Source organism: Streptomyces argenteolus (genome assembly GCF_042902585.1).
Classification (GTDB): domain Bacteria; phylum Actinomycetota; class Actinomycetes; order Streptomycetales; family Streptomycetaceae; genus Streptomyces; species Streptomyces argenteolus.
Genome location: NZ_JBIBEG010000015.1, coordinates 1 through 55667 on the forward strand (window position 1 = coordinate 1; position 55667 = coordinate 55667).

At 71.3% G+C, this 55667-nt stretch carries 57 protein-coding genes (1 of these 57 running past the window's edge); 28 read left to right on the plus strand and 29 right to left on the minus strand.

The annotated features are described in order from the left end of the window. Positions 1-248, plus strand: a 248-nt coding sequence (locus ACFY8O_RS32805; RefSeq protein WP_387908858.1) for an alpha/beta fold hydrolase, incomplete at its 5' end; no start/stop codon positions are given. Between the two features lie 55 nt (positions 249-303). On the opposite strand, the gene ACFY8O_RS32810 is transcribed toward ACFY8O_RS32805, so the two are convergent. The 3 genes from ACFY8O_RS32810 to ACFY8O_RS32820 form a co-directional block, all read right to left on the minus strand. Next, positions 304-1557: a GNAT family N-acetyltransferase gene (locus ACFY8O_RS32810; RefSeq protein ID WP_387908860.1), complete on the minus strand. Its 1254-nt coding sequence runs from the start codon at positions 1555-1557 to the stop codon at positions 304-306. An 89-nt stretch (positions 1558-1646) separates the two neighbouring features. After that, positions 1647-2627: an asparaginase gene (locus tag ACFY8O_RS32815; RefSeq protein WP_387908862.1), complete on the minus strand. Its 981-nt coding sequence runs from the start codon at positions 2625-2627 to the stop codon at positions 1647-1649. Positions 2628-2678: 51 nt separating this feature from the next. Continuing rightward, positions 2679-3353, minus strand: a complete 675-nt coding sequence (locus ACFY8O_RS32820; RefSeq protein ID WP_145804623.1) for an RsiG family protein — start codon at positions 3351-3353, stop codon at positions 2679-2681. 115 nt (positions 3354-3468) lie between these two features. Between ACFY8O_RS32820 and dtd the strand changes: the two genes are divergently transcribed. Then, positions 3469-3918: a D-aminoacyl-tRNA deacylase gene (gene dtd, locus ACFY8O_RS32825; protein ID WP_387908864.1), complete on the plus strand. Its 450-nt coding sequence runs from the start codon at positions 3469-3471 to the stop codon at positions 3916-3918. A gap of 40 nt (positions 3919-3958) precedes the next feature. On the opposite strand, the gene ygfZ is transcribed toward dtd, so the two are convergent. The 6 genes from ygfZ to ACFY8O_RS32855 all read right to left on the minus strand — a co-directional run bounded on the left by ygfZ (position 3959) and on the right by ACFY8O_RS32855 (position 8899). Next, positions 3959-4924 (minus strand): CAF17-like 4Fe-4S cluster assembly/insertion protein YgfZ, encoded by a 966-nt coding sequence (gene ygfZ, locus ACFY8O_RS32830; RefSeq protein ID WP_387908866.1) that lies wholly within the window; start codon positions 4922-4924, stop codon positions 3959-3961. 47 nt (positions 4925-4971) lie between these two features. Beyond that, positions 4972-5442: a Fur family transcriptional regulator gene (locus ACFY8O_RS32835; RefSeq protein WP_145804629.1), complete on the minus strand. Its 471-nt coding sequence runs from the start codon at positions 5440-5442 to the stop codon at positions 4972-4974. A gap of 44 nt (positions 5443-5486) precedes the next feature. Further along, positions 5487-6059 carry an FABP family protein gene (locus tag ACFY8O_RS32840; RefSeq protein WP_145804631.1) on the minus strand — a complete coding sequence of 191 codons (573 nt, stop codon included), beginning with the start codon at positions 6057-6059 and terminating at the stop codon, positions 5487-5489. A 259-nt stretch (positions 6060-6318) separates the two neighbouring features. Beyond that, positions 6319-7212, minus strand: coding sequence for a hypothetical protein (locus ACFY8O_RS32845; RefSeq protein WP_387908869.1), 894 nt, complete (start codon positions 7210-7212; stop codon positions 6319-6321). Continuing rightward, the gene (locus ACFY8O_RS32850) at positions 7209-8033 is read right to left on the minus strand and encodes a hypothetical protein (protein WP_387908871.1); all 825 of its coding nucleotides are present in this window, start codon (positions 8031-8033) and stop codon (positions 7209-7211) included. Before ACFY8O_RS32850 ends, ACFY8O_RS32845 begins: the two co-directional genes overlap by 4 nt. Further along, on the minus strand, positions 8030-8899 hold the full coding sequence (locus tag ACFY8O_RS32855) for a hypothetical protein (RefSeq protein ID WP_387908873.1): 870 nt from the start codon (positions 8897-8899) through the stop codon (positions 8030-8032). The genes ACFY8O_RS32850 and ACFY8O_RS32855 overlap by 4 nt, the downstream gene beginning before the upstream one ends. A 106-nt stretch (positions 8900-9005) precedes the next feature. On the opposite strand from ACFY8O_RS32855, the gene ACFY8O_RS32860 reads away from it, so the two are divergent. Further along, the gene (locus ACFY8O_RS32860) at positions 9006-9368 is read left to right on the plus strand and encodes a DsrE family protein (RefSeq protein ID WP_145804637.1); all 363 of its coding nucleotides are present in this window, start codon (positions 9006-9008) and stop codon (positions 9366-9368) included. A 64-nt stretch (positions 9369-9432) separates the two neighbouring features. Here the strand turns inward: ACFY8O_RS32860 and ACFY8O_RS32865 are convergent, their stop codons facing one another. The 8 genes from ACFY8O_RS32865 to ACFY8O_RS32900 form a co-directional block, all read right to left on the minus strand. Continuing rightward, positions 9433-9690 (minus strand): DUF3099 domain-containing protein, encoded by a 258-nt coding sequence (locus tag ACFY8O_RS32865; RefSeq protein WP_145804639.1) that lies wholly within the window; start codon positions 9688-9690, stop codon positions 9433-9435. A gap of 164 nt (positions 9691-9854) precedes the next feature. Further along, positions 9855-10142, minus strand: a complete 288-nt coding sequence (locus ACFY8O_RS32870) for a DUF1416 domain-containing protein (protein ID WP_014154938.1) — start codon at positions 10140-10142, stop codon at positions 9855-9857. Between the two features lie 48 nt (positions 10143-10190). Further along, positions 10191-11030, minus strand: coding sequence for a sulfurtransferase (locus ACFY8O_RS32875; protein ID WP_145804641.1), 840 nt, complete (start codon positions 11028-11030; stop codon positions 10191-10193). Positions 11031-11178: 148 nt separating this feature from the next. Then, complete coding sequence (locus tag ACFY8O_RS32880; RefSeq protein WP_350310325.1) at positions 11179-11259, minus strand: putative leader peptide; 81 nt, start codon at positions 11257-11259, stop codon at positions 11179-11181. Positions 11260-11537: 278 nt separating this feature from the next. After that, positions 11538-12233: an LmeA family phospholipid-binding protein gene (locus ACFY8O_RS32885; RefSeq protein ID WP_387908876.1), complete on the minus strand. Its 696-nt coding sequence runs from the start codon at positions 12231-12233 to the stop codon at positions 11538-11540. 138 nt (positions 12234-12371) lie between these two features. Further along, complete coding sequence (locus ACFY8O_RS32890) at positions 12372-13688, minus strand: hypothetical protein (protein WP_387908878.1); 1317 nt, start codon at positions 13686-13688, stop codon at positions 12372-12374. Between the two features lie 10 nt (positions 13689-13698). Next, positions 13699-13953: a MoaD/ThiS family protein gene (locus tag ACFY8O_RS32895; protein ID WP_145804646.1), complete on the minus strand. Its 255-nt coding sequence runs from the start codon at positions 13951-13953 to the stop codon at positions 13699-13701. Positions 13954-13994: 41 nt separating this feature from the next. Beyond that, entirely contained in the window at positions 13995-14921 is a 927-nt protein-coding gene (locus tag ACFY8O_RS32900) for an alpha/beta hydrolase (protein WP_387908880.1), read from the minus strand. A gap of 299 nt (positions 14922-15220) precedes the next feature. Here ACFY8O_RS32900 and ACFY8O_RS32905 point away from each other — a divergent pair, with 299 nt between their 5' ends. The 6 genes from ACFY8O_RS32905 (at position 15221) to ACFY8O_RS32930 (ending at position 20751) form a co-directional block, all read left to right on the plus strand. Further along, a complete protein-coding gene (locus ACFY8O_RS32905; protein WP_387908882.1) occupies positions 15221-16018 on the plus strand; it encodes a response regulator transcription factor in 798 nt (265 codons plus the stop codon). 30 nt (positions 16019-16048) lie between these two features. Next, on the plus strand, positions 16049-17092 hold the full coding sequence (locus tag ACFY8O_RS32910; RefSeq protein ID WP_387908884.1) for a LacI family DNA-binding transcriptional regulator: 1044 nt from the start codon (positions 16049-16051) through the stop codon (positions 17090-17092). Between the two features lie 94 nt (positions 17093-17186). After that, complete coding sequence (locus ACFY8O_RS32915; RefSeq protein WP_387908886.1) at positions 17187-18356, plus strand: S1C family serine protease; 1170 nt, start codon at positions 17187-17189, stop codon at positions 18354-18356. Between the two features lie 13 nt (positions 18357-18369). Next, positions 18370-18552 (plus strand): hypothetical protein, encoded by a 183-nt coding sequence (locus ACFY8O_RS32920; protein ID WP_387908888.1) that lies wholly within the window; start codon positions 18370-18372, stop codon positions 18550-18552. Between the two features lie 49 nt (positions 18553-18601). Continuing rightward, positions 18602-19333 (plus strand): response regulator transcription factor, encoded by a 732-nt coding sequence (locus ACFY8O_RS32925; RefSeq protein WP_387908890.1) that lies wholly within the window; start codon positions 18602-18604, stop codon positions 19331-19333. After that, positions 19330-20751: a sensor histidine kinase gene (locus ACFY8O_RS32930; RefSeq protein WP_387908892.1), complete on the plus strand. Its 1422-nt coding sequence runs from the start codon at positions 19330-19332 to the stop codon at positions 20749-20751. The genes ACFY8O_RS32925 and ACFY8O_RS32930 overlap by 4 nt, the downstream gene beginning before the upstream one ends. Positions 20752-20758: 7 nt before the next feature. Here the strand turns inward: ACFY8O_RS32930 and ACFY8O_RS32935 are convergent, their stop codons facing one another. Both ACFY8O_RS32935 and ACFY8O_RS32940 read right to left on the minus strand, forming a co-directional pair. Further along, positions 20759-21652 (minus strand): phosphatidylinositol-specific phospholipase C, encoded by an 894-nt coding sequence (locus tag ACFY8O_RS32935; RefSeq protein WP_387908894.1) that lies wholly within the window; start codon positions 21650-21652, stop codon positions 20759-20761. A 161-nt stretch (positions 21653-21813) separates the two neighbouring features. Next, positions 21814-23616, minus strand: a complete 1803-nt coding sequence (locus tag ACFY8O_RS32940) for a bifunctional metallophosphatase/5'-nucleotidase (RefSeq protein ID WP_145804663.1) — start codon at positions 23614-23616, stop codon at positions 21814-21816. 219 nt (positions 23617-23835) lie between these two features. Here ACFY8O_RS32940 and mshD point away from each other — a divergent pair, with 219 nt between their 5' ends. The 11 genes from mshD (at position 23836) to pstB (ending at position 35634) form a co-directional block, all read left to right on the plus strand. Next, positions 23836-24759, plus strand: a complete 924-nt coding sequence (mshD, locus tag ACFY8O_RS32945; RefSeq protein WP_387908896.1) for a mycothiol synthase — start codon at positions 23836-23838, stop codon at positions 24757-24759. Positions 24760-24851: 92 nt separating this feature from the next. Beyond that, positions 24852-25262, plus strand: coding sequence for a GntR family transcriptional regulator (locus ACFY8O_RS32950; RefSeq protein WP_145804667.1), 411 nt, complete (start codon positions 24852-24854; stop codon positions 25260-25262). Beyond that, the gene (locus tag ACFY8O_RS32955; protein WP_387908899.1) at positions 25259-26152 is read left to right on the plus strand and encodes an ABC transporter ATP-binding protein; all 894 of its coding nucleotides are present in this window, start codon (positions 25259-25261) and stop codon (positions 26150-26152) included. Before ACFY8O_RS32950 ends, ACFY8O_RS32955 begins: the two co-directional genes overlap by 4 nt. Beyond that, the gene (locus ACFY8O_RS32960) at positions 26149-27123 is read left to right on the plus strand and encodes a hypothetical protein (protein ID WP_387908901.1); all 975 of its coding nucleotides are present in this window, start codon (positions 26149-26151) and stop codon (positions 27121-27123) included. Before ACFY8O_RS32955 ends, ACFY8O_RS32960 begins: the two co-directional genes overlap by 4 nt. Positions 27124-27409: 286 nt before the next feature. Continuing rightward, complete coding sequence (locus ACFY8O_RS32965) at positions 27410-29656, plus strand: RNA degradosome polyphosphate kinase (protein WP_145804673.1); 2247 nt, start codon at positions 27410-27412, stop codon at positions 29654-29656. Beyond that, complete coding sequence (locus ACFY8O_RS32970) at positions 29643-30635, plus strand: CHAD domain-containing protein (protein ID WP_387908903.1); 993 nt, start codon at positions 29643-29645, stop codon at positions 30633-30635. Before ACFY8O_RS32965 ends, ACFY8O_RS32970 begins: the two co-directional genes overlap by 14 nt. Further along, on the plus strand, positions 30632-31039 hold the full coding sequence (locus ACFY8O_RS32975) for an NUDIX hydrolase (protein WP_387908905.1): 408 nt from the start codon (positions 30632-30634) through the stop codon (positions 31037-31039). The genes ACFY8O_RS32970 and ACFY8O_RS32975 overlap by 4 nt, the downstream gene beginning before the upstream one ends. 443 nt (positions 31040-31482) lie before the next feature. After that, entirely contained in the window at positions 31483-32616 is a 1134-nt protein-coding gene (pstS, locus tag ACFY8O_RS32980; RefSeq protein ID WP_387908907.1) for a phosphate ABC transporter substrate-binding protein PstS, read from the plus strand. 129 nt (positions 32617-32745) lie between these two features. Beyond that, positions 32746-33738 carry a phosphate ABC transporter permease subunit PstC gene (pstC, locus tag ACFY8O_RS32985; RefSeq protein WP_145804681.1) on the plus strand — a complete coding sequence of 331 codons (993 nt, stop codon included), beginning with the start codon at positions 32746-32748 and terminating at the stop codon, positions 33736-33738. After that, positions 33735-34817, plus strand: a complete 1083-nt coding sequence (gene pstA / locus ACFY8O_RS32990) for a phosphate ABC transporter permease PstA (protein WP_387908909.1) — start codon at positions 33735-33737, stop codon at positions 34815-34817. The genes pstC and pstA overlap by 4 nt, the downstream gene beginning before the upstream one ends. Before the next feature lie 40 nt (positions 34818-34857). Further along, complete coding sequence (pstB, locus tag ACFY8O_RS32995) at positions 34858-35634, plus strand: phosphate ABC transporter ATP-binding protein PstB (protein WP_145804685.1); 777 nt, start codon at positions 34858-34860, stop codon at positions 35632-35634. A gap of 162 nt (positions 35635-35796) precedes the next feature. Here the strand turns inward: pstB and ACFY8O_RS33000 are convergent, their stop codons facing one another. Next, positions 35797-36795, minus strand: a complete 999-nt coding sequence (locus ACFY8O_RS33000; protein WP_145804687.1) for an inorganic phosphate transporter — start codon at positions 36793-36795, stop codon at positions 35797-35799. 5 nt (positions 36796-36800) lie between these two features. Then, positions 36801-37421, minus strand: a complete 621-nt coding sequence (locus ACFY8O_RS33005; protein WP_104787723.1) for a DUF47 domain-containing protein — start codon at positions 37419-37421, stop codon at positions 36801-36803. 221 nt (positions 37422-37642) lie between these two features. On the opposite strand from ACFY8O_RS33005, the gene ACFY8O_RS33010 reads away from it, so the two are divergent. Beyond that, positions 37643-37990: a metal-sensitive transcriptional regulator gene (locus ACFY8O_RS33010; protein ID WP_145804689.1), complete on the plus strand. Its 348-nt coding sequence runs from the start codon at positions 37643-37645 to the stop codon at positions 37988-37990. 262 nt (positions 37991-38252) lie between these two features. On the opposite strand, the gene ACFY8O_RS33015 is transcribed toward ACFY8O_RS33010, so the two are convergent. Further along, complete coding sequence (locus ACFY8O_RS33015; RefSeq protein ID WP_145804691.1) at positions 38253-38474, minus strand: hypothetical protein; 222 nt, start codon at positions 38472-38474, stop codon at positions 38253-38255. Positions 38475-38581: 107 nt separating this feature from the next. Beyond that, positions 38582-39457 (minus strand): hypothetical protein, encoded by an 876-nt coding sequence (locus ACFY8O_RS33020; RefSeq protein ID WP_145804693.1) that lies wholly within the window; start codon positions 39455-39457, stop codon positions 38582-38584. A 151-nt stretch (positions 39458-39608) separates the two neighbouring features. On the opposite strand from ACFY8O_RS33020, the gene ACFY8O_RS33025 reads away from it, so the two are divergent. Then, complete coding sequence (locus ACFY8O_RS33025; protein WP_145804695.1) at positions 39609-39791, plus strand: hypothetical protein; 183 nt, start codon at positions 39609-39611, stop codon at positions 39789-39791. An 83-nt stretch (positions 39792-39874) separates the two neighbouring features. Here the strand turns inward: ACFY8O_RS33025 and ACFY8O_RS33030 are convergent, their stop codons facing one another. From ACFY8O_RS33030 to ACFY8O_RS33055, 6 genes are all read right to left on the minus strand, one after another. Beyond that, positions 39875-42862 carry a tetratricopeptide repeat protein gene (locus ACFY8O_RS33030; RefSeq protein ID WP_387908913.1) on the minus strand — a complete coding sequence of 996 codons (2988 nt, stop codon included), beginning with the start codon at positions 42860-42862 and terminating at the stop codon, positions 39875-39877. Positions 42863-43143: 281 nt separating this feature from the next. Continuing rightward, complete coding sequence (locus ACFY8O_RS33035; protein WP_387908915.1) at positions 43144-43875, minus strand: phosphatase PAP2 family protein; 732 nt, start codon at positions 43873-43875, stop codon at positions 43144-43146. A 301-nt stretch (positions 43876-44176) separates the two neighbouring features. Then, positions 44177-45166 (minus strand): bifunctional lytic transglycosylase/C40 family peptidase, encoded by a 990-nt coding sequence (locus ACFY8O_RS33040; RefSeq protein ID WP_145804899.1) that lies wholly within the window; start codon positions 45164-45166, stop codon positions 44177-44179. 115 nt (positions 45167-45281) lie between these two features. Continuing rightward, a complete protein-coding gene (locus ACFY8O_RS33045) occupies positions 45282-45602 on the minus strand; it encodes a hypothetical protein (RefSeq protein WP_387908917.1) in 321 nt (106 codons plus the stop codon). 233 nt (positions 45603-45835) lie between these two features. Continuing rightward, positions 45836-47629, minus strand: coding sequence for an alpha/beta hydrolase (locus ACFY8O_RS33050; protein WP_387908919.1), 1794 nt, complete (start codon positions 47627-47629; stop codon positions 45836-45838). Then, positions 47626-48009, minus strand: a complete 384-nt coding sequence (locus ACFY8O_RS33055) for a hypothetical protein (protein ID WP_387908921.1) — start codon at positions 48007-48009, stop codon at positions 47626-47628. The genes ACFY8O_RS33050 and ACFY8O_RS33055 overlap by 4 nt, the downstream gene beginning before the upstream one ends. Positions 48010-48216: 207 nt before the next feature. Here ACFY8O_RS33055 and ACFY8O_RS33060 point away from each other — a divergent pair, with 207 nt between their 5' ends. From ACFY8O_RS33060 to ACFY8O_RS33085, 6 genes are all read left to right on the plus strand, one after another. Beyond that, the gene (locus ACFY8O_RS33060; protein ID WP_387908923.1) at positions 48217-48843 is read left to right on the plus strand and encodes a histidine phosphatase family protein; all 627 of its coding nucleotides are present in this window, start codon (positions 48217-48219) and stop codon (positions 48841-48843) included. An 81-nt stretch (positions 48844-48924) separates the two neighbouring features. Then, positions 48925-50499: an adenosine deaminase family protein gene (locus tag ACFY8O_RS33065; RefSeq protein ID WP_387908925.1), complete on the plus strand. Its 1575-nt coding sequence runs from the start codon at positions 48925-48927 to the stop codon at positions 50497-50499. Positions 50500-50770: 271 nt separating this feature from the next. Further along, positions 50771-53347 (plus strand): polysaccharide lyase family 8 super-sandwich domain-containing protein, encoded by a 2577-nt coding sequence (locus tag ACFY8O_RS33070; RefSeq protein ID WP_387908927.1) that lies wholly within the window; start codon positions 50771-50773, stop codon positions 53345-53347. Between the two features lie 162 nt (positions 53348-53509). Continuing rightward, positions 53510-54403: an oxidoreductase gene (locus ACFY8O_RS33075; RefSeq protein WP_387908947.1), complete on the plus strand. Its 894-nt coding sequence runs from the start codon at positions 53510-53512 to the stop codon at positions 54401-54403. Then, complete coding sequence (locus tag ACFY8O_RS33080; protein WP_387908929.1) at positions 54400-55137, plus strand: DUF402 domain-containing protein; 738 nt, start codon at positions 54400-54402, stop codon at positions 55135-55137. The genes ACFY8O_RS33075 and ACFY8O_RS33080 overlap by 4 nt, the downstream gene beginning before the upstream one ends. A 259-nt stretch (positions 55138-55396) precedes the next feature. Beyond that, positions 55397-55667: the 5' portion of a hypothetical protein gene (locus ACFY8O_RS33085; protein WP_014047394.1), read on the plus strand. The gene runs 38 nt beyond the window's last position; 271 of the gene's 309 nt are visible here — the first part of the coding sequence; it begins with the start codon at positions 55397-55399; its stop codon lies off the right edge, out of view.

Sequence of the window (55667 nt, forward strand, 5' to 3'; positions counted from 1 at the left end):
TGGACTGTGTGGACGCCTTCGCCTCGACGGACTTCCACGAGGACCTGAAGAAGTTCGACATCCCCACGCTCGTCGTCCACGGGGACGACGACCAGATCGTGCCCATCGACGCGACCGGCCGCAAGACCGCGAAGCTGGTGGCGAACGCGACGCTCAAGGTGTACGAGGGCGGTTCCCACGGCATCGCCCTCGTCCCGGGCGACAAGGAGAAGTTCAACAAGGACCTCCTGGACTTCCTCAAGAGCTGAGGCGGACAGGAGGCCCGACGTGCCCGCGCCCCCGGCGCGGGCACCCGCACGCCCCCTAGAAGACGTCCGGGCACCACGCCCGGCGCGGCGCCCGGAACACCGTGTCCGCCAGTGCCGCCGCTCCCGCCCGGTGCTCGTCGAGCCGTCCCAGCGCGGCCAGGCGCACCGGCGACTCGTCGCCCAGGAGGAGCGCGCCCAGCTCCGCGACGTCCAGGGCGAGATCGGCGTCCCGGGTCGTGGGCGCACAGGAGGCCCCCGACGGTGACGCCTCCAGCAGGAAACGGCCGCCCGCCAGGCCGGAGGCGTCCCGGACGTCCAGGACCAGCGCGGCCTCGCTCGCGTACGTACGGGCCTCCAGGGCGCGGGGGACATCCAGGACACGCAGCCACAGCCAGTCCGCCTGGGTGACGACACGGGCGGCACGCGGGTCCGGCAGGAGCAGCGGGAGCAGGTCGTCGGGCGCGCGGTGGCCGGTACGGACGGTGGTGATCCAGTCGATGGAGCAGACGAACCGCCACAGGGCGCGCTCCGCGGCCGGGCTCGCGGCGATCAGACCCGCCACCGTCGCCGTGTTGAGCGGTTGCTTCCGGTCGCCCCAGTGGTCGTCGGCGCGATAGGTGATCAGCCCGTCCGTCTCCCCGTCCGCCGACCGGTACACCGCGTGGAAGGGCTCCTTCCACGCCTCGGACGCCGGGACGTCCACCCCGGTGCTGCGCTCCCACCAGCGCTCGTCCCGGGAGACCACACCATGCTGCCGCGCCGCCAGCCGGCCGTGCAGCTCGGGACCCAGCTTGCGTACGTCGGCTCCCTCCACCAGCTCGATCCGGCCGCCGTCCGCCTCGGAAGGAACCCTCGCGCGCGGGTCCAGGCCCGCGCGGGGCACGTCGATCTCCCACTCGGCGGTCCAGGAGGCGGGGCCGAAGCCGTACCTCCCGTAGATCGGGTACTCCGCCGCGATCAGCGAGGCGACCACGTCGCCGCGCTCCTTCGCCGCCGCCAGGTCCGCGGCCATCATCCGGCCGAGCAGCCCGCGGCGGCGGTGCGTGGGGGTCACCGTCACGCCGGTGATCGCGTCGGCCGGCACCGTGGCGCCGCCGACCACGGTCAGCTCCTGCGCGAACGACCGGAAGGTGGCCACACACCGCCCGCCGTCGAACACACCCTGGACGCGGGCGAGATCGGTGTGGGCCAGCCGCACCGCGACCTCCTCCTCCGGTACCGGGCCCGAGGACCTCAGGAAGCCGGTGCCCACGGCGCGTATCCAGTCGGGGAACTCGGCGGCGGAGACGGTACGCGGATCAAGGTTCATGCCGCCCACGCTAGGCACAGGCGGCACACGATGTCGCCCGCTTTTCCGCCCGCCGCCGCAGCGCTGCCGACGCCGGGCAACCCGGCCCCTCAGAATGCCGCGCGGATCTCGCCGACCTCATCCGCGCCGCCCAGCAGCGGCGCGCGTCCGATGCGGGAGACCACGGGGCCCCGGACGCCCAGCAGCCCGAGCGAGCGGGCCAGCACCGGCCCCAGGGCGCGCGTCGCGCCGTCGTCGATCTTGAAGGCCAGCGCCCTGCCGTCCGGCAGTGCCACCGCCTGGACCGCCTCCGCACCCATCTTGGAGAGCGCGCCCGGCACCTCCCGCATCAGCCAGGTGTCCGGCCGCCGGGTGCCCGCGACGTACTCCGGGTGCGCCCGCATCGCGTCGGCGACCCGGCGTTCCGGCGTACCGGGCTCCGCCAGGACGAACGAGCGGAACGCCCGGGCCAGGCCCACCAGGCCGATCGCCATCAGCGGCGCCCCGCAGCCGTCCGTGCCGACCGCCGCGACCGGCTCGCCCGCCGCCTCGGCGACCACCTCGCCCACCAGCCGCTGCAACGGGTGCGCCGGGTCGAGATAGCTTGCCGTGTCCCAGCCGTTGCGCACGCAGACGGCGAGCATCGCCGCGTGCTTGCCGGAGCAGTTCATCGTGAGCGGCTCCCGCACTCCCCCGGCGGCGAGGTACGCCTCGGCCTCGACCGGGTCCAGCGGGAGGTCGGGCGGTGTCTGCAGATCGTCCGGCTTCAGCCCGTGCTCGGTGAGCATCGTGCGCACCAGTTCCAGGTGGAACGCCTCCCCCGAGTGGCTCGCGGCGGCCAGTGCCAGCCGCTCCCCCGAGAGGTCCAGCCCCGCCCGCAGGATCGCGGCAGCCTGCATCGGCTTGTTCGACGAGCGCGGGAAGACCGGCGCCGCCGGGTCTCCGAGCGCCAGCTCCACGCTCCCGTCGGCGGCCAGGACCACCAGAGACCCCCGATGGCGGCCCTCGGTGAAACCGGACCGCACCACCTCGGCCAGGACCGGGAGGGCGGGCGTCGAGGGCGAGGCGGACGGGGCTGTGGAGGAGGTCATGGGGTGGCGGCCTTCCGGGGACGGGCGTGACCCGCCCCCGGAAGGGTCGCTTCAGGCGAGCAGGTCCTCTACTTGTGCTTCTCCGTCACGGTACCTGCGGGCGATCTCCGCGCTGCAATCGTCGACGGTCCGCTGGAGCCGGTGACGGCGCCGGGAGACCTGCCGCTCGTAACGGACGAGCCGCCCCATCGCGGTGAGCAGCTCTTCGTCCGTACGGGCGTCGAGGTCGGAGAGTTCGACCTCGGCGAGCGTGTCGTCCGCCAGCTGCCGGTACTCGTCGCTGCGCGGCGTGGTGAGGGTGACGTGCCGCGCCGAGGAGCGGTGGACGGACGGGGTGTCGGCGAGGATCTCCGAGAGCCGGTCCACCACGGGCGACTGAGGGCCCCCACGGCGGGCGAGCTCGGCCCGCAGGATGTCGATCCGGCCCTGGACCAGCCGGCGGACGTAGCTGAGGTCGGCCTCGTCGCGCTGCGCCTCACGCCGCCGGGTGCGAAGCTCCGGCAGCCGCAGACCGCCGAACTCCGGCTGCGCGCGCAGGGAGGCCAGGGCTTCGCCCGCGCCTCCCCCGGTCTGCCCGGGCACGGAGACCGCGCCCGGCAGCTGCACGGGTGGTGCGGACAGCTGGCCGGGAGCCTCGACGGTCCGCTGCACCGGTGGCCTCAGACCGCCGGATGTACGTGTCACTGGTACGGCACCGGGCGATGTCCCGGTTCCACGTGTCGTCATGATGTTCCGTCCCCTCGACCGGTGCGTCGGCACACCGACACCGTGCATGGTGCCACTACGCAGGGTGTTCACGCAGGTGCTCTGTACCCGTTCAGCCCAAGATAGGTTGGTCTGTATGCGTGCAGTGATACAGAGAGTGGACGGCGCGAGCGTCACGGTCGCGGGCGCCGCGGACGGTTCCCCGGGGACCGGGACGGTCGGCGAAATCGTCGGCGAGGGACTGTGTGTGCTGGTGGGGGTCACTCACGGCGACACGGCGGAGAAGGCGGCACAGCTCGCCCGCAAGCTGTGGACCCTGCGGATCCTGGAGGGCGAGAAGTCCTGCTCGGACGTGAATGCACCGCTTTTGGTCATTTCTCAGTTCACCCTCTACGGGGACGCCAGGAAGGGCCGCAGGCCCACCTGGAACGCCGCCGCGCCGGGCGAGGTCGCCGAACCCCTGGTGGACGAGGTCGTGGCCCAGCTGCGCGCGCTCGGCGCGCAGGTGGAGACGGGCCGGTTCGGAGCGGACATGCGGGTCTCGCTCACGAACCACGGCCCGTTCACCGTACTGATCGAGGTGTAGCACCGCGCGCGGCCCGGGTGGACGGCGACGCGTAGACCCCCTACGGCTCGACGACCGTCTCCTGGGCCGCAGCCGTGTCACCGGCGATGAGTTCCGCGTCCACGGAAACGTTCCGCTTCACCAGCGCCAGGGCGATGGGGCCCAGCTCGTGGTGACGGGCCGAGGTGGTGATGAAGCCGAGCTGGCGGCCCTCCTCGCCGTCGGCCGCGAGCCGGACCGGCGTGCCGTGACCGGGCAGGTGGACCTCGCTGCCGTCCAGGTGCAGGAAGACGAGACGGCGCGGCGGCTTCCCCAGGTTGTGGACACGGGCGACGGTCTCCTGCCCCCGGTAGCAGCCCTTCTGGAGGTGGACGGCGGTGCCGATCCAGCCCAGCTCGTGCGGGATGGTGCGGTGGTCGGTCTCGAAGCCCACGCGCGGACGGTGCGCCTCGACGCGCAGCGCCTCGTAGGCCAGGATGCCCGCCACCGGGCCGTTCTCCGCCGCGTACGCCTCCAGGTCCGCCCTGGGCAGGAAGAGGTCACGGCCGTGCGGCGTCTCCCGCACGGCGATGCCGTCCGGGACCTCCGCGATGGAACCGGCGGGCAGGTGCACGACGGCGAAGTCCTCGGTGCGGTCGGCGACCTCGACCCGGTAGAAGAACTTCATCGACTCCAGATACGCGATCAGCTCGCTCTGGGTCTCCGGCTCGGTGTGCATCCACACCGTCGCGCCGTCGTCGACGAGGTAGAGGGCGTGCTCGATGTGGCCGTTGGCCGAGAGGATCAGCGCCTCGGTGGCCTGGTTCGGCGCCAGATCGCTGACGTGCTGGGTGAGCAGCAGATGCAGCCAGGTCAGCCGGTCGTCGCCGGTGACCGTGACGACACCGCGGTGCGAGAGGTCGACCAGGCCACCGCCGTCGGCGAGTACGCGCTGCTCGCGGAACAGGTCGCCGTAGTGCGCGGCGACGCCTTCGTCGCGCCCCTCGGCGGGGACGGCGCCGGGCAGGGACAGCAGGGGGCTCTTCATGCGACCAGCGTACGACCCGCAGCGGCGCACGACCCGGGCCGTCCGGCCTACCGCTCGCCGGCCGTTCCCTCCGGCGCTCCGGGCCCGCCGGCCTTCGCCGCCTTCGCCGCGCAGTCGGCGCAGCGCCCGAAGATCGCGAAGTGCTTCATGTCGGTCTCGAACCCGAAGGTGCCCCGCAGCTTCTCGGTGAAGTCGGCGACCACGTCCACATCGGCCTCGATGACGTCCGCGCAGTCACGGCAGACCAGGTGGATGTGGTGGTGACGGTCGGCCAGGTGGTACGTCGGGGCGCCGTGGCCGAGGTGGGCGTGACTGACCAGCCCGAGCTCCTCCAGGAGCTCAAGGGTCCGGTAGACGGTGGAGATGTTCACCCCCGACGCGGTCCTGCGCACCTCGCTGAGGATGTCGTCGGGCGTCGCGTGCTCCAGGGTGTCGACGGCCTCCAGGACGAGCTGGCGCTGAGGCGTCAGCCGGTAGCCACGCTGCCGAAGATCGGTCTTCCAGTCGGTGCTCACCACAGCCCCAGTGTAGGGCTGGGTGAGCACGGACCCGCCTGAACGGACTACTTGAAGAACGCGATGCCGTCGTCCGGCAGGTCCCCGAGGCCCCGCGCCATCTCGGCGACCTGCTCGGGGGTGACGACCTTCTTGAGGTGCGCCGACATGTACGGCCGCAGCTCCACGTCGGGGGTGGCCTTCTCGCCGACCCACATGAGGTCGCTGTTCACATAGCCGTAGAGCCGCTTGCCACCGCTGTACGGGCCGGAGGCCGCCGTACGGGCCACCGCGTCGGTGACGAGGTCGATCTGCGGCTTCTGCTTCGCGAGCTCGCCGTACCAGACCTCGACGATGCCCTGGTCACGGACCATGACGATCTCGACCTTGCGGTCCTTGTCGACGCGCCAGTAGCCGGACTCGGACTCCAGCGGCTTGACCTGCTTGCCCTCGGCGTCGAGCACCCAGGAGTGCGAGACGTACTCCAGGAAGTCGCGGCCGTCGTGGCTGAAGGTGACTTCCTGGCCGAAGTTGCACTTCTCGGCACCGGGAAAGTCGGCGACACCCGCACCCGCCCAGTTGCCCAGGAGGAAGGCCAGCGGCACGAGGTCCGGGTGGAGGTCGGACGGAATCTCGATCATGAGCGGCTCAGACGATCTGTGAGGGTGTACGGAAGGTGTTCGGCGAGGGTCAGCGCTGGCCCTGGTACAGCTTCTTCACGGTCACGGCGGCGAAGGCGAGCACGCCGACACACACCAGGACCAGCAGGGCGGAGAAGAAGGCCTCAAGCACGGGAGCTCCTCGGGACGAACGACATGACGGCAGCGGACGGCCGGGCCCCCAGCGTAATGGGTGGGGGCCCGGCACGGCGGCCCGGGGTTTCGCCCGGGCCCGGTCGGCTCAGCCCAGGAGCTGGTTCTGGAGGATCACCGTCTGGTGGAAGGGAACGGCTTCCGTTCCGGCCCCGCCCTTACGGCTGTGGACGATCAGCGCGACGGTGTCCCCCGCCAGGACGTAGGCGTAGCGGACCTGCTCGGCGCCGTACGGCTCGGACTCGGAGTACACGTGCGCCGTGGTGAATTCCGCCCCGGCCGTGGCGGTCCAGTCCTCGTCGAACACGGGCTCGGCGGTCCCGGCGAGGGGGAGCGGCAGGGAGTCCAGCGACTCCTGCTCGTAGATCGCGTCGTGGAAGGCCGTGGAGTACGCGACCGAGTTGAACTGGAGCAGATAGACCCGGGACGACGTGCCGTCCGGCATGGTCCAGCCGCGCGCGGCCGTGTGCCGCAGGGCGGAGTCCTTCAGGTGCTGGGTGAGAGCGGCCCGGTCGCCCTTGCCGTACTCGGTGACGAACCGGGCGGTGTCCACCCACCCCCCGTCGAGGCCCTCGACCGCGGTGGCACCGGCGGGAGCGGGCACCAGCAGGCGCCGCAGGTCCGCGTGGTGGACCTCCGCGAGATTGGAGTCGCTGAACGGACGAGGCGCGTCGGCGGGCAGGGCGGGCAGGGTCAGCGCCGGGTAGTCCCACCGCCCGTCGTCGCGGGTGGCGAGGCCCGGTACGTCGGTGCGCTCCATCGACGTGATGCCGGCGGCCGTGCCGGCCCCCAGCCCGCCCAGGACGAGCACCGCGGCCGTCCACCGGAGGACGGCCCGCAGGACGCGGCGCGGCGGGCGGGGCGCGGCGGGCGCGGGGCCCTCCTCCTGCACGGGAGCGGGCGGCGGGCCCTCGGGGACCGGCGGAAGAACGGTCGTGGCGGGAACGGCCACGTCGGCCGGTGGGGCCGTCTGCTCGGTCATACGTACTCCCCCGGGGACGTGATGTGGTCCAGCTGGTCCTTCAGCATCTCGGCGACGGCGGCCTTGTCGACGGGCTTGATGCCGGTGGCCCGGTAGGTGATGCTCAGCTCGCCGTCGTACGCCGCGCACACCATGTCCTCGATGCCGCTCTCGCTGTCCTTGGGCTGCAGGTAACAGCTCGCCTTGCGGGTGTGCCCCTTGACCTTCGGGCCGTCGCGGAAGATCCCCAGGACGTCGAACAGGCCTGTCTGGAAGGTGTAGAAGTTCCGGACGGCGTTCGTGTCCTTCATCCGCACGATCTCGGCGTGCACCTCCAGGTCGTTGGTCTCGGAGACGTACGACCGGAGGGCGAGACCCTGCACACGGAGCTTGTCGATCCGCTTCTCGTACTCCCGGCGCTTCTTGCCCGCCAGCCCTCGGCTGGACTCCTTCATCGTGGCCACGGCCCGCCTGCCGTCCACCTCGGCGTCGTTGCCGTACCCGGCGTCGTCCGGACCGAGCCGGTAGCCCTCGGGCACCGGCAGCAGGAGCTTGCTGAGCTCGGTGCCGGAACGGCCCCGGTCGACGGCGCCCGCGGGGTCCTTGCCGGGCTCGCGCTCGGACACCTCCCAGAGCGTGGTCTCCACGGTGCGGTCCGCGCCGTCGACCGTCACCCCCGTGTACGCGGCAGCGCCTCCGACGGCGCCCAGCACCAGGACGAAGGGAAGGGCCGTGAGCAGGATCCGCCGGGCCCGCCCGGTGCGGGCGGGGGTGTCCGGCACCTCGGCCGCCCGGACGTCCGGGGCGGACTCCGGGAGGTCAGGCAGGGTCATGTCATTCACAGGCGCTCCAGCTGTCGCTCGGCCAGCGTCCGGATGTCCTTCTTGCTGATCGGCCGGGTGTCGAACAGATTGATCTCGACCATGATGTCGCCGCGGTGCATGACGGCCCTGGCCCGGTAGAAGGGCAGATAACCGGGCTTCCGGTCGACGCCGTAGACGTAGTAGCGGCCCTCGCCGCTCCCCTTGACCGCGTCGCCTTCGTTGCCCGCGCCCAGTTCGGCCCCGGACATGTAGGAGCGCTGCCCCTCGGCGAAGTCGGCGGCCCTGGTGTCCACCCCGGAGGAGAACTGGACGAGGCGGATCTCCGCCTGGCGGTGCGTGCCCTTCTTCCAGGCCGCCGCTGCGATACGGCGTATGTCGGACTCCAGGAAGTACTCGAACATGCCGTCGTCGCTCTTGAATTCGCGCGCGAGGTCCCCCACGGTCATCCAGCCGTCGTCCAGCCAGTCCGCGTCCTCGTCCTCGCTCCAGCCCGCCGGGCGGTCGATGAGCAGCTTGCGCAGGTCACCGTCCGTCCTGACCTGTCGGTCCTGCGAGGCGGGCAGCGGGGCCGGGACCTGGTCGGCGGGAAGCGCCTTCGTCGGATACTCCAGACGGGGCTGCGACAGCGCGGGCAGCGGCGTCGGTGGCCGCTCGGCCTGGATGCCGTACCCGACCGCCGTACCGCCCGAGATGCCGAGCAGCGCGGCTGCCGCGATCAGCAGGGCCGTTCGCCCACGTGGACGAGGACGCGCCGGGGCGGCCTGTACTTCGGGCCGCGACCCGGCCGGGGCGGCGGGCGCTTGGGCCGGGGCGGCGGGCGCTTCGGCCCGTGCCTCGGCCGGCACCTCCGCCGGCGCGGCCGAAAGGGTGTCGTTCGGTTCCAAAAGGGTCCCCCCAAGAGACCTGAAGCGCAGATTCCCATGACCTGCGCACACAACTGACCCACAGGTCACGGAGGAGGTTGTCCGCCCGCGGATTACAGTTCGGTACATGTCGAAGAAGCTCGTGATCAAGGTGACCGCCGGAGCCGATGCCCCCGAGCGCTGCTCGCAGGCCTTCACCGTGGCCGCGGTCGCCGTCGCCAGCGGGGTCGAGGTCTCGCTGTGGCTGACCGGCGAGTCCGCCTGGTTCGCCCTGCCCGGCCGCGCGGCCGAGTTCGAACTGCCGCACTCCGCACCGCTGCCTGATCTGCTCGACTCGATCCTGGCGGGCGGGCGGCTCACGCTCTGCACCCAGTGCGCGGCACGGCGGGACATCACGGAGAAGGACGTCCTGGAGGGCGTGCGGATCGCGGGGGCCCAGGTCTTCGTGCAGGAGGCCATGGCGGACGGCACCCAGGCGCTCGTCTACTGAACCGGCCGGTCACGGTTCTCTCGCCCGGCGGACCGGGCCGGACGCGCCTGCCCTGACGAGCTCGTCAGCGGCGCTTCTTGCCGTCGAGTTCGTCCCACCACTCGTCCGACTGCGGGTCGCCGGAGGGATCGTCCCACCAGCGGTCCTCCGGCCCCCGCCGGTTGGCGATCACGGCGGCGACGGGCGGCACGACCATGGCGACCACGCACATCGCGACGGCCGCCGGGACGGACCACAGGCGCACGAACGCCCAGGCGGACACGAAGAGGAAGAGGCATCCGCCCATCATCAGGAAGTAGATGCGCCTACGCCGGGCGTACATATCTCCAGCGTAGAACTCCCGGACCCGGAACTCTCCTTGCGCGCGGCGCCGTCCTGCCGTCCGGACGGCGGCGGCCGTGCGCGGACGGCACGAAGGGCCGCACCCCGGCACAGGTGGCGTCCAACCCCCTGGGGTGCGGCCCTCCGGCCGTTCGTGCGCGTGAACTACACGGCGATGGCGACCTCGGCGAGGCCACCGGTCTGCGCCACGACCGTACGGTCGGCGGTGCCGCCCGGAACGAGGGCGCGCAGCGTCCAGGTGCCTTCGGCCGCGTAGAAGCGGAACTGCCCGGTCGCCGAGGTCGGGACCTCGGCCGTGAACTCACCGGTCGAGTCCAGCAGACGGACGTAGCCGGTGACCGGCTCGCCGTCGCGGGTCACGCTGCCCTGGATCGTCGTCTCGCCCGGCTTGATCGTCGAAGCGTCGGGGCCGCCGGCCTGTGCTCCACACATGGTGTTCTGTCCTTCTGGTCGGGGTCCTGCTGATCGGATCCTGCGGAATTACTTGTTGGCGCCGAGCTCGATCGGCACGCCCACGAGGGAGCCGTACTCGGTCCACGAACCGTCGTAGTTCTTGACGTTCTCCTGGCCGAGCAGCTCGTGCAGCACGAACCACGTGAGCGCGGAGCGCTCACCGATGCGGCAGTAGGCGATGGTGTCCTTCGACAGGTCGACCTGCTCGTCCTCGTAGAGGGCCTTGAGCTCGTCGTCCGACTTGAAGGTGCCGTCGTCGTTGGCGTTCTTCGACCACGGGATGTTGCGGGCGCTCGGCACGTGGCCGGGGCGCTGCGACTGCTCCTGCGGGAGGTGCGCCGGGGCGAGCAGCTTGCCGCTGAACTCGTCGGGCGAGCGCACGTCGACGAGGTTCTGGCTGCCGATGGCGGCCACGACGTCGTCACGGTAGGCGCGGATCGACTCGTCCTGGGCCTTGGCCTTGTACTGGGTGGCCGGGCGCGTCGGAACGACGTCGGTCAGGTCGCGGGAGTCGAGCTCCCACTTCTTGCGGCCGCCGTCGAGCAGCTTGACGTTCTCGTGGCCGTACAGCTTGAAGTACCAGTACGCGTAGGAGGCGAACCAGTTGTTGTTGCCACCGTAGAGGACGACCAGCGTGTCGTTGCCGATGCCCTTCTCGGACAGGAGCTTCTCGAAGCCGGCCTGGTCGACGAAGTCACGGCGGACCGGGTCCTGGAGGTCCTTGGTCCAGTCGATCCGGATCGCGTTCTTGATGTGGTTCTTCTCGTACGCCGAGGTGTCCTCGTCGACCTCGACGATGGCGACCTGCGGGTCGTCGATGTGGGCCTCGACCCAGTCGGCGTCGACCAGAACGTCTGCGCGGCTCATGTGTTTCTCCTCCGGGGCAGTCTGCGGCGGGGTGGTGCGGAGTGCGGGTGCGGGGTGTACGCGGCAGGTGTGCGTGCTGGAACGCGTACGGACGGCACGGGGCGGCCCTGAGAGAGTCGAAGGGCCGGGGAGGCGGGAGAGGTCCCGCTCAGAAGGTGCGACAGAGCATGGCGGCGACGCGGCACAGGTCTACTGCCCGCCGCTTCGTGAGGTCCGCCTGTCGCTTCATGCGTCCGATCGTAGGGAGGTACGGGTGGAGATGTCACCGTCGTGTCGCATGATGAGACACGATCGTCCGCGATGCGAGACACGGAGAGGGAGGAACCGGCTCACGGCCCGCGCACCGGCGGTGGGTGCCGCACGGACTTCTACGGATCGGACCTGACCGTCTCATCATCCGGATCCGCAGTCCGGCAGCCGTGCGGACCCCTGACCCGGCGGCCCGCTGACCATTCCCTGACCGTGGGCATGGACCGCCTGACCGTCCGCGCGGGCACAGGGGGCGTCTCAGCCCGCCAGGTCGATGTCGGCGCCCGTCATCGATATCTCGAGGCCGCCGGGAGCCACCGCGATCTTCTCCAGCTCCAGACCGTCCGGCAGCCCGCTGATACCGCGCTCGAAGTCCGTCTTCTGCCTGACCAGGTCCTCGAGGCCGGGGATGCCCTCGCCCGGTACCTCGTCGGCACGCACCTTGACGGTGTCGCCGTCGACCAGGGTGACGGTCGAGACCACGCTGCGCGTGATCTCGCGGTTCAGCAGAGGGATGCGGACCGAGCCGGTGACCTTGACCTTGCCGTCGCCGCCGTAGGCGACCGTGACCCCGTCGTCGGCTGCCTCCGTGAGGGCGGCGTACGAGACGACGGCCGTCCCGGTGGCCCGGGAGGCCGTCGCGCTCGTGTAGCCGGCGCCCAGCGTGACCTCGTGCAGCTGGGCGCGGATCTCGCCGATCCGCAGCTCCCGGCCCGCCGCGCTGGCCCGGATGTCCTTGACCGTGACGTCGACCCGGTCGAGCTCCGAACCCGCCACCTGCGTCAGGAAGGGGAAGCCCTTGATGGACACCTCGGTCGAACCGGCCTCGGCCCCGGCGAAGGAGACCCGGCCCTCGGCCTCCGACTCCGCGAGATACACGGCGGCGCGGTCCACGGCGACGAAGACGCCGCCCAGCACCACAGCGATGATCAGCAGTATTCGCAGTGCGCGCATGCCTGAAGTTCCCCCACTCGGACCGGCCGGACCTCTGGTGCCGTGAGCCTACTGCCGCCACGCGGCGCACCCGGAGTGATCGACGAGCGGAGGGCCCGGCCGGTTCCCGTCGAGCGGAAACGGGGGGAGTGCGGGACGTCAGGCGAGAGCGCGGCCGATCAGGTAGACGGCCGGAGCCGCGGCCGTGAGCGGCAGCGCCACCCCTGCCGTCATGTGCACGAAGCGGGAGGGGTAGTCGTAGCTCGCCACCCGCAGTCCGATCAGTGCGCAGCCGCCGGCCGCGAACCCGAGGAACGCGGCCTGCGCGCCGAAGTCCGTGAACGCTCCGGCGGCCAGGCCCCCACCCGCCGAGGCGAGCAGCGCCACGACGACCGAGGCGGGACCGGGCAGCGGAAGGGCCCTGACGAGCGCACCCGCGGCCACCGCGATCCCGCCCACCGTCACGGCGTCCGGGACGGCCGCCAGATGCCCGGCGGCGAGCACGGCCAGCGCGGCGGAGGCGACGGTGGCCGTCAGCCCGTACATCCGCTCGTCGGCCCCGGCGTGGCTGCGCAGCTGGAGGACGATCGTCAGCAGGACCCAGACGCCGAGCGTGCCCAGGAGGGCCGCCGGGGCGTTGCCGCGGCCCGCCACGAGCAGGACGACGTCGGCCACGAAGCCCCCGGCGAAGGCGAGGGCGATGCCCTGCCTGGCCGGCCACATGCCGTTGAGCCGGAACCATCCTGCGGCGGTCACGGCCTGGAGCAGGACCAGGGGCACCAGCAGGGCGTACGCCCCGATCGCGGCACCGAGCGCGAGCAGCAGACCGAGGGCGGCCGTGATCGCGGCGGGCTGGAGACCCGGCGCGATGATCGGGGAACGCCCCTCCGCACGCGCCCGCTGGGCGGCGGTGAGCCTCTCGCCGCCCAGGGTGGTGGGCGCCCCGTAACCGGACGCGGCGGACGCGGCGGCGGGAGCCTCGGGGGCAGGGGGAGCAGCCGGGGTGGCCTGGGCCTCGGGCGGCAGCGGGTAGGCGGCCTGCGCGGGAGCCTGTGCCGGTGCGGGAGCGGCGTGCTGCGGGCGGATCGTCGGCTGGTACTGGGTGTCCCAGGTCTGGCCCTGCCAGGTCTGCGCCACCCCCTGGTCCTCCTGTCCACCCTGTGGGACGCCGTGCTCGGGGTAGGCGACGGGCGGGGGCGGCTGCTGCCCGTACTGCTGCCCGCCGTACGCCGGCTGCCCGTACTGCCGCTGGTCGCCGTACTGCTGCTGCCCGTACGCCGGGTCGCCCGCCGGCTGCCCGTACTGCCGCTGGTCGCCGTACTGCTGCTGCCCGTACGCGGGGTCGCCCGCCGGCTGCCCGTACTGCTGCTGCCCGTACGCCGGGTCGCCCGCCGGTGCCGGCTGTCCCTGCGCCGGGTCGTACGGCTGCCTGCCGTGTCCCGGGTCGTACGGATACTGCTGATCGTTGTTGCTCATGGTCTGCGGTTCACCCTCCTGCGAACGGCGGGAGCACCTCGACCGTGCCGCCCTCGGCAAGCCGTACGGTCTCATGACCGCGGGTCCCCACGGGATTCCCGTCGATCAGGAACGAGCACCGCAGCAGCACACGCGTCAGCTCGCCGGGGTGCCGCTCGCGGGCCCCGTCGAGCGCCTCGGCGAGCGTCTCCGCCGCGTACGGCTCCTCAGCGGTTCCCGCGGCGGCCTTGGCCGCGGCCCAGTAGCGGATGGTCCCCGCTGCCATGGCGGCACCCCTTTCCTCGTACGTCGGCTGTCCATCATGAATCACGCCGACTCCGTCCAGTCGGCGATACGGGTCAGCAGTTTCTCGTCCGCCGCGTTCTCCGCGTGGCCCATGCCGTGCTCCAGCCAGAGTTCGGCCCGTCCCCGTGAGGCCGCTGCCAGCATGCGGGGGTGGTCGACCGGGAAGTACGGATCCCGGTCGCCGTGCACGATCAGCAGGGGCGCGGTGATCAGCGGGACCGCCTCGGCCGGTGAGAGCGGCACGGGGTTCCAGTCCTCGCGGTGGATCCGGGTGCGGAAACCGAAGCGGCCGACGAGCCGGCCCGTCGGGCGGGTGACCACCCAGTGCAGGCGGCGCATCGGAGCCGTCCCCCGGTAGTACCAGCGCGCCGGAGCACTCACCGCGACGACGGCATCCGTATGCGCCCCTGCGCGCTCCCCGAGCGCACCGATGCGCTCCGTGCGCCGTCCCACCCGATCGGCCTCCGGCCCCGCCGCTTTCTCCGCGAGGAATCCGGCGGCCTCCGGAGCCGTATACAGAGCGGCGTGCCGGAGCACGACGGACCCGCCCATCGAGAACCCGACCGTAACGACCCGACGGTGTCCGAGCGACCGCGCCCAGGCCACCGCCGCCGCGAGATCAAGGACCTCCCGGTCGCCCACCGTGGACCGCCCGCCGGACCTTCCGTGCCCCCGGAAGGAGAACGTGATCACGGCCGCACGCTGGGCGAACACCTCGGCCGCCCGCAGCACGGCCGGCCGGTCTGCCGACCCGGTGAAGCCGTGCGCGAGGACGACGGCCGTTCCGCCGGAAGCAGGGCCTCCGTCGGCCGTGGCACCTGTCGTACACGGCGTGTACACCGCCTCGATACGGACCCCGTCACCGGTCAGCAATGTGGTGCGGCGGGGGCCGCGCGTGATCGAGGGAACAGAAGAAGTCGGGAAACGACCCTCGGACGCAGAAGTCATGTGGGCTATTCTGCTGCGGAGAGGATCCGGGCAGAGCAGCCCCCGGGTCCTTTTGCGCTTTCCGAGCGTTGTTACGGCGACGTTTCCACAAGCTCAGCGGTCCCCGGGCGCGGGACCGCACGGTAAAAACCGTATGACGGCCTTCGCAGGTGAGAGCCCCGTACGGCAGTACGAAGCAGTGCCGCATACTCCCCCGGGTCCGACCCGGGAGTGCCCCTCTCGCAGGGAACGAGGAGGACCGACGTAATGGGCGAGCCAACCGTGCACGATCGACCGACGACCCAGGCAGGTGGGCGGCGATGAGTTCACTGCTGCTTCTGACGAATGCCCTCCAACCGTCGACGGAGGTGCTCCCCGCCCTCGGCCTTCTGCTGCACAGCGTGCGGGTCGCCCCCGCCGAGGGACCCGCGCTCGTCGACACCCCGGGTGCCGACGTGATCCTCATCGACGGCCGCCGCGACCTCCCGCAGGTGCGCTCGCTGTGCCAGCTGCTGCGGTCCACCGGACCCGGCTGTCCGCTGATCCTCGTCGTGACGGAGGGTGGCCTCGCGGCCGTCACCGCCGACTGGGGCATCGACGACGTCCTGCTGGACACCGCGGGGCCGGCCGAGGTCGAGGCCCGGCTGCGGCTGGCCACGGGCCGTCAGCAGATCACCGCCGACGACTCCCCCATGGAGATCCGCAACGGCGACCTGTCGGTCGACGAGGCGACGTACAGCGCCAAGCTCAAGGGCCGGGTCCTCGACCTGACCTTCAAGGAATTCGAACTGCTCAAGTACCTCGCGCAGCACCCGGGCCGGGTCTTCACCCGTGCGCAGCTGCTCCAGGAGGTCTGGGGCTACGACTACTTCGGAGGCACCAGGACGGTCGACGTCCATGTGCGGCGGCTGCGCGCCAAACTCGGCCCCGAGCACGAGTCGCTGATCGGCACCGTCCGTAACGTCGGCTACCGCTTCGTCACCCCCGAGAAGGGCGACCGGAGCGCGGACGAGGCCAAGGCCAAGGCGGCAGCGAAGGCGACGGCCGAGGACGTCACCCGTACGGAGCAGTCGGCGGAGGCCGAGATCATCGAAGAAGCCCCGGTCCGGCCTGCCTAGTGGCGGGTCGATCCGCGTAGACTGCCGCGCGTGGCCAAGGTGACGCGGGACGATGTGGCGAGACTGGCGGGGACCTCGACAGCGGTCGTCAGCTACGTCATCAACAACGGACCCAGGCCGGTTGCCCCGGCCACGCGCGAGCGGGTGCTCGCCGCGATCAAGGAGCTGGGGTACCGGCCCGACCGGGTCGCCCAGGCGATGGCGTCGCGGCGCACCGACCTCATAGGCATGATCGTGCCGGACGCCCGGCAGCCCTTCTTCGCGGAGATGGCGCACGCGGTCGAACAGGCCGCCGCGGAACGCGGAAAAATGGTCCTCGTCGGCAATTCGGACTACCGCGACGAGCGCGAGGTCCACTACCTCCGGGCCTTCCTCGGCATGCGGGTCTCCGGGCTGATCCTCGTCAGCCAGGGCCCCAGCGAGCGGGCGGCGGCCGAGATAGAGGCGTGGGACGCCCGGGTCGTCCTGCTGCACGAGCGCCCCGAGGCGATCGACGACGTCGCGGTCGTCACCGACGACATCGGCGGCGCCCAGCTCGCCACGCGTCACCTGCTGGAGCACGGCAACGCCTATGTGGCGTGCCTCGGCGGCATGGAGTCGACGCCGGTGGTCGGCGACCCCGTGGCCGATCACATCGAGGGCTGGCGCCGGGCGATGCAGGAGGCCGGCCGGTCGACCGAGGGCCGGCTCTTCCACGCCCCGTACAACCGTTACGACGCCTATCAGGTGGCCCTGGGCCTGCTCTCCGGTCCCGACAGGCCCCCGGCCATCTTCTGCTCGACGGACGACCAGGCCATCGGGGTGCTGCGGGCCGCACGTGAGCTGCGCATCGACGTCCCCGGGGAGCTCGCGGTCGCCGGCTTCGACGACGTCAAGGAGGCGGGACTCACCGATCCGCCGCTGACGACGGTCTTCTCCGACCGGCCCGCGATGGCCCGGGCGGCGGTGGACCTCGTCCTCGACGACTCCCTGCGCGTCTCGGGCTCGCGGCGCGAGCGGCTGAAGCAGTTCCCGTCCGCCCTGGTGGTACGCCGGTCGTGCGGCTGCGGCGAACCCACGGTCACCTCGCCGTAGGCGGGCGCCCCCTTATATCGGGCATACACGGTTCTGCCGGGCTTCTCAGGGCGCACTCAGGCTGCTCTCATGTTCGCTGTCCACTCTCGTAGACATGACCGACAGCCACCGCCCGAGCGGCGAGTACCCGATGTCCCCCTCGAACGACGACGGTGCGTACGCCAACGGTGCGTACGACAGCTCTTCGTACGGCGGCGCCCCGCAGGGCACCGCCTCGCGCGGCAGCGGTGCGTACGGCAGGGGCGACGCGGCCTACCCGCCGCCCCCGGCCCACGAGCCCGAGCGGCAGGCCGGCGGCACCCCCACAGCCGCGTACGCCTGGCCGGCCCCGGCTCCCGCCCCGCTCGCGGGGGACCCGGACGGCGCGCAGCCGCCGCGCCGGGTCAAGCGGCCGTTCGCGCTGCTGGCGGCCGTGGCCATCGCCGCGGCGGCGGTCGGCGGAGGCACCGCCACCCTCGTCGGCGAACTCGCGGGTGGCGACTCCACCAGCGCCGGCTCCGGCAGCGTCGTCAACGGCACCACCGTCTCGCAGAGCAGCGCGGGCACCGTCTCCGGCGTGGCCGCGGCCGTCTCGCCGGCCATCGTCGAGATCACCGCGACGTCCTCGGCGGGCGAGGCCACCGGTTCGGGCGTCGTGATCACGTCGGACGGCGAGATCGTCACCAACAACCACGTCATCTCCGGCGCTTCCCAGATCAAGGTGGCCCTCAGCACCGGCAGGTCGTACACCGCCGATGTCGTCGGCACCGACCCCGACAAGGACCTGGCGCTCATCAAGCTCCAGAACGCGAGCGGGCTGAAGACGGCCTCACTCGGCGACTCCTCCTCGGTCAAGGTCGGCGACCAGGTCGTGGCGATCGGCTCGCCCGAGGGCCTCACCGGCACGGTCACCAGCGGCATCGTCTCGGCGCTCGACCGCGACGTCACGGTCGCCAAGGACGAGGAGCAGGGCCGGCAGCAGCAACAGGACGGTCAGCAGTGGCCGTTCGAGTTCGGCGGCCAACAGTTCAACGGCGAGACCGGATCGTCCACGACGACGTACAAGGCCATCCAGACCGACGCCTCGCTCAACCCCGGCAACTCAGGCGGCGCCCTCATCAACATGAACGGCGAGATCATCGGCATCAACTCCGCTATGTACGCACCCAGTTCGTCCTCCTCGGCCAGCAGCACGGCCGCGGGCAGCGTGGGCCTCGGCTTCGCCATCCCGGTGGACACCCTCAAGGCCGACCTGGACACCCTGCGCGCCGGCGACGGCTCCTGAGGAGGAGGTCCTCATGAATCCCGCAACGGACCGCACGGCCGCCGGCCCGTCCTGCCTGGCCCTGCCCCTCGCCCTGGCAGCCGAACTGGCGGCCCGGGCACCCGCCCCGGCAGCCGCCCGCCCGCCCGAGATCAGCGGCGGCACGAGCCGCGGGCGCCGCGCCGCGCGACGCCGTGCGGCGGCCGTGCGAGGCTGAGGACGCAGTACCGCCGTACCGGCACGAGACGGAAGAGGACGAAGTAGCGATGAGCCCCGCCGAAGACGATCCGCAGCGTGTCCTCATCGTCGACGACGAGCCCGCCGTGCGCGAGGCGCTGCAGCGCAGCCTCGCCTTCGAGGGGTACGGGACGGAGGTGGCCGTGGACGGCTACGACGCCCTGGCCAAGGCGGAGGCGTACGCCCCCGACCTGATCGTCCTGGACATCCAGATGCCCCGCATGGACGGTCTCACCGCGGCCCGGCGCATCCGGGCCACCGGGTCCACCACCCCGATCCTGATGCTCACCGCCCGCGACACCGTCGGCGACCGGGTCACCGGCCTCGACGCGGGAGCCGACGACTACCTCGTCAAGCCCTTCGAGCTGGACGAGCTCTTCGCCCGCATCCGGGCCCTGCTGCGCCGCAGCTCCTACGCCGTCGCGGCGGGCGGGCCGCTCCCCGACGACGACGTGCTGTCCTTCGCCGATCTGCGCATGGACCTGAACACCCGCGAGGTCACCCGGGGCGCCCGCCGCGTCGAGCTGACCCGCACCGAGTTCACCCTGCTGGAGATGTTCCTGGCCCACCCCCGCCAGGTGCTCACCCGCGAGCAGATCCTCAAGGCCGTCTGGGGCTTCGACTTCGAGCCCAGCTCCAACTCCCTGGACGTGTACGTGATGTACCTGCGCCGCAAGACCGAAGCCGGCGGCGAACCGCGCCTCGTCCACACCGTGCGGGGCGTCGGGTACGCCCTGCGCTCCGGCGGCGGTGACGGGTGACCGGCCTGCCCCGCCGGCTCCGCGCCCTGCCGCTGCGCTCCCGGCTCGCCCTGCTGGTCGCGGCGGCGGTCGCCCTCGCGGTGGCGGCGGTGGCCGCCGCCTGCTGGTTCGTGACGCGCGAGCAGCTGGAGCACCAGCTGGACGAGTCGCTGCGCAACTCGACCGCGATCGACAACGCGTACGTCCAGAACCTCCTCAACGCCTGCGCGGGAACCGCCGCGGGCCAACACGCCGCCCCCGGCTCCTTCCGGGTCCAGATCATCGCGACGACCGGCGAGCCCTGCCCCGCTCCGCCCAAGGAGGCGTTCCCCACGACCGCCGCGGACATCGCCGTGGCGGGCGGGCAGCGGGAGAGCGTCCTGCACACCGTGAAGGACACCGACGGCGGCGAGCTGCGGGTCTCCACCAAGCAGATCAGGCTGAACCGCCCCGGGCCCGGGGCGGACACCACCCTGGCGGTCTCAGTGGCCCGCCCCATGAGCGAGGTCACCGACCCCCTCTCCAGCCTCGCCTGGGTGCTCTTCCTCGTCGCCGGCATCGGCGTCGTCGGCGCGGGCGCGGCCGGCCTGTGGGTCGCCCGCACCGGTCTGCGCCCGGTCGACGAGCTGACCCGAGCCGTCGAGCACGTCGCCCGTACCGAGGACCTGACCGTGCGCATCCCCGCCGAAGGCGACGACGAGATCGCCCGCCTCTCGCGCTCCTTCAACTCCATGGCAGGCTCGCTGGCCACCTCCCGTGACCGTCAGGCGCAGCTCATCGCCGACGCCGGTCACGAGCTGCGCACCCCTCTCACCTCGCTCCGCACGAACATCGAGTTGCTCGCCCGCAGCGACGAGACGGGCCGGGCCATCCCGCCCGACGACCGCAAGGCGCTGATGGCGTCGGTCAAGGCCCAGATGACCGAGCTGGCCGCGCTCATCGGCGACCTCCAGGAGCTCTCCCGCCCCGACGCCGCCCAGCCGGGACCCCTCCAGGTGGTCGCGCTGCACGAGATCACCCGTAACGCCCTGCAACGCGCCCGGCTGCGCGGCCCCGAGCTGACCATCACCGCCGAGCTGGCCCCCTGGTACGTAAGGGCCGAGCCCGCCGCCTTGGAGCGGGCGGTCGTCAACGTGCTGGACAACGCGGTGAAGTTCAGCCCGGCGCGCGGGACCATCGACGTCGTCCTGCACCGCGGCGAGCTGACCGTGCGGGACCACGGCCCCGGTATCCCGGCCGCGGAGCTCCCGCACGTCTTCGACCGCTTCTGGCGCTCGCCCTCGGCCCGCCAGCTCCCCGGCTCGGGCCTCGGCCTGTCCATCGTGGCCCGCACAGTCCAGCAGGCCGGCGGTGAGGTCGCCCTCACCCCGGCGGACGGCGGTGGCACGGTGGCCGTGATCCGGCTGCCGGGGGCGCCGCAGCCGCCGCCGGGGCGGTGAGCGGGGCTCAGGCCGCCGGATTGTGCCGGATCAGCGACTCGACCAGGCCCGAGCGGGTCGCCGGGTAGTCCAGCGGGACGATCCCCAGACCGGTCCAGCCCGATGCCTGCGCACCGTCGAGGAACGAGTGGACCTGCGGGTTGAGCCGGTCGGAGTTCCAGCGCGGCGGCATCAGGGCGGCGGTGCTCACGTAGTTCATGAACAGCTTGCCCGGCTGCTGCGCGGCCTTGCGGAACTGCGCCTCGATCTTCGGGTACTTCCCGAAAGGCTCCGCCATGTAGTCGTCCTGGATGTCGAAGACCGCCGGATCGGCGTACCGGACGCCGGGCAGCCCTCCGTTGTCGGCGAGCAGCACGACCTTGCCACGGGCGCCCCCGAGATCCGGCAGCGTGGGGTCGAGGCGCAGGAGCGGGCGCCAGCCCTTGCCGTCGAGGTAGATGTCGAAGATCCGCCGGAACGCGGCGTCGCTCTCCTGCGAGTACTCCTGCTTGACCCGCATCAGCACGGTCTCCGAGGGGTGAGCGGCAAGGAAGTCCCGGCAGGCGACCAGCACGTCGCCGAACATCAGGTTCTGGTACGAGGCCCCGTGGTGGATGGCGAACGCGTCGCCGGTGATCCGGCACCGGACGTCGAGGAAGCGGATGCCGCTGTCCAGCTGCTCGGCCACCGTCGTGTTCTGGCACTCCGTCCAGGGACCGCCGTAGCGCGCACCGCTGTTGTGCGTTCCGGGGATCGTGAGGCGCCGCAGCGGGGTGGCGTCTGCGATCGCGCTCATCCAGTCCTGGGTGCCTGTCGCCCTCGATGCGGCGGCACGGGCGGGCGACGCGCCGAGGGCGACTCCGGCGGCGGCGGCCAGGGCGCCGGTGAGGAAGCTTCTGCGACTGGCGGTGTACGGGCTCATGGGGACATGCCTCCGGCGGCCGTGGGGGGGAGTGGGGCCCTGGGATTATGACCTGTACTCATCAAGGACGGAACAGGGCCTCGTCGCCCCGACCGCCGCCGGAACGGGAGCGGGGCGGCGGGCCCTCGGCCCACCGCCCCGCTCCGCACACGTACGGCTGACTACTGCACGACGGTGATCCGGTCCGTGGCCGGCGGGGCCAGCGGCGCCGAAGCCGTGGAGTGGGCCGCCAGGTAGGTGTTGAACAGGTCCAGGTCGGACGGGCCGACCAGCTTGTTCGTGCCCTGGCCGAGGGCGGCGAAGCCGTCGCCACCGCCCGCGAGGAACTCGTTCATCGCGACCCGGTAGGTCTTCGCCGGGTCGATCGGCTCACCGTTCAGCAGGATCGAGGAGGTGACCACGCGCTCGGCGCCCGACTTCGTCAGGTCCAGCGTGTAGGTGAGGCCCTTCGAGACCTGGAGGATCTTCGGCGAGGCGGCGTTGGAGCCGCTGACCTGCTGCTGGAGCGCGGTCACGAGCTGCGCACCGGTGAGGTCGACGACGTTCATCATGTTGGTGAACGGCTGGACGGTGAACGCCTCGCCGTACGTCACCACTCCGTCGCCCTCACTGCCGGACGCCGCGTACACCAGGTCGGAGCGGATACCGCCCGGGTTCATGAACGCGACGACCGCGCCGCCCTTGTCCGCGGGGGCCAGGCCCTCCAGCTGGGCGTCGGCGATCAGGTTGCCGAGCGGCTTCTCGAGCGCCGTGGAGCCACGGCCGTTGATGTCCGCCGAGATGAAGCCCTGCGGACGGCCCGCGATGGGGGCGGCGAGCGTGTTCCAGCGGGCGATCAGCGCCGTCATGTCCGTGGCCTTGGCCTGGTCACGGCTGACGATGTGGTTCGCCGACTCCACCGACGTACGCACGATGTCCTGGGTGCGGCGGTCGTAGGTCAGGGTCGTGTCGGTGTAGAGCTTGCCGAACGACGACGCCGAGGTGACCATGCGCGGCCGGCCCGACGGGTCCGGGACCGTGCACACGTACGCCTGGTGGGTGTGGCCGGTGACCAGGGCGTCGACCTTCGGCGTGATGCCCTTGGCTATGTCCACGATCGGGCCGGAGATGCCGTCACCGGCGCCCGGGCTGTCGCAGTCGTAGTTGTACGCGGAGGAGGCCGGGGACCCGCCTTCGTGGATCAGCGCGACGATGGACTTGACGCCCTGGCGGTCCAGCTCCTTGGCGTACTTGTTGACCGTCTCGATCTCGTCGTGGAACTTCAGGCCCTTGACGCCGTTGGCCGTGACGATGTTCGGGGTGCCCTCCAGGGTCACGCCGATGAAGCCGATCTTGACGCCGTTCTTCTTCCACACCGTGTACGGCTTGAGGACCGGCTTGCCGGTCTTCTCGTCCGTCACATTGGCCGCGAGGTACGGGAAGTCCGCGCCCTCGAACGTCTTGCCCTCCTCGTAGCACCCCTCGACCGGGTGGCAGCCGCCGTTCTGCAGCCGGGCGAGCTCCGTGGCCCCCTCGTCGAACTCGTGGTTGCCCACGGCCGTCACGTCGAGGTCCAGCCCGTTGAGCGCCTCGATGGTGGGCTCGTCGTGGAAGAGCCCGGACAGCAGCGGGCTCGCGCCCACCATGTCGCCCCCGGCCGCCGTGACGGAGTACGCGTGCCCCTTGCGCGCGGTGCGCAGGGAGGTCGCGAGGTACTCGACGCCTCCGGCCGGAATCGACTTCACCGTGCCGTCGGCCTGCTTCTCGCTGACCGTGCCGGCGGAACCGGCGGGCGGCTCCAGGTTGCCGTGCAGGTCGTTGAAGGAGAGCAGCTGCACGTCGACGGTGCGGGGCTGGTGGTGGCCGTGGCCCTTGTCCTGGGCGCCGGCCGGCATCGCGGCGACGAGCGCGCCGACGGTGACAAGTCCGGCCGTGGCGGCGAGCACCCGCCGGGGCACACGGTTCTTCTGCGGAGTCGCTGACATCGGTCCCCTTGTAAGTGTCTGGATCCTGGTGCCGCAGCCTAGAGTCAACGCGCGTAGCGCGACAGGTCTTTGTGGTTACGAACTGGTTGCCGCCCGATCAGAAAGGGGTCGATCACCCGTCGGGCGCACATATCCGCGCAGAAACGTCACCGCGCCCGTACGCACACCCGCGTCGCCGCCGGCCCCGGTCTGCCGGCCCGGCGCCGTACGCTCGTACCCATGACGACTGACGCACCCCTTCCCTCCCCCGGGCGCGAGATCGAGACCCTCGACGCGCTCACCCCCGAGCAGGCCGACGCCGTCCTCACCCTCCTCGGCGAGGCGGCCGGGACCGACGGCCGGCAGGCCGTCTCCGAGCAGGGGCGGCTGCAGCTGAGGGGCGGGCACCGCGAGGGCGTCCGGCACTTCCTGCTCGTGGTGGACGGGGTGCTGGCCGGATACGCGCAACTGGAGGACACCGACCCCGTCGAGGCCCCTGCGGCCGAGCTGGTCGTGCACCCCTCCCACCGCGGCCGGGGGCACGGCCGCGCACTGGGCGCCGCCCTGCTGGCCGCGACCGGGAAGCGGCTGCGGGTCTGGGCGCACGGCGGCAAGTCGGCGGCCCGGCACCTGGCGCAGGTGCTCGGCCTCTCGCTCTTCCGCGAACTGCGGCAGCTGAGGCGCCCGTTGACCGGCCTCGACATCGCCGATCCGGACCTCCCCGACGGCGTCACGGTCCGCACCTTCGTGCCGGGCCAGGACGACACCGCCTGGCTCGCCGTGAACAGCGCGGCCTTCGCCCACCACCCCGAGCAGGGCTCCCTGACCCAGCGGGACCTGGACGACCGCAAGGCCGAGCCCTGGTTCGACCCGAAGGGCTTCTTCCTGGCCGAGCGGGACGGCGAGATCATCGGCTTCCACTGGACGAAGGTGCACGCCGCGGAGGAGCTCGGCGAGGTGTACGTCGTCGGCATCCGGCCCGACGCGCAGGGCGGCGGCCTCGGCAAGGCGCTCACCGCGATCGGGCTGCGCCATCTGGCCTCCCTGGGCCTGCCGACGGCCATGCTCTACGTGGACGCCGACAATCCGGCAGCCCTGTCGGTGTACGAGCGGATGGGCTTCGCCACGCACGAGGTCGACCTGATGTACCGCACGGAGTCCTGAGCAGCACCGACACCCGCAGGGGCGGCGCCACTTGACGCCGCCCCTCCCTTAGGCCACCCTTTCACTACTCAATTAGTGAAAGGGTGGTGAACATGGCAGAGTCCGCAGCGGTCGAGTTCCGCATCGACCGGCGCAGCGGCGTCGCCACCTATCTGCAGATCGTGCAGCAGACCAAACAGGCGCTCCGGCTCGGTGTGCTGGAACCGGGCGACCGGCTGCCCACGGCCCGTGAGGTCGTCGAGGCCACGGCCATCAATCCCAACACCGTGCTCAAGGCCTATCGCGAACTCGAACGCGAAGGCCTCGTCGAGGCCCGCCGCGGCCTCGGCACCTTCGTCCGCCGCACCCTCGGCAGCGCGGCGGTCACGACCGACCCGCCCCTGCGTGCCGAGCTCACCGAGTGGATCCGCACGGCGCGCGCGGCCGGACTGGACAAGGACGACGTGAGCGCGCTCTTCACCGACGTACTGGACAGCACATTCAAGGGGGACCAGGACTCATGACAGGCGCCGCCATCGAGGCGAACGGCCTCGGTATGACCTACGGGCGCGGGAGCGGATGGGCGCTGCGCGACTGCTCCTTCCGGCTGCCCGCCGGGCGGATATGCGCCCTCGTCGGCCCCAACGGAGCCGGCAAGTCCACCCTGCTCGCCCTCGCGGCCGGCCTGCTCCGGCCCGCCGAGGGCTCGGTGCGGGTCCTCGGCACCACCCCCGCCGGCGCGCGTCCCCGTATCGCCTACGTCTCCCAGGACAAGCCGCTGTACCCGCAGTTCACCGTGGCCGACACCCTGTGGGCGGGGGCCGAGCTCAACCCCGCCACCTGGGACCGTGAGGCCGCCGACGGGATCGCCGGAACACTCCCCCAGGACGCCAAGGTCAAGGCGCTCTCCGGCGGGCAGCGCACCCGGCTCGCCCTCGCCCTCGCGCTGGGCAAGCGGCCCGAACTGATGCTGCTGGACGAACCGATGGCCGACCTCGACCCGCTCGCCCGGCACCAGCTGATGGGCGTCCTGATGGCCGAGGCCGCCGAGCACTCCACCACCATCGTGATGTCCTCGCACATCCTCACCGAGCTGGAGGGCGCCTGCGACTACGTCCTCCTGGTCGACGGCGGACGCGTCCGGCTCGGCGGCGAGACGGACGACATCGTCGCCGCACACGCCCTGGTCACGGGCCAGGTCCGCGACCTCGCCCCGCACACGGTCGTCGAGTCCCGCACGACGGGACGTCAGCTCACCGCGCTCGTACGGAAGGAGGGCCAGGTGGACCGCACGGCCTGGGACGTCACGGAGCCGTCCCTGGAGGAACTGCTGCTGGCGCACCTCCGCTCCCCCGGGGCCCCCGCGCTGCTCACCCCGAGCGCACACGCCCGCGACGAGGTGGCCGCGATATGAGCACACTCACCGCGCTGCGCGGCCCCGTCCGCGTCGTCGTACGCCAGCACCGGTGGACGCTGCGGATCGCGGCCGGGCTCGCCCTCCTCGCGCTCCTCGGTCTGGTCGCCCTCACCCTGCGGTCGTCCCACGTCGCCGAGGTCTTCGCGGCGAGTGGCTGCCCGGTGGACGGAGGAGCGGGCCGGAGCTGCGATGTGACCGCCCGCAGCTACCTGGACAGCATGTTCGAGTACCGCAAGATCTTCGACGACGTCGCCCTGGCGCTGCTCGCCCTGCCCGCGCTGCTGAGCGGCTTCGTCGCCGGCCCTCTGATCGCCAGGGAGCTGGAGAGCGGCACCTACAAGCTGTCCTGGACGCAGTCGGTGTCACCTGCGCGCTGGCTCGTCTCGAAGCTCGCCGTGCCCGCCGCCCTGGTCCTGGCCGGGACCGCCGTGCTGGGCGCGGGCCTGTACGCGGCGCAGTCCGTCTCGGACAACCCCTACCGGTCCGAGTGGTACACGATGTACGTGTACGCCACCACGGGCACGGTGCCGGCCGCTCACGTCCTGTTCGGTGCCGCCGTCGGCGCCCTCGTCGGCATCCTGGTCCGGCGCACGCTCCTGGCGTCGGCCCTGTCCGCACTGGTCACCGGCGCCGTGGGGGCCTCCTTCGCCGCCCTGCGGGCCGGCCTGTGGCCCACGAGCACGGTGACCGGCCGGAGCCTGGACGTGCGCGAGAACATCTGGTGGGTGGAGACGGGCCACCTCACCGGCACCGGGGGACGCCTGTCGCAGGACGTGTGCGCCCAGGCCGTGACCGAATCCGACCGCGCCCGGTGCTTCGCCGACCACGACATCACCGGCCACTACCTGGATTACCACCCCGCGTCGCACTTCTGGCCCCTCCAGCTCGTCGAGACCGGCATCCTGCTCGCCCTGGCCGCCGTGGCGGTCGCCGTCGCCTTCCGGGTGCTGCGCCGCCGCACCGGCTGAGGACCCGAGAACCACCCCTGTCCGGGCCCCGGGGGGAGTCCGGGCAGGGGCCTCACCTACGGTGAGGACGGCGGGAGCGGGGCGGCACCGCAGTCACACCGCTTCCTGTACGTCATGTCACCGTTACCGGCCATTCAGACAGCCTTGCGACCCTCGCGGGATGCAGCCAGCTGTACCCACCCCCCGCAACGCGAGAGGCCCCGGTCCAGGGACCACGCCCGACTCTTCCGCGATCTTTAACGGCTCCGACGCGCCTGTTGAGCCGAACGCGCGGAAGAATAGGTCCATGAGCCAGCAGCCCAGCTCCGAGGTCCCGGTCCAGCCCGCCCAGCCGTCGGTCGGCTCCCTCGCCGCCCACCGGCCGCACGCCGTGGCCGGCACGGCCCCCGCAGGCCTGTCCACAGCCGCCGATCTCGATCCCGATCTGGACAACGACGCGGACACGTACGAGCCCGAGTCCGACGGCGACGAGCTGCCCCACGGCCGTTTCCTGGACCGGGAGCGCAGTTGGCTCGCGTTCAACGAACGGGTTCTGGAACTCGCCGAGGACCCGGCCACACCGCTACTCGAACGGGCTAACTTCCTGGCGATCTTCGCCTCGAACCTGGACGAGTTCTTCATGGTCCGGGTCGCCGGTCTCAAGCGCCGCATCGCGACCGGAGTCGCCACCCGCTCCGCGTCCGGACTCCAGCCCCGCGAGGTCCTCGACCTGATCTGGACCCGCTCACGCGAGCTCATGGCCCGGCACGCCGCCTGCTACCAGCAGGACATCGCGCCCGCCCTGTCCGACGAGGGCATCCAGCTTGTCCGCTGGCCCGAACTGACCGAGAAGGAACAGGCCCGCCTGTTCACCTTCTTCCGCCAGCGGGTCTTCCCCGTACTGACGCCCCTCGCCGTCGACCCCGCGCACCCGTTCCCGTACATCTCCGGGCTGTCGCTCAACCTCGCCGTCGTCGTGCGCAACCCCGTCAGCGGGCACCGGCACTTCGCCCGCGTCAAGGTGCCGCCGCTGCTCACCCGCTTCCTGGAGGCGTCCCCCCAGCGTTACGTCCCGATAGAGGACATCATCGCGGCGCACCTCGAAGAGCTCTTCCCCGGCATGGAGGTCCTCGCCCACCACATGTTCCGGGTCACCCGGAACGAGGACCTCGAGGTCGAGGAGGACGACGCCGAGAACCTCCTCCAGGCCCTGGAGAAGGAGCTCATGCGGCGCCGCTTCGGCCCGCCGGTCCGCCTGGAGGTCGAGGAGTCCATCGACCCGTACGTCCTGGACCTGCTCGTGCGGGAGCTGAAGATCTCCGAGACCGAGCTCTACCCGCTGCCGGGCCCGCTGGACCTCACCGGCCTGTTCGGCATCGCCTCACTGGACCGGCCCGAGCTGAAGTACCCCAAGTTCATCGCGGGCACCCACCGGGACCTCGCCGAGGTCGAATCCGCCTCCGCGCCCGACATCTTCGCCGCCCTGCGCGAACGCGACGTGCTCCTGCACCACCCGTACGACTCCTTCTCCACCTCCGTCCAGGCCTTCCTGGAGCAGGCGGCGGGCGACCCCGACGTCCTGGCCATCAAGCAGACCCTGTACCGGACCTCGGGCGACTCCCCCATAGTCGACGCCCTGATCGACGCCGCCGAGTCCGGCAAGCAGGTCCTCGTCCTCGTCGAGATCAAGGCACGCTTCGACGAACAGGCCAACATCAAGTGGGCCCGCAAGCTGGAGGAGGCCGGCTGCCACGTCGTCTACGGCCTCGTCGGGCTCAAGACCCACTGCAAGCTGTCGCTCGTCGTCCGCCAGGAGGGCGACACCCTGCGCCGCTACTCCCACGTCGGCACCGGCAACTACCACCCCAAGACAGCCCGGCTGTACGAGGACCTCGGCCTCCTCACCGCCGACCCGCAGGTCGGCGCGGACCTCTCGGACCTCTTCAACCGGCTCTCCGGCTACTCCCGCCGCGAGACCTACCGCCGGCTGCTGGTCGCCCCGAAGTCCCTGCGCGACGGACTGATCGCCCGTATCAACAAGGAGATCACCCACCACCGCGCGGGGCGCCCCGCCTACGTCCGCATCAAGGTCAACTCGATGGTCGACGAAGCGGTCATCGACGCCTGCTACCGGGCAGGCCAGGCAGGGGTACCGGTCGACATCTGGGTGCGCGGCATCTGCGCGATCCGTCCCGGCGTCACCGGCCTCTCCGAGAACGTCCGGGTCCGCTCGATACTGGGCCGCTTCCTCGAACACTCCCGGGTCTTCGCCTTCGGCAACGGCGGCGAGCCCGAAGTGTGGTTCGGCAGCGCCGACATGATGCACCGTAACCTCGACCGCCGGATCGAAGCACTGGTCCGTGTCACCGACCCCGCGCATCGCGCCGCCCTCAGCAGGCTCCTGGAAACAGGCATGTCCGACGGCACCTCCTCCTGGCACCTGGGCCCCGACGGAAACTGGACCCGGCACTCCACGGACGCGGACGGCCAGCCGCTGCGGCACGTACAAGAGATGCTCATCGAAGCCCGGAGGCGCCGGCGTGCGACGCCCTGACCACCAGACGACGGCGCTCCCCACGGAAGCGGTCCTCGCGCCCTACCTGCGCGAACAGGCCGCCTCCTTCCTCCGGGGCCTGCGCCTGCACAGCGAGCACAACGCCCCGGCCGACGCCGGTACGCAGGGGGCCGACGAGGCGGCCCGCACGCTGCGCCACGCGGCCCGGCGCATCAGCGGCACCCTGCACACCTTCCGCGCCGCGCTCGAACCCGCCTGGGCCGACCAGCTCCGCGCCGAGCTCGCCTGGCTCTCCGGCACCCTGGCCCGCGAGCACGCGTACGCCACCCGGCTCGGCCGGCTGCTGGAGGCGCTGCACCAGCTCTCGGGCGCCTCACTCCCCGCCGCCCGTCCCCCCGCCGGGGAGGTCCAGGACGGGAGCGACAAGGAACGGGCGGCGCTCGGAGTCGGCGCGGCCCGGGCCGGGGCCCTCCTGGAGCGCCGGCTGACGCTCGCCCGGACCCGCGCCCACTCGGCCGCACTCCAGGCGCTGGGCTCCTCCCGCTTCCACGCCGTCGCCGACGGCGTCGCGCTGCTCGCCTCCGAGGTCCCGCTGTCGGCCTCGGCAGCGGGACCCGCCGCCGAGGTGCTGCACGGCCCGGCCGAGCTCGCCGAGCAGCGGATGCTGGACGCGGTGGCCGCGCTGCCCCCCGACGAGGCGGTCGAGCCGTACAACGAGGCCCACGACGCCCTCTGGCACCAGGCCCGCCTGCTGCTGCGGCTGCACCGATACGCCCACGAGGTGGTGCGGGGCGGCCCCGACCCGAGCCTCGCCGGACCCGGTCACGCGCTCGACCTGCACCGGGACGCGGCGGAGGCCGCGGCAGCGGCGGCAGCCGCGGCCCGCACCCCCCGCATCGCCCCGGCGACGGCGTACGCCCTGGGCGTGCTCCACGCCGACCAGCGGCACGAGGTGGAGGCGACACGCAGCGTGTTCCGGGAGACCTGGCCGTACGCGGCGGCCGTGACCGCGCCGTGAGCGGCCCCGTCCGCGCGGCGGGCTGCGTGCTGTGGCGCCGCGCGGCCGGCGGCGGCCTGGAGGTCTGTCTCGTCCACAGGCCGCGCTACGACGACTGGTCGTTCCCGAAGGGCAAGCTGAAGCGCGGCGAGACGGCGCTGGAAGCCGCCCTGCGCGAGGTGCTGGAGGAGACGGGACACCACTGCTCCCCGGGGGCCGCCCTGCCGACGGCCCTGTACATGGCCAACGGGCGCCCCAAAGAGGTCAGCTACTGGGCGGCGGAGGCGACAGGGGGCACCTTCGTCCCCAACGACGAGGTCGACCGGCTGGCGTGGGTCACCCCCGACACCGCCCGCCACCGGTTGACACGCCCCGGCGACCGAGTGCAGCTGGACGCCTTCCTGCGCGCCGCCTCCGGCGACTGACGACGGGCCCGAACCGGCGCGGACCCGTCGTCAGCCCGTGCCACCGCGGGCCCTCGGTCCCGTGTCCCCGCGCGTCGAGCACCTCGCAGACCCGTGCCCCTTCGCAAGCGGGCCTCGACGCGGGAGCCCCTGCCCAAGAGAGCCTCGGCATGAGCGAGCCCTCCGCGTAAGAGACCCCAGGCAGTCGGCCGGTGCTCTGCCCGCGAGGACGCCGGCCGGTCGCCCCCCGCACGGGTGCACCCCGCCGCCCGCCCACGCCGCACCGCGGAACCAGCCCGCCCAGCACGGTTCACCTGCCGTTCACTCTGCTCCGTAGGCCGCTTCACCTGTTCTGCCTAATTTCGGACGTACACGGTGCACGGCGCCAAGCCATCGCACCTTTCCTCATCGCACGCCGCCACGTACCCACCACCGCGGCGGCTCCTGGAAGGAACACCCCGAAAGTGAAGCTTCAGCGCAAGAACCGGCTTCGTGCCACCGCGCTCGGTGCCCTCGCCGTCTCCGGCGCCCTGGTCCTCACGGCGTGCGGTTCGGACAACAACACCGGCACCGAGACCGAGGGCGGCAAGACCAGCGCCGCGGCGTCGGACGTCAAGTGTGACGGCGCCGAGGGCCAGCTTCGCGCCTCCGGGTCCAGCGCCCAGAAGAACGCGATGGACCTCTGGGTCAAGAACTACATGGCCGCCTGTTCCGGCGTGGAGATCAACTACAACTCCTCCTCCTCCGGTGAGGGCATCGTCGCCTTCAACCAGGGCACCGTGGGCTTCGCCGGCTCCGACTCGGCCCTGAAGCCCGAAGAGGTGGCGGACTCCAAGAAGATCTGCAAGACCGGCCAGGGCATCAACCTCCCGATGGTCGGCGGCCCGATCGCGATCGGCTTCCACCTCGAGGGTGTCGACAGCCTGACCCTGGACGCCCCCACGCTCGCCAAGATCTTCGACTCGAAGATCAAGAAGTGGAACGACCCGGCGATCGCCAAGCTCAACGACGGCGTCAAGCTCCCGGACAAGGCCATCCAGGCCTTCCACCGCTCCGAGGACTCCGGCACCACGCAGAACCTCGGCAAGTACCTCAACGCCGCGGCTCCGAGCGACTGGAAGTACGAGGCCGAGAAGAAGTGGCCCGCCCCCGGTGGCCAGGCCGCGTCCGGCTCCTCCGGCGTCGCCTCCCAGGTCAAGGCCGTCGACGGCTCGATCGGTTACTTCGAGCTCTCCTACGCCGCCTCGCAGGACATCACCACGGTGGACATCAACACCGGTGGCGCCGCCCCGGTGAAGGCCACCTCGGAGAACGCCTCCAAGGCCATCGCCGCCGCCAAGGTCAAGGGCACCGGCAAGGACCTGGCGCTCGACCTCGACTACACCACCAAGGCCGAGGGCGCCTACCCGATCGTCCTGGTGACGTACGAGGTCGTCTGCGACGCCGGCAACAAGGCCGAGACCCTCGGCACGGTCAAGTCCTTCCTCACCTACACCGCCTCCGACGAGGGCCAGAAGGTCCTGACGGAGGCCGGTTACGCCCCGATCCCGGCCGAGATCAACGCCAAGGTCCGCGAGACCATCAGCAGCCTCTCGTAACCACTGATCGCACGACGCACAGGGCGGGGGCGGTCCGGAACACCCCTCCGGACCGCCCCGGCCACCAGCCCCATCCGGTGCACCGCCGCCAGGGGAGCCCGTGGCTCCCCCACACAGACCGGAAAGATCATGGCTTCCACCACACCCCTTGACCTCCCACCGGCCCCGCCGGCCCGGCGACAGCGCCCGGGCTCCAGCGGGCGCGCAGGCGACAAGATCTTCCTGGGCCTCTCACGGGGTTCGGGCATCCTGCTGCTCGTGATCATGGCGTCGATCGCCGTGTTCCTCAGCTACCGGGCCGTCATAGCCATCTCGAAGGACGAGGGCAACTTCCTCACCACCTTCGACTGGAACCCGGCCGGGGACCCGCCGGTGTTCGGCATCGCGGTCCTGCTCTTCGGCACCGTCGTCAGCTCGATCATCGCGATGGTCATCGCGGTTCCGATCGCTGTCGGCATCGCCCTCTTCATCTCGCACTACGCGCCGCGCAAGCTGGCCGCGCCCCTGGCCTACGTCATCGACCTGCTCGCGGCCGTGCCCAGCATCGTCTACGGCATCTGGGGCGCGCTCGTCCTGGTGCCGTACCTGGAGGGCCTGAACCTCTGGCTCGACCAGTTCTTCGGCTGGACCTACATCTTCGAGAAGACCGAGGTCGGCGTCGCGCGCTCGCTCTTCACCGTCGGCATCCTGCTCGCGATCATGATTCTCCCGATCGTCACCAGTGTCAGCCGCGAAGTCTTCCTCCAGGTCCCCAAGATGAACGAGGAAGCGGCGCTCGCCCTCGGCGCCACCCGCTGGGAGGTCATCCGCCTCTCGGTGCTGCCGTTCGGCCGCTCCGGCATCATCTCCGCCTCGATGCTCGGCCTGGGCCGCGCGCTCGGCGAGACGATGGCCGTCGCCACGGTCCTGTCGCCGAGCTTCCTCATCTCGCTGCACGTGCTCAACCCGGGCGGAGGGACCTTCGCCCAGAACATCGCCGCGAAGTTCGGCGAGGCGGACGCCTTCGGACGTGACGCCCTGATCGCCTCGGGCCTCGTCCTCTTCGTCCTCACCCTGCTGGTCAACGGCGCGGCCCGGCTCATCATCGCCCGCCGCAAGGAGTACTCGGGGGCCAACGCATGAGCCACGCACCCACCACCCTGCAGGACCGGCCCACGCCCGTCCCCGCCGACCGGAAGACCAGCCTCAGCAGCCGGTCGCTCCCGCGCTGGGCTCCGCTCGGCTTCGCCGCGGTCGCGATCGCGCTGGGCGTCGGCACCGGCCTGGCCGCCGGCTGGCACAGCCGCATCCAGTGGGGCCTGATCTCGGCCCTCCTGTTCGTGATCATCTCGTACGTCACCACGACGGTCGTCGAGAACCAGCGCCAGGCCAAGGACCGCCTCGCCACCAGCATCGTCTGGGTGTGCTTCCTCGTCGCGGTCGTCCCCCTCGCCTCGCTGCTCTGGACGACGATCAGCCGCGGCTCCGAGCGGCTCGACGGCTACTTCCTCACCCACTCGATGGCCGGAGTCCTCGGCTCCGAGGCCAGCGGCGGCGTCTACCACGCGCTGATCGGCACCCTGGAGCAGGTCGGCATCGCCACGGTGATCTCCGCCCCGCTCGGTCTGCTGACCGCGGTCTACCTGGTCGAGTACGGCAAGGGCGCCCTCGCCCGCTCCGTCACCTTCTTCGTCGACGTGATGACGGGCATCCCGTCCATCGTGGCCGGCCTCTTCATCCTGTCGATCATGCTGATCGCGTCGATCGAGCCGTCCGGCCTGATGGGCGCGCTGGCCCTGACCATCCTGATGATCCCGGTCGTGGTCCGCTCCACCGAGGAGATGCTCAAGCTCGTCCCCAACGAGCTCCGCGAGGCCTCCCTCGCCCTGGGCATCCCGAAGTGGCGCACGATCCTGAAGGTGGTCCTGCCGACCGCGATCGGCGGCATCACCACGGGCGTCATGCTCGCCATCGCCCGTATCGCCGGTGAGACCGCGCCGATCATCCTGCTGGTCTTCGGCAGCCAGCTGATCAACACGAACCCCTTCGAAGGCGCCCAGTCGTCGCTGCCCTTCTACATCTACGAGCAGTACAAGATCGGTGAGGCAGCCTCCTACGACCGTGCCTGGGCCGCCGCCCTGGTCCTGATCGCCTTCGTCATGATCCTCAATCTCGTGGCCCGCGGCATCGCCCGCTGGAAGGCCCCGAAGTCCGGTCGCTGACGCGGCCATCAGCGACCTCCCGAAAGAAGCAGTGATTCACATGGCCAAGCGCATCGACGTCGGCGGACTCACCGCCTACTACGGCTCCCACAAGGCCATCGAGGACATCTCGATGACCGTGGAACCCCGCTCCGTGACCGCCTTCATCGGCCCGTCCGGCTGCGGCAAGTCCACCTTCCTGCGCACCCTGAACCGCATGCACGAGGTCACCCCCGGTGGCCGCGTCGAGGGCAAGGTGCTGCTGGACGACGAGAACCTCTACGGCACCGGGGTCGACCCCGTCACCGTGCGCCGCACGGTCGGCATGGTCTTCCAGCGGCCGAACCCCTTCCCCACGATGTCGATCTTCGACAACGTCGCGGCGGGGCTGCGCCTGAACGGCTCGTACCGGAAGAACCAGCTGTCCGACATCGTCGAGAAGTCCCTGCGCGGCGCGAACCTCTGGAACGAGGTCAAGGACCGCCTGAACAAGCCCGGCTCCGGCCTCTCCGGCGGTCAGCAGCAGCGCCTGTGCATCGCCCGCGCGATCGCGGTCGAGCCCGAGGTGCTGCTGATGGACGAGCCGTGCTCCGCGCTCGACCCGATCTCGACCCTCGCCATCGAGGACCTGATCGGCGAGCTCAAGGAGCGCTTCACGATCGTCATCGTGACGCACAACATGCAGCAGGCGGCACGCGTCTCGGACCGTACGGCCTTCTTCAACCTCGCGGCGGTGGGCAAGCCCGGCCGGCTGATCGAGATCGACGAGACGGAGCGCATCTTCTCCAACCCGTCCGTGCAGGCGACCGAGGACTACATCTCGGGCCGCTTCGGATAACCACAGACGGCCTTGGGGTGCTGCATGGCGGTGCCACCACAAGGCAAAGGGTCCGCCCCCGCTCTCCCGTGGAGAGCAGGGGCGGACCCATGTCCGGACCATGGCCGCCGGCTGCGGATCCCGGACCGGTGGTCACCGGCCCCGGACGGGCGGACCGGCAGGTCAGCCGAAGAGGAGCACGACGATCCCGTAGCTCGCCGCGGCCACCAGCGCCGCCGCGGGCATCGTGATGAACCACCCCAGGATGATGTTCTTGGCGACCCCCCACCGCACGGCGTTCACCCGCTTCGTCGCGCCGACACCCATGATCGCCGAGGTGATCACGTGAGTCGTGGAGATCGGGGCGTGGAAGAGGAAGGCCGAGCCGAACATGATCGAGGCGCCGGTCGTCTCGGCCGCGAACCCCTGCGGCGGATCCAGCTCGATGATCTTGCGGCCGAGGGTCCGCATGATGCGCCACCCGCCCGCGTACGTCCCGAGGGAGAGCATGGTCGCGCAGGCGATCTTCACCCAGACCGGGATCTCGTCGTTCGGGCCCTCGACGTCGGCGATGACCAGGGCCATCACCACGATGCCCATCGTCTTCTGCGCGTCCTGGAGACCGTGGCCCAGCGCCATACCCGCCGCCGAGACGGTCTGGGCGATACGGAAACCGCGCTTGGCCTTGTGCGGGTTGGTCTTCCGGAATATCCACATGATCCCGACCATCACCAGATAGCCCACGACCAGGCCGATGACGGGCGACAGGAACATCGGGATGACGATCTTCGAGAGCACGCCGTCCCAGTGCACCATGGTCCCGCCGGCCAGTGCCGCGCCGACCATGCCGCCGAACAGGGCGTGCGAGGACGAGGACGGCAGACCGTAGTACCAGGTGACCAGGTTCCAGATGATCGCGCCGACCAGCGCCGCGAAGAGGATGCCCATCCCCTTCTGGCCCTCGGGCGTGGCGATCAGGCCTTCGCTGACGGTCTTGGCGACCCCCTGGCCCAGGAAGGCGCCGGCGAGGTTCATCACAGCGGCCATCGCCAGAGCCGCACGCGGGGTCAGCGCCCGGGTGGAGACCGAGGTGGCGATGGCGTTCGCCGAGTCGTGGAAGCCGTTCGTATACGTGAAGCCGAGCGCGACGCCGATGGTCACGATCAGCGCAAAGGTGTCCACGAGGTTCAGGACTCCTTGACCGCGATGGTCTCCACGGTGTTGGCGACGTGCTCGAACGCGTCGGCCGCCTCTTCCAGCACGTCCACGATCTGCTTGAGCTTCAGCACGTCCATGGCGTCGTACTTGCCGTTGAACAGCTGCGCCAGCAGCTTGCGGTGGATCTGGTCGGCCTGGTTCTCCAGACGGTTGACCTCGATCCAGTACTCGGTGAGGTTGTCCATGGTCCGCAGGCTCGGCATGGCCTCGGCGGTCAGTTCCGCCGCCCGGGCCAGCACCTCGATCTGCTGCTCGACACCCTTCGGGAGCTCGTCGATCTGGTACAGCACGACCAGGTCGACGGCCTCCTCCATGAAGTCCATGATGTCGTCGAGCGACGACGCGAGGTTGTAGATGTCCTCGCGGTCGAACGGCGTGATGAAGGAGGAGTTCAGCTGGTGGAAGATCGCGTGGGTGGCATCGTCCCCCGCGTGCTCCGCTGCCCGCATACGCTCCGCGATCTCGACTCGGGAGGCAGAATCCGCCCCGAGCAGTTCCATGAGGAGTTTCGAGCCCGTGACGATGTTGTCCGCGGATGCGGAAAACATGTCGTAGAAGCTCGTCTCCCTGGGGGTCAGACGAAAGCGCACGTGGGGTCCTCGGGGTGCTTTGGATTCGGTCAGGCTGATGCTAGGCGCATCATCCGGCCACGGCTAACCGGCGTTCTTCAGTGTCGCGCATCAGGCACAGTGATCAGCACGGACCCCCGGTCACGTTTCGGCTGGATTCGTTACGATATACCCGGCAGGGGTATACAGACGGCACAGAACGGCACGCCCATCGCAGGCCAAGAGGACAACGGGAGGACTCCATGACCACCACCGAGGCCACCGAGCCAGCCGGTACGGAAGCGGTCGTCACCGACCACGACCGCGGTATCCACGGCTATCACCACCAGAAGGACGAGCACCTCAAGCGCCTGCGCCGCATCGAGGGCCAGATCCGTGGTCTCCAGCGAATGGTGGACGAGGACGTCTACTGCATCGACATACTCACCCAGGTCTCGGCCTCCACCAAGGCCCTCCAGTCGTTCGCACTCCAGCTCCTCGAGGAGCACCTGCGCCACTGTGTCGCGGATGCCGCGGTCAAGGGCGGCGCCGAGATCGACGCGAAGGTCGAGGAGGCCACGAAGGCTATCGCCCGCCTCCTGCGCACCTGAGGACGGCCGGGGAGAGGAAGGTCACCGGGCCACCCCCGGTGACGGACCCGGCGGAACGTCCTCGGCCCCGGGTCAGCCCCTGCTGCGGGCCCGGCCGGAAGCCGTACGGCACCGGTCGCCCCCGGCCGAGCGTCCTCGGCCCCGGGTCAGACCCGCCGGTGGGCCCGGGGCCGGATCATCGGCTCCGGGTCAGGCCCGGCGAGGACCCGGCGGAACGTCCTCGGCCCCGGGTCGGCCCCGACGAGAAGCCGGCGGCACCGGGTCAGACCCGGTGGCGGGCCTGGCGCGGGATCGTCGGCGCCGGCCCGGCCGCGTCCGTCAGGACGTCGGGCGCCTCGTCCCTGACATTGAGCACCTCGTCGATACGGTCGGGGCTGAGCCGGTCCTCGATCGCGTCCGCCGCCGCGATCATGAGCTCGCCGCACAGTTCGATCTCGGCCAGAGCCACACAGTCCTGAGCGTTCGGAGCGCTGAGCGTCACCACCTGCGTCACCTCTCTCTGCTGTCGCCGACTCTGGCGCACCGACTCCCTAGCGTAGGGAGCGCGGAACACACCGCGCATGGCACGGACGGACCATTTCGGCCTCCCCCCTACGGCGCTTCCGGGCCACCGCGCCCCTGCTGGACCCGCCCCGTGTAGAGGTCCGCCTCGGGCGGCAGCGCCACCGAGACCGGAACCCCGAAGCCGTAGAGCAGCAGCGTCGACACCACCGCCACCCCCGGACCCTCGGTCGCGAAGGTGAAGCGGTGGCGGACCTTGCGCAGCAGACCCTCGCCGTCCACGTACGCGTCGAAGGGCACCGCGTCCGTGCTGAACCCTTTCGCCGCGGCGGCGAGCGTCGCCCGCGACGACGGGGACGCCGCCCGCGCCGCCCTCCCGAGGTCCGCCGTCCCCCGGTAGTGCCGCACCGGCACCCCGGCCAGCTCCGTCCTCCCCACGAACGTCACCTCGCCCGCGCCGCGCAGCAACTCCGCGGCGGCCGTCGGGTCGGTCACGCCCCCCGTGACGAGGTTGCCGTCCTCCAGGGTCGTCGTGTCGATCCGCACCCACTTGTCGGCGGGCACCCCCGCACCCCGGTTCTTCATGTACAGCGCACCGGGCGCCAGCAGCTCCGTGATCGGCCGGTGTTCGTCGGCCCCTGCCGCGTCCTTCGGCAGGACCACCTTGATCCGGCCGAGCTGCCTGCGGAAGTCGTACGTCCCCTCGCCCCGGATCGTGACCCGGGTCCCGCCCGCGGCGGTCTCCATCGACGTCCGCGTCTCGGCGCTCCCCGCACCGGCCAGCGCCTCGGCGGCCCCCCGGACCACGGAGGCCGGTGCGCCCGCCGGGCCCTCGCGGGCCACGGCCCGCTCACCGGCCCCGCCGCCCGCACCGGAGCAACCCGTACCCGCCGTCATCACGCCGGCGACGGCCAGGGCGCACACAGCAAGGGCCCCGCCTCCGCACCTGTGCTGTCGCACCACCATGGCCTGCCAACCCCTACGACGTACACCTGACCGAGTTCCGGCCCGTCTCGCCTAACGACGGCCGAGGCGCCTCGTCACGCCGCAGGGGCCCCCGGGGAAGCCGATCGGCCCACTCCCGACAGCCCGGACACTCCCCCAGTACCGTGGAGGCGTGTATCAGGACCCCATGGACCCGCCCGTCCACGCCTCGCCTCCGGCACACAGCACCACGACCGTCGAGCGGGGCTCGTTCTGTATCGCGCGCTGTGCCTGCGGCTGGTCCGGCCCGGCCCGGCGCTCCCGCGACCGCGCCCGTACCGACGCCGAGGAGCACGGCTCGGCCCCCGACCGCTGACCCGCGGACGCGGACGTCGGCGTGGGACCGGTGGCCTGATCACGCCCTCTCGGGCTCCGCGGCCCGCCGGCCGGGTGGCCTGATCACGCCCCCTGGGCCTCCGCGGCCCGCAGCGCCGCCTCCACCTCCCGCAGGAGCGGCGCGATCCCGGGGTCCGCGGAAAGCAGGACGTCACGGAGCAGCCCGAGGTCGTCCAGCGGGCGCCTGACCCCGCACCTCTCGGTGACGTCCTCCGTGGCGTCGTCCGCCCCGGCCGAGAGCAGCCGGGTCGCGCGCCGGAGCTGCGTCCCGGCGGCCTCGCGCTCCTGCCCGGCCATCCACAGCGCGAGGGCGTACAGCGCCGCGAACCACCCCTCCTCCGGGTCGCTGCGGACGGCCCGGACGCAGTCGGCGACGGCGTCCTCGTGACGGCCCAGGCACAGATGGAGCTGCGCACGGCCGGCGAACAGCCAGGCCCCCGGCTCCCCGTCCTCCAGCGCCAGGCCGTAGTCGGCCAGCGCCTCCTCGTGCCTGCCCAGCACCCGGCACATCTCCGCGCGCACGGCGACCAGACCGAGGGACGGTGGCGCGATCTCGACGGCCCGGGAGTAGTCCGCCACCGCCTCCTCGTACCTGCCCAGCCGGCGGTACAGCAGCCCACGGCAGGTGAGGGCCCACTCGTACGCGGGGTCGATCTCCAGGGCGCGGGAGTAGTCGGCCAGCGCCTCCTCGTCCCTGCCCAGTGACCGGTAGAGCTCGCCACGGCTCGTGTGCGCCCACTCGTACCGCGGGTTGATCTCGATCGCCCGGGCGAAGTCGGTCAGCGCGTCCTCGTACCTGCCCATCGCCTCGTAGGTGTCCGCCCGGCTCGCCACCGCCCACGCGTAGGTGGGATCGATGCCGACGGCCCGGTCGTAGTCGGCGAGAGCGTCCTCGTAGTGCTCCACGAGGTGATGGACGCGAGCGCGGCTGGCGACGGCCCACTCGTACTGCGGATCGATGTCGATCGCCGCGGAGTAGTCGGCGAGAGCCTCGGTGAGACGGCCCGAGGTCTGGTGGACGTACGCCCGGTTCCCGAAGGCCCAGGCGTACTGCGGATCGAGGCCTACGGCCCGGGTGTAGTCGGCCACGGCCTCGTCGGGACGCCCCAGGGCCTCGTGGACCTGGGCACGGCTGCCGAAGGCCCACGCGTACTGTGGATCGAGCTCGATGGCGCGGGCGAAGTCCGCGAACGCCTCGTCGTAGCGGCCGAGGATCCGGTAGGCGTCCCCCCGGCTGCCGAAGGCCCACTCGTCACCGGGGTCGATCTCCAGGGCGCGGGTGCACGCGGTGACCGCGTCCTCGGCGCGGCCCATGACCCGGTACGTCTCCCCACGACCCGCGTACGGGCGTGAGACGCCCGGATCGATACCGATGGCCACCTCGTAGTCCGCCAGGGCGCGTTCGTGATCGCCCGCGACCCGGTACTCCCTCGCCCTGACGGTGTGGGCCAAGGCGCGCCCGGACGGACCGAGTTCGGCGGAGGTCAGCAGAACGGTCAGCGCCACGACGCCCGTTCCGTCCTGCTCCGCCGCCGCCTCCAGCCGGTGGCTCCAGGCACCGAGGGCCGGCGCCCCGGTGTCCTGCCCGGCCTGACCGAGGATCTGGGCCCAGCGGCGCAGCGTCGCGAGGTCGTGGTCGACGGCGTGAACCGCCTCGTGCAAGGCCTCGGGCAGCGCGGTACGGGGATCGGCACACAGCCGGTGATACGTCTCGTTGAGCCGGTGCTCACGCCAGGTCGCGTCCTCCCACCGGCTCTCCACATCCGGCCCGATCCCCGCCTCGACGCCCTCGCGCCACTGCCCGAACAGGTCGGCGAGGCCCCTGTGCGCCTCCTGCCAGCGGGTGGGCGACTGCGTGCGCTGCAGGCGGAGCATCGCCGCACGGACCACGTCGTGGTAGCGGCACCGCCCGGCCTGGGTGGAGACGAACGCCAGCGCACGCAGCCAGGGGTAACCGTCGGCTGCCGGCTCCGGCACGGCGGCACGGTAGACGTCCTCGTTGAGCTGCAACGGAAGCGCGCACGCCAGCGCCGCAGCCCGCCGCCCGGGGTCGGGCTCCCACTTCAGGAACCTCTCGACGGCCGTCTCGGAAGGGTCCCCGATGCCACCCTCGGCGCTGGCACCGCTCCGGGCGAGCATGTCGACCAGCAGCGGGAGCCGCCCCGAGAGCCGCAGGACCAGTTCGACGCTGGCCTCGTCGGTGACACCGTGGGTGGTGAGCAGCGTGCGGGCCTCCTCCTCGGTGAACACCTCCAGGCACACCTCGGTGACCTGGCCCAGCCGGTCGCCCCAGGTCCGGGCGTCCAGACGGAGCTGCCCTGACAGCACCACCTGCACGTTGACCGGCAGGCTCCCGTGCTCCTCGCCGAAGGTGATGTCGTGCAGCCAGCCGTCGAGCACCGGCCCGGTCCGCTCGTACACGTCGAAGAACAGCACCACCCGCTCGCACCGTTCCGCGACGTCGGCCAGGTCGTCGAGGAAGAACGGGGCGAGCGCGGCCACCGGATTCATCACCAGCTGCACGTCGTCATGGCTGCGCAGCCGCATGTTGAGGGCGGACCGCACCCGGTCCGCGCCCAACGCGACCTGCTGCGGATCGACCGCGCCGACGAACGCCCCGACCCCGGGCAGCAGGCCCAGCCCTGCGAGACCCACCTGGGCGGCCACCGTGCTCGACGGCGAAGCCACCGGTGCGGGCGGCGGCTGGTCGCCCGCGGGGCCGGCCTGCGGGGCGGGAACCGTGCTCTCGGCCTGGTGGCGGCGTTGTCTGTAGACGACGAGCTGCTTGTCGAACTTCCTCAGCGGATGGCCCTGCTGCGCGAGCCGGGCGCTGACCGCCTCCATCGCCTCGATCGGGTCGTGCACGTCGTCGTCGACGAACGCCGTGACCACGGAGGGCTGCTCGCGGGCGGTGGTCTCCCACTGACGCACCAGGGTCGACTTGCCCACACCGCCGTTCCCCCGCACGTGGAAGAGGAACGGGAAGTCGGGCTCCTCCGGATCGCGCGCGAACGTCTCCCGGAAGACCGCCAGCTCACCGCGGCGCCCCACGAACCCCGTACGCTCACGCCGTCGGTTGACTTCCTGCCGCGACGGCCGTCGCCCAGCCACATGTGCCTCCCCCGGATACCCGGCCACGATGCCGTCATGATGCACCGTCAGCGGATCCCGGGGTACGCACCGGCCGAAGTCGGCCACGGCACCGGCGGGATGTCTCCCCGAGCCACGCGCACGAGCCGCCACGGCGGGCGTGGTGTCCGGGCCGCGCCCGCCGGCATGCGTGAGGGGGCGCCCCGGACGGGGCGCCCCCTCGGACGTGTCGCTCCCGCCGCCTACGCGGCCAGGTCCTTGTCGCCCGGTTCGCCGCCACGCCCGGTGCCCGGACGGGGCTCGGGGATCCCGCGCATCTCCTCACGCCCGTCGGCGACGGAGGCCGCACGGCGGGAGCGGACGAGCCGGCCGGCCGTACCGGCGCGGGCCACGGCCCCCACCAGAGGCGTCAGCAGCATCATCGCGAGCGGGGCGAGCAGCAGCGCCACGGCCGTGCCGAGCGCGAAACCGCCGATCACGTCGGTCGGGTAGTGCACACCCATGTAGACGCGGCAGAAGCCCTCCAGGAGAGCCAGCCCGATCGCCGCCAGACCGAACTTCCTGTTGGCCACGAAGAGCCCCACGGCGATCGCCATCGCCATCGTCGCGTGATCGCTCACGAAGGAGAAGTCCGTCTTCCCGGCGACCAGGACCTCGAGCCCCTTGTGGTCGAAGAACGGACGTGGCCGCTCGACGAAGCCACGGATGGGGATGTTGACGAGCAACGCGATCCCGGCCGCCAGCGGCGCCCACACGAGCCCGGCGACCGCGGTCACCGAGTCCTCGGTCGTCCCGCGTCTGCGCACGCTCCACCAGCACCACAGGACCGCCAGGACCAGGCCGAGCATGATCCCGAACTCACCGACGAACTCCATGACCCGGTCGAACCAGGTCGGAGCGGCCTTCGCCAGCCCATTGATGTCGTAGAGCAGGCTGACGTCGGGGTTCGACCCATCGAGTGCGAGTCCAGCCATCTGCCGCGGCCCCTTGCCTTGTCTGCTGCTGCGACGCACAACGGCGTGCGTCGCCTTGGTCTGACCCCCGTGGTCGGTGCGGATTCAGTACCGCGCGACGCCATCATGCCGTCACGCCCGACTGGTCTGGGCAGTCACGCTCGGTCACGTGCGCAGGCTGTCCCAGTTCAGGGAACGGCTTGCGCCTCGCGTGCGTTCCGGTCTCCACCGAATGATCACCATGACGTTATCGAAGAGTGACTCATCGTCGCAGCTCAGGGCCCAGGCTTCACGGAGAGTTCCAGCCACGGCCGACTGACCGTCAGCTCTCCGGAAGCGCGGTAGGGAGCGCCGCGGCACCGTCCTTGGTGACGCGGGTCGCACCGAAGTAGTCAGGGGTGTCGATCTTGTCGAAGCGGATCACCGCGCCGGTGTAGGGCGCGTTGATCATGTATCCGCCGCCGACGTAGAGCCCCACGTGCCGGATGGCCCGCGAGTTGTTCAGGTCGTCCGAGAAGAACACCAGGTCACCGGGGAGAAGCTCGTCCCGCGAGGGGTGCGGGCCGGCGTTGTACTGGTCGTTGGCCACCCGGGGCAGCTCGATGTCCACCGTGCGGTACGCCGCCTGGGTCAGACCGGAACAGTCGAACCGTCCGCCCTGTGCGGCGGTCCCGTTCCCACCCCAGAGGTACGGCGTGCCGAGCTTCTTCTGCGCGAAGTAGATGGCCCCGGCCGCCTGCTGCGAAGGCTGCACCCGGCCGACGGGCTTGGCGAAGCTCTTCTCCAGGGACCGGATGATTTTGACGTAATTCTGCGTCTCGCTGATCGCGGGAACCCCGCCGGCCCGGATCACCCGGTAAGCACCGGCGTTGTACGCGGCGAGCATGTTGTCGGTCGGGTCGCCGGGCACCTTCTTGACGTATCCGGCGAGCTCGCAGTCGTACGAGGCGGCGGACGGGATCGCGTCGGCGGGATCCCACACGTCCCGGTCGCCGTCGTTGTCCCCGTCGATCCCGTGCGAGGCCCAGGTCCCGGGGATGAACTGGGCGATGCCCTGCGCGGCGGCGTGGCTCTGGGCACGGGGGTTCCAGCCGCTCTCCTGGTACAACTGGGCCGCCAAGAGCGCCGGGTTGATGGCCGGGCAGAGGTTGCCCCACTTCTCCACCAGCGGCTGATACCGCGCGGGCACAGCCCCCTTGGCCAGCCCGACCGCCCCACTCGCCCCGGCGATCCCGGCGGCGGCGGAGTACGTACCGACGAGGAGCAGGGCGATGAAGCACAGGCCCAGCCCGATCCCGCCACCGACGAACACCCAGTATTTCCGCACACCCCAACCATCCCCCATTCGGGCGCGGTTCACGATGCGATTCGCTGGTGTGTACGGGTGGATGGGGGCATGAGGGGGCGTCAGGGGCGGCCGGGAAGGGTCAGGGGGCGCCGGCGGACCAGAAGGGGGAGCGGATGTTGGGGCGGGGGATGTACTCCTGGCCGTCGTAGGTGGGCGCCGTGGCTCGGGTGGTGGACTCGGCCACCTCGGACTCCTCCACGCAGGGGGTGTCGACCTCGAAGAACACCTGCCCTTCGCCGCCTACGATCAGGCTGACACCGAACCCATCCTTCGTCTGGGCAAACATGGCCGGGACATCAGGGTCGTTGTTGACGGACTTCATCCGGTATCCACTGTTGCGCCAGGAGCGGTCAACTACTCCCAGGAAGTTTCCTCTGCGTTCGGGGGAAACGATGGTCATGACTGCGCGCCTTCTGGTTACGTCGCAACTACCCGTGGTGGTAGGCCCGTGAGTCCACTTGACCGCCGGCCGTACGTCTTTCAGTAGATAGTCCAAAATTCCGTCTGCCCGAGTTGCCGCTTGCTGCATATTCATGAGGTTCCCTTCGATGCGCGGCGGCAATTTTCCTGCGCAACCACCCGTACTGCAGAAGATAGACGCAACTAAAGCCACCGGGCGCCAGAGCCTGCGATTCATCGATGCTCCTCGGATTTCACCTTTTCGGAACGCCCGGCAGAGATGAGGGCGATACTATTGGCCGACTCAGCATCTCTGGCAGGATCGAAATAGCGCGAGTGCGCATCAAACGAAATGCCTCCGGCACCGACGAGGCCTGGCCCATCATCGACGGCAAATCGCCTGGCCCCGAATGCTTCACTCGCGGGATCCTTTCCGAACCAGAGGTCGTCGTCACCCTGGTCCGCCATGTCCCCGGCGAAGTAGGCGAGGGGCCCGGCTGGAACAGCCCAAGCCCCGACAGCTGCTTGCTGCTTCGATGGCAGTTTCGTCACCACATCGTTCTCTGCAGCGCCCACGAATACGTGCCCCCTGCCCACTCCCAGGTCCTCGGCACGATCAACACCCACTCCGGGGCTACCCACCAAGACGATGTCGTCAATGCCTGGCATACCGCCCCCTTGCTGCGTTGCCGCACCCACGGTCCGAGATCCATATGAATGTCCGATGACTGTCATATGCGGATTGCCACTATCGTTCGTCGCGGCCAGCCCAGCAGTGAACTCATTCAATCGCTTTCCACCTTCGATTGCCCGACCGTCACCGGCTACAGCTAAACTACTGAAGCCATCGACAGCTTGTGGCGCGTCATAACCCAGCCAAGCGATCGCCGCGCTGGAAGGGTCGTGGTACCGGGCACCGATCGCAGTGTCACGCGCACGTTTCAAGTCGCTCTCAGCGAAGCCTTTATCCAAGGCTGTCCCGAGCCCCGGAACATATGTCGCAACATGCTTCGCCGTATCGGGGTTGCCGTACGACACAATCGCCCGCCCGTTCCCCTCGTCGCTGATGCCCAGCAGAAACATCGGCGGCTCCCCTGGCTTGGGCCCCGCCCCCAACTGCCGGTCGATCTCCCGCAGCCCCGCCAGCTGTGTGATCGACCTGTCGTCGTCCCGGCCCTCCAGCTTGCCGATCAGCAGCTGGAGGTTGTCCCGGTTGGCCGCGTCCCGGACCAGGGCGGGAATGCCGTCCAGGTTTCCGATCCGGTCCGGGTACACCGCCAGGTACTCCTCGCGCTGTTCCTGGGTCAGGCCGGCCCACCAGTCCCGCCGCTCCGCGGGCGTCGCGTCGAGCGGGATGGCGTTCCTCAGGTACGTCCGGGCCGCGTCCCGGACCGCCGCCGCGTCGCCCGCGGCGTCCTTCCACGTGGCATCGGGGACCTTGAGGCCCTCCTCCGCCTTCAGCCGCCGCAGGATCCCCGCGTACCGCCAGTCGATCTCTCCCGCCGTGCGCACCGCCCCGGTGATCCGGTCCGCGATGTCCTGCGCCTTCGCCGTGTGGGGGTTCGGCGCGGTCAGGCCCGTCGGGGGCAGCAGTCCGGGGGCGGCCTGGGACGAGGCCGTGCCACCCTTCAGCGGCGCGCCGTCGACCAGGCCTTCGCCCGCCGCCGGATAGGTGACCGAGCCGTCCGGGTGCACCGTGAACTTCAGCGTGGCCGCGTCCTCCAGGGCCTCCGTCAGCACCCGTTGCTGGGCCTTCATCTCGTGGGCCAGGGAGTTCAGCGTCGTCCGGAGCAGCCCGCACTCGGTGTACACGTACTGGAAGTTCTTCCCCAGTTGCCGCAGCCGTGCGACCGCCGCCTGGGCCGCCTCGCCCTCCTGTGAGCCGCGGAGTCCCGTCAGCAGGTGCTGCTCGACGCGGTCGCGCGCGGCGTCGGCACGGTTGCTCGACCTGCCCCAGCCGTCGGCCGCGCCCTCCAGCTCGGCGCACTTCAGGTCCCGTAACTGGGCCCAGGTCAGCGTGGACCTCACCGCGGCCCACCGCCCGGAGCGGGCTCCGCCACCGGGGCGAACGACGAACGCACGGCCTCGTTCGTGGCGCCCTGGGCCCGTGCCACGGCCCGCAGCTTGCCCGCGAGGCTGCCGCACTCCCCCTGCGCTGCCTGGATCCGGCGCTCCCAGGACTCCCGTACCGCCGCCAGCTCCGCGAGGGCCGTCAGCCGTCCCGCTCCCGCCGCCAGCCCTTCGTGCGCCGCGGTCAACTCGGCCCGTACCGGACCCAGGTGGGCCACCAGTTCGTCCGCGCCGCCGGCGGCACGCAGCCAAGGGCCGTCACTGTGCTTCAGCCCCTGCCCGCGGTCACCCCCGCCCGCCGGCCCCGCCAGATCACTCAGCCTGCGCACCACGGCCATGCCCGCTCACCCCGTTCCTCGATCACGGAGCGGCACTGTGCCAAACCAGGCGTACGCGACACGCCGGGCGCATCGGTCCACGACGACCGAACCCCCGCCCCCGCAGGGACCGGACCGTCACGAGATCACCCGAACGCGGGACACGGAACCGGAGGGAGGACCACGCCGTCCCCACGAGCATCCGTACGACCTGCCGAAAGAGCTCCCATGCCCGCATCAGCCACCCGTTACCTCTACGTCGCCCGGCACGGCGAGGCCTCGGCCGACGAGACCGAACTGACGGAGCGCGGACGCCTCCAGGCCACTCTGCTGGGCGAGAGGCTCCGCGACACCCCCGTCTCGGCCGTCCACCACGGCCCGCTCCCCCGCGCCGCGCAGACCGCACGGCTGATCCACGAGCAGTTGCGCCCGGGCACGCCCCTGCGGGTCGAGGAGCATGCCGGCGACTACGTCCCGTACGTCCCGGGGCCGCAGGAGCTCCCGGACGATTCGGCGGACCGGCTGAACGCCTTCGTCGAGCAGGCGCTGGACGGCGATCGCACACGCGGCCCGGAGCTCGCACGCACCGCCCTGGCACGGTTCACGGGGCCCGTCGGCGGTGACGCACCCCGCCACGAACTCGTCGTCACACACGCCTTCCTGGCGGCCTGGCTGGTACGGGACGCCCTCGACGCGCCCGCCTGGCGCTGGCTGGGCCTCAACCACGCCCACGCCGCGCTCACCGTCATCCGCTACACCCCTGGCAGGCCCGCCGCCCTGGTCATGGTCAACGACATGAGCCACCTCCCCCCGGACCTCCGGTGGACCGGATTCCCGCCCGAACTCCGCGTCTGAGCCGGTCCCTGTCCCTCGGACGGATGGTTTACGGGGCGCTGTCCGAGCGGCCTGGCGTGATACGGCCCGCTACTCGTGATCATGCAGAACGTGATCGTGAACTCCGTACTCCGCTCCTCGCGCACCCGCCGGTTGCTGACGGCCGCAGGGCTCGCCGCGACCGCCCTCGCCACCTCGCTGCCCGCGGCATCCGCCGGTGCCGCATCCGCCGCGCCGCCCGCGCCCCGGCCGACGACCGCCGCCGAGGCCCGTACCGCCGCCTGGCTGGAGGCGCACCCGGGCGCGACGGCCCGCTTCTTTCGTGATCTGCCCAAGGGAGGTGACCTGCACAATCACCTCTCCGGTGCGGTACGGACCGAGTACCTCATCCAGCTCGCCGCCGAGGACGGGCTGTGCATCGACGCCACGATGACCGCCGTCGAGCCGCCCTGCGGCGCGGGCACGCGGCCGGCCGCCGACGCCCGCACCGACGCCGCGTTCCGGCAGGAGATCATCCGGGCCTGGTCCATGCAGGACTTCCCGCAGGGCGAGTCGGGACACGACCACTTCTTCGCCACGTTCGGGAAGTTCGGCCGCGCGACCTGGCACACCGGGAAGCTGCTGGCCGACGTGGCGGGCACCGCGGCGGCGCAGAACCAGTCGTACCTGGAGACCATGGTCACCCCCGCCTCGTCGGGGGCCAGGAAGCTGGCGGACGAGGTCGGCTGGGACGCCGACCTCGCCGCCCTGCACCGCAAGCTGCTCGCCGGGGGCAGGCTGGACCAGCTGGTCGCCGAGGCGGGCCGGTCGGCGGACGAGGCGAACACGGAGTTCCGCGAGGCCGCCCGCTGCTCGAGCGCCCGGCCGGCCCCCGCCTGCGGGATCACCTACCGCTGGATCTCCCAGGTCTCCCGCAACAGCGCCCCCGAACGCGTCTTCACCCAGATCGCCCTCGGACTGCGGCTCGCCGAACGGGACCCGCGCTTCGTCGCCGTGAACCTGGTCCAGCCGGAGGACGGCGAGATCTCGCTGCGGGACTACCGCCTGCACATGCGCATGCTGAACTACCTGCACGGGGTCTACCCGCGCGCCCACATCACCCTGCACGCCGGCGAACTCGTCCCCGGTCTGGTCAAGCCCGAGGACCTCACCTTCCACATCGACGACGCGGTGCGCACCGGTCAGGCCGAGCGCATCGGCCACGGCGTCGACCTGGTGCACGAGGACGACTGGCGGCGCCTGGCCCGCGACATGGCCCGCCGCCAGATCGCCGTGGAGGTGCCGCTCACCAGCAACGCGCAGATCCTCCAGGTCGAGGGCGACGAGCACCCGTTCCCGGTCTACCGGAAGTACGGCGTCCCGGTCGTGCTGTCCACCGACGACCCCGGGGTCTCACGCGGTGACATCGGCCAGGAGTACAGCCGCGCGGTCCGCACCTACGGCCTCGGCTACACCGAACTGAAGGACCTGGCCCGGGCATCCCTGGAGTACGCCTTCCTGCCGGGCCGCAGCCTGTGGCGCCCCGACCCCGTACGCAAGGGCTTCCGCCCGGTCCAGGAATGCCAGGTCCCGCAGTCGGACCGCTGTTCCCGGTTGCTGGCGAACAGCCTCAAGGCCCGCCTGGAATGGCGCCAGGAAGCGTCCTTCCGCGCCTTCGAGGCGCGCTACACCCGCTGATCCGTTCCCGGCAGGAGCGCGGCGCGGTCGGCCACGCTCCTGCCGGAGCCCGTCCCGGGCGCATCGGCCGACCACCGCGTCGCGGAAGCGGGAAGCCTCCGCCAGGACGTCTCCGTCGGGGAGTCCGGCCGTCGCACCGCGAGCGCCCCCGTACCGCCGACCACGAAGAGCCCGGACGGTCCGCTCCTCGCCGTTGACTTCCGCGATGCCCCGTTGCTTGGCTGGGAGCCAGGAGCACAAGCGCCTACGGCCCGGATCCTGGAGCGTGCTGATGGAGCTCTCCCGTCGTTCCGCACTGTCCGTGATACCCGCCGCGACCCTCTGGGCCCTGAGCCGGACACTCCGGGCCGCCGCGACCGAACGCGAGCCGGGCACCGCACCCGGCGGAGCCCCGGCCCTCGCATCCGGAGATCCGGCCACCCTCCTCCGCAACACCGTCGCCGTCTTCGCCGGCACCGCCGAATCCAACGCCCGCCCCGAGGTCGCCCCCAAACTCGCCTCCCTGCGGGCGAGAGCCCGCACCCGGCTCGCGGCGATGGACGGCGCCGGGCCGGACGCGCTCTTCGAGGGCGTCCCCCTCGGCACCAGCGACCCCAACCTCAGCACCTCGTACCAGTACCTCTACGAGATCGCCCTCGCCACCTGCCTCCCCGGCCCCTCCCTCCCCTCCGAGGACGTGACGGCCGTCCGGCGGCGCGTCGCCGACGGCCTGGCCGTGCTGCACGACCGCTGGTTCGGCGACCAGGCGGCGGGCTACTACGGCAACTGGTTCCACTGGGAGATCGGGATCCCGGCCCACGTGACCAGGACGCTGGTCCTCCTCCGGGACGACCTCGCGGCGTACCGGCCCGGCCTCACCGCGACGTATGTCGCCTCCATGGACGCCTACCTCCGCAACGGCAAGGACGGCGACGTCGATCTCGACTCGCGCTTCCACACCGGCGCCAACCTCGCCGACATCACGACCAACCGCATCCTCCAAGGCGCCCTGCTCGGCGACGAGGCCCGCATCACCAAGGCGCTCGCCGACCAGCTGACCGTCCTCTCGCCCGTCGACCCCTACCGGCCGCGCCACGGAGTCACCGACGGCTTCCACGCCGACGGCTCCTTCGTCCAGCACGCCTCCGTGGCGTACACCGGCTCCTACGGCAAGGGGCTGCTCACCCGCATCGTCCAGACCGTCAAGATCCTCGACGGCACGGGGTACGTTCTCGCCGGCAGCCTCGTCGACGTCGTGCTGGGCTGGGTCACCGCCGGCTTCGCCCCGCTGATCTTCGAGGGCTGGATGATGGAGATCGTCAAAGGACGCGCGGTCTCACGGACCGGTACCGGATACGCGGACGTCACCGCCGTCGTGGAAGCCGTGGTCGACCTGTCCGCCCACACCACCGGGAGCGACACCGAGGCGCTCACGGGTTACGTCAAACACATCCACCAGACCTCGAAGGCCGGCCTCGACCCGACCTCGTTCGTCTCCCCGGTGAGCATCGCCCGCTACGCGGACCTCCTGAACTCACCCGTACCCGCCGAGGATCTCGGCCCCGCGGCCTCCCACACCGCGTTCAACGCGATGGACCGGACCGTCCACCGGCGGCCCGGTTACGCGTTCGCCCTGGCCCGCAGCTCCCCACGCATCAGCGCCTACGAATACATGAGCGGCGAGAACCTGATGCCGTGGTTCCAGGGCAGCGGCGCCCACCACCTCTATCTCTCCGGTACCGACCAGCGGCAGGCGTTCGGCATCGACTACTTCACCGCCGTCCCGCCCCACCGCCTCGCGGGGGTCACCGCCCCCGTCGAGACGCGGCGCAGCGTCCCCGAGCTCTACGGCACCCTCTGGTACGACAACCCCGGGCGCGGCTTCACCTCGTCCTCCGAGTCGCAGAACACCTACGTCTACTTCCCCCGCGCCACCCACGCGTTCTCGGGCGGTGCCCGGCTCGGCGCGTACGGCCTGGCCGGTCTCGTGCAGTCCGACGACGCCGCGTACGCCGCCCGGCAGGCGGGCACACTGCCGGAGGACTTCGTCGCCTACCGGGCCGCCGGCGCCACCCGGTCGTGGTTCATGTTCGACGACGAGATCCTCGTGCTCTCGGCGGCGATGACCGGCCTGTCGGGCCGCGCCGGGATCACCACGATCGACAGCCGGATCGCCGACCCCGCCTCCCCCGTCGCCCTCACCGGCGGCCTCCGCGACGGATCGGCCTGGCAGCGGACCGGCACCTCCCCGCCCGCCTGGCTGCGCTACGCCGACACGGGACAGGGGACCGCGGTCGGATACGTCTTCCTGTCCGGGCCACCACCGGTCGTCGCACTCGACACGCTCACCCGCAGCCGGCGTCTCGTACGTCTCGCCAACCCCGACACCCCCGTGACCAAGCAGGTCTTCACACTGTCCTACGAACATGGCGCCGGAGAGCCACCCGTTTCGGCAGCCCACGCTCTGGTGCCCAACGCCTCGGCGGAGCAGCTGGCGTCCTACGCCCACGGCCCGCTCACCGTGCTGTCCAACACGGTCCGCCTCCAGGCAGCGGCCCACACGCACCTGGGCATCACCGCCGCCAACGCCTTCACACCGGGACCGCACAGGGTGGGGCGCCTCGCCGTCGACGGTCCCGCCTCGGTCGTCCTGCGCCGGAGCGAGGACGGGACGTACTCCCTCGCGGTGGCCGACCCCACGACCGAGCGGCCCACGGTGTCGGTCACCCTCCACGGACGGCGCCTCCGATGCGTCCGCGCGGACCCCGGGGTCCGCGTCCGCCACGTACCCGGCGGCACCCGCGTCGACGTCACGACCCACCACGCCTACGGGCGCAGCTTCGCGGCGACCCTGGCGGAGAGCCGCTGACGCCTGCCCCGGACGCGGAACCCCCGCCACCGCGCGAGGCGGTGACAGAATCCGACGATGGCTTCGTCATCACCCTCGCCACTGTCGCCTTCCCCGCTGTCACCCCCTGGGGGCCATGCACCGTCTTCGCTCCCCTCGTCTTCGCCCTCGTCGCCTCCGCCGCTGGCATCAGGACCGGTAGACGCATCAGCCTCCGGTACCTGGAAGCTCGGCGACCTGACGGTCAACCGCCTCGGCTTCGGCGCCATGCGCCTTCCGCAGAAGGGCGCCGCCTTCGCGGACCGTGCGCCCAGCGACCGGGACCGCGCCCTGCGGGTCCTGCGCCGCGCCGTCGAACTGGGCGTGAACCACATCGACACCGCGGCCTTCTACTTCTCGCCGCTGCGGTCCGCCAACGAACTCATCAACAGCGCACTCGCCCCGTACTCCGACGACCTGGTCATCACCACCAAGGTGGGCCCCGGCCGCGACCCCTCGGGCAACTGGGTCTGGGCCACCCCGGACCAGCTCCGCGGCCAGGTCGAGGAGAATCTGCGCCAGCTCGGCCGTGACCACCTGGACGTCGTGAACCTGCGTCTCGCGCAGAGCCAGGCCGCCGCCTCCGTCGCCGAACTCTTCGGCGCCCTGGCCGACCTCCGCGAAGCCGGCCTCATCCGCCACCTGGGCATCTCCAACACCACGCCGGAGCAGCTCGCCGAGGCCCGGACCGTCGCACCCGTGGTCTGCGTGCAGAACGCCTACGGCATCGACGCCTCGGCCGAGGACCACGCCTTCCTCCGGGCCTGCGGTGAGCAGGGCATCGCCTTCGTGCCGTTCTTCGCCATCGTCGGCGCGGGGCGCGAGGAAGGGGTCACCGGCACCGAGACGGAGGCGGTGCTCACCGTCGCCCGTCGCCACGGCGCGACGCCCGCGCAGATCCGGCTGGCCTGGACCCTCCACCAAGGACCGCACGTCCTGGCCATCCCCGGCACCGGCAACCCCGACCACCTCGTCGAGAACGTGGCCGCCGGCGCCCTGCGGCTCACCGCCGACGACCTGGCACTGCTCACCTCATGACCGGGTCGGGGGGGCAGATCCTGCGCTGGAACCTCTTCATCGGCGGCCACCTGAGCAGCTGCGTACCCGTACGCCTCGTCGAACGCACGGCCGCGGGCCAGCTGGTGTGGCTGGAGACAGGGACCCCGATGTGGCGCACGGAACTGCCCCGCGGGGCCCACCTCCGGGACATCGAGCCCGAGGACCGCCCGGCCCAGGGGTATCCGGCGGTGGCCGACCGGTGGCCCATGGGCAGCGCGCTCATCCACCAGCCGGCCGGCGCAGGACACGCGGTGTTCTGGTTCTTCGGGCGGAACCAGAAGTTCCGCGGCTGGTACGTGAACCTCGAACACCGTTCCCATCACGGCGAGGACATCGACGTCACCGACCACGAGCTGGACATCACCGTCGCCCCGGACCGCAGCTGGCGATGGAAGGACGAGCGGTCGTTCGCCGAGAAGACCGGCCATCCCGCGTACTGGTCGGCGCGCGAGGCGGCGGCGATACGCGCCGAAGGCGAACGCGTCGTACGCCTCGCCGAGTCGAAGGCCTTTCCCTTCGACGGTTCCTGGCGCGCATCAAGCCACCCGCCCACTGGACGACCCCCGCACGCCCGGCCGCCCCCGCACGGACGGTGCTGTGAACCCCGCCGCGACGAGCCCTTCCCCGTACGGCACCTGATGACGCGTCGGGCGGAAGCCACCGGCGCGCTCACGGCTCTCGAACAGCGCGTATGCATGCCCCACCTCCCGTGAACGCATCAACCGCACCGGGAACCCATGGCCACCGTCGTTGCTAGCGGTCACAGCGCGTGATACACAGAGTAACCATGCATATGCGGGCAGATCTCCACACGAGCCGCAGGTCAGGGCTGCTTCTCCGGTCAAACGTGCGAGATCCGGGTAAAGAGACCCGGGAAGGCGTCGTGCGATGCCGGTTTCATCAGCGAAGATAGAGACCGACCCGTGTCGCACGGCGCGGGCGGCGAACTACCCAACAGGGGCGGTGACTTACATGATCCTGGCAGCGGAAAAGGGCGACATCACCACCATCATCGGCGGAATCGCCCCGAACTGGGGGCCGTTCGGGACCCTGGGCAACGAGGCACGCATCATGATCGAGGTGGTGATGGCGGTCGCCATCCTGCTCTGCCTCGGCATCGCGATCTGGGGTGCGGCGAAACAGCGCATCGGCGCGACGGCGCTGCGCGACACCTTCAGCGCGGAACAGGGCAAGGGCCTGATCGTGGCGGGCCTGACCGGCGTCTTCATCATCGGATCGCTGG

Excerpts from the sequence above, each read along its gene's own strand:
- ACFY8O_RS32810 (WP_387908860.1), bottom strand. The coding sequence starts at position 1,557 with ATGAACCTTGATCCGCGTACCGTCTCCGCCGCCGAGTTCCCCGACTGG.
- ACFY8O_RS32815 (WP_387908862.1), bottom strand. The coding sequence starts at position 2,627 with ATGACCTCCTCCACAGCCCCGTCCGCCTCGCCCTCGACGCCCGCCCTC.
- ACFY8O_RS32820 (WP_145804623.1), bottom strand. The coding sequence starts at position 3,353 with ATGACGACACGTGGAACCGGGACATCGCCCGGTGCCGTACCAGTGACA.
- dtd (WP_387908864.1), top strand. The coding sequence starts at position 3,469 with ATGCGTGCAGTGATACAGAGAGTGGACGGCGCGAGCGTCACGGTCGCG.
- ygfZ (WP_387908866.1), bottom strand. The coding sequence starts at position 4,924 with ATGAAGAGCCCCCTGCTGTCCCTGCCCGGCGCCGTCCCCGCCGAGGGG.
- ACFY8O_RS32840 (WP_145804631.1), bottom strand. The coding sequence starts at position 6,059 with ATGATCGAGATTCCGTCCGACCTCCACCCGGACCTCGTGCCGCTGGCC.
- ACFY8O_RS32845 (WP_387908869.1), bottom strand. The coding sequence starts at position 7,212 with ATGACCGAGCAGACGGCCCCACCGGCCGACGTGGCCGTTCCCGCCACG.
- ACFY8O_RS32860 (WP_145804637.1), top strand. The coding sequence starts at position 9,006 with ATGTCGAAGAAGCTCGTGATCAAGGTGACCGCCGGAGCCGATGCCCCC.
- ACFY8O_RS32865 (WP_145804639.1), bottom strand. The coding sequence starts at position 9,690 with ATGTACGCCCGGCGTAGGCGCATCTACTTCCTGATGATGGGCGGATGC.
- ACFY8O_RS32870 (WP_014154938.1), bottom strand. The coding sequence starts at position 10,142 with ATGTGTGGAGCACAGGCCGGCGGCCCCGACGCTTCGACGATCAAGCCG.
- ACFY8O_RS32875 (WP_145804641.1), bottom strand. The coding sequence starts at position 11,030 with ATGAGCCGCGCAGACGTTCTGGTCGACGCCGACTGGGTCGAGGCCCAC.
- ACFY8O_RS32880 (WP_350310325.1), bottom strand. The coding sequence starts at position 11,259 with ATGAAGCGACAGGCGGACCTCACGAAGCGGCGGGCAGTAGACCTGTGC.
- ACFY8O_RS32885 (WP_387908876.1), bottom strand. The coding sequence starts at position 12,233 with ATGCGCGCACTGCGAATACTGCTGATCATCGCTGTGGTGCTGGGCGGC.
- ACFY8O_RS32890 (WP_387908878.1), bottom strand. The coding sequence starts at position 13,688 with ATGAGCAACAACGATCAGCAGTATCCGTACGACCCGGGACACGGCAGG.
- ACFY8O_RS32895 (WP_145804646.1), bottom strand. The coding sequence starts at position 13,953 with ATGGCAGCGGGGACCATCCGCTACTGGGCCGCGGCCAAGGCCGCCGCG.
- ACFY8O_RS32900 (WP_387908880.1), bottom strand. The coding sequence starts at position 14,921 with ATGACTTCTGCGTCCGAGGGTCGTTTCCCGACTTCTTCTGTTCCCTCG.
- ACFY8O_RS32905 (WP_387908882.1), top strand. The coding sequence starts at position 15,221 with ATGAGTTCACTGCTGCTTCTGACGAATGCCCTCCAACCGTCGACGGAG.
- ACFY8O_RS32915 (WP_387908886.1), top strand. The coding sequence starts at position 17,187 with ATGACCGACAGCCACCGCCCGAGCGGCGAGTACCCGATGTCCCCCTCG.
- ACFY8O_RS32920 (WP_387908888.1), top strand. The coding sequence starts at position 18,370 with ATGAATCCCGCAACGGACCGCACGGCCGCCGGCCCGTCCTGCCTGGCC.
- ACFY8O_RS32925 (WP_387908890.1), top strand. The coding sequence starts at position 18,602 with ATGAGCCCCGCCGAAGACGATCCGCAGCGTGTCCTCATCGTCGACGAC.
- ACFY8O_RS32935 (WP_387908894.1), bottom strand. The coding sequence starts at position 21,652 with ATGAGCCCGTACACCGCCAGTCGCAGAAGCTTCCTCACCGGCGCCCTG.
- ACFY8O_RS32940 (WP_145804663.1), bottom strand. The coding sequence starts at position 23,616 with ATGTCAGCGACTCCGCAGAAGAACCGTGTGCCCCGGCGGGTGCTCGCC.
- mshD (WP_387908896.1), top strand. The coding sequence starts at position 23,836 with ATGACGACTGACGCACCCCTTCCCTCCCCCGGGCGCGAGATCGAGACC.
- ACFY8O_RS32950 (WP_145804667.1), top strand. The coding sequence starts at position 24,852 with ATGGCAGAGTCCGCAGCGGTCGAGTTCCGCATCGACCGGCGCAGCGGC.
- ACFY8O_RS32955 (WP_387908899.1), top strand. The coding sequence starts at position 25,259 with ATGACAGGCGCCGCCATCGAGGCGAACGGCCTCGGTATGACCTACGGG.
- ACFY8O_RS32960 (WP_387908901.1), top strand. The coding sequence starts at position 26,149 with ATGAGCACACTCACCGCGCTGCGCGGCCCCGTCCGCGTCGTCGTACGC.
- ACFY8O_RS32965 (WP_145804673.1), top strand. The coding sequence starts at position 27,410 with ATGAGCCAGCAGCCCAGCTCCGAGGTCCCGGTCCAGCCCGCCCAGCCG.
- pstC (WP_145804681.1), top strand. The coding sequence starts at position 32,746 with ATGGCTTCCACCACACCCCTTGACCTCCCACCGGCCCCGCCGGCCCGG.
- pstA (WP_387908909.1), top strand. The coding sequence starts at position 33,735 with ATGAGCCACGCACCCACCACCCTGCAGGACCGGCCCACGCCCGTCCCC.
- pstB (WP_145804685.1), top strand. The coding sequence starts at position 34,858 with ATGGCCAAGCGCATCGACGTCGGCGGACTCACCGCCTACTACGGCTCC.
- ACFY8O_RS33010 (WP_145804689.1), top strand. The coding sequence starts at position 37,643 with ATGACCACCACCGAGGCCACCGAGCCAGCCGGTACGGAAGCGGTCGTC.
- ACFY8O_RS33020 (WP_145804693.1), bottom strand. The coding sequence starts at position 39,457 with ATGGTGGTGCGACAGCACAGGTGCGGAGGCGGGGCCCTTGCTGTGTGC.
- ACFY8O_RS33035 (WP_387908915.1), bottom strand. The coding sequence starts at position 43,875 with ATGGCTGGACTCGCACTCGATGGGTCGAACCCCGACGTCAGCCTGCTC.
- ACFY8O_RS33045 (WP_387908917.1), bottom strand. The coding sequence starts at position 45,602 with ATGACCATCGTTTCCCCCGAACGCAGAGGAAACTTCCTGGGAGTAGTT.
- ACFY8O_RS33055 (WP_387908921.1), bottom strand. The coding sequence starts at position 48,009 with ATGGCCGTGGTGCGCAGGCTGAGTGATCTGGCGGGGCCGGCGGGCGGG.
- ACFY8O_RS33060 (WP_387908923.1), top strand. The coding sequence starts at position 48,217 with ATGCCCGCATCAGCCACCCGTTACCTCTACGTCGCCCGGCACGGCGAG.
- ACFY8O_RS33065 (WP_387908925.1), top strand. The coding sequence starts at position 48,925 with ATGCAGAACGTGATCGTGAACTCCGTACTCCGCTCCTCGCGCACCCGC.
- ACFY8O_RS33070 (WP_387908927.1), top strand. The coding sequence starts at position 50,771 with ATGGAGCTCTCCCGTCGTTCCGCACTGTCCGTGATACCCGCCGCGACC.
- ACFY8O_RS33080 (WP_387908929.1), top strand. The coding sequence starts at position 54,400 with ATGACCGGGTCGGGGGGGCAGATCCTGCGCTGGAACCTCTTCATCGGC.